Below are 54,440 nucleotides of genomic sequence, written 5' to 3'. Positions count from 1 at the left end.
CGGTCGGACTCCGGGAGCTCACCGAACGGCGATCGCGCCACGCGTACCCCTTCCCGACGACGGGTCCGACCCCACAGCCTGCCACTCGCCTCCTCGTCGGACCCCTCCCGCGCCATGGCGACCTGCAGTGACTGAGAGCGATTCGCACTCTCGCGTCATGACCCGTTCGGATGTACGTCGACTCCGCAGAACGGAGCAGTTGTGGGAGGTCGCTACGGGGCGCGACCGCGACCGAGGGGAAGACGTCGCGGATGGGGATCGACGTGGGGACGCACCCGGCGGAGTGCGTGGCGCCGCCGACGCGGGAGGCCCGGGCCTGGCGGGGACGGCTGCGTCGGGCGGTCGTCGCGACCGACGTGACGCTGGTGCTGGCCGTGACGGCGGTGGTCGCGGTCGTCGGGGTCACCTGGCGGCAGTGGGACCCCGCGGGCACCGCGCTCGGGGCGCTCGCCGCCGTCGTCACCGCGGGCGTCCTCATGGCCGCCCTGCACTGCTGGGACCCGCAGGTGCTCGGGCAGGGGTCCGAGGAGTTCAACCGGCTCGCCCGGGCCTTCGTGCGCGCGACCCTGCTTCTCGCCCTCGTCGGGTTCGTGGTCAAGGCCGACGGGCTGCGGCCGTGGGTGGTGGGCGTCCTGCCCGCGGTCGGGGTGGCCGTGCTGGTCGGGCGCTGGCTCGTCCGGCGGGTCCTGCACCGTGCCCGGCGGGAGGGCGCCTGCATGGCCCGCGTGCTCGTCATCGGGACCCCCGAGGCCGTGGCGGACCTGGTCGCGCGGACCGAGCGGGTGCCGTGGCACGGCTGGCGCGTGGTCGCGGCGTGCACGCCGGCGGGGGAGGGGCCCGCGGCGGCGCCGGTCGTCGGGGACCTCGACGACGTCGCCCGCCACGCGGCGGCGCAGGACGTGGACGTCGTCGCGGTCGCGCCCGCCCCCGGCTGGAGCCCGAAGCGGCTGCACCGGCTGGCGTGGGACCTCGAGGGCACCGGGGTGGACCTCGTCGTCGACCCCGGCCTCATGGAGATCGGCGGGCCGCGCCTGCACGTGGCCCCGGTCGACGGGCTGCCGATGCTGCGCCTGACCGAGCCGCGGTTCTCCGGCACCACCCGCGGGATCAAGGCGGTCGTCGACCGGGTCGGGGCGGCGCTGCTGCTGCTGGTCCTCGCGCCGGTCCTGCTCGCGATCGCGGTGGCCGTCCGTCGCGACGGCGGGCCGGTGTTCTACCGGCAGGAGCGCGTGGGCGTGCACGGCCGCACGTTCCGCATGGTGAAGTTCCGGTCGATGGTCGTCGACGCCGACCGCCAGGTCGACGCGCTGCCGAACGAGGGCGCCGGGCCGCTGTTCAAGCTGCGCCGCGACCCGCGGGTCACGCCCGTCGGGGCGGTGCTGCGCCGGCTCTCGCTCGACGAGCTGCCGCAGCTGTTCAACGTGCTGGGCGGCTCGATGTCGCTGGTGGGGCCGCGGCCGCCGCTGGCCCGTGAGGTCGAGCGCTACGCCGACGACGCGCGCCGCAAGCTGCTGGTGCGCCCGGGCATGACGGGGCTGTGGCAGGTCAGCGGGCGCAGCGACCTGAGCTGGGAGGAGTCGGTGCGCCTCGATCTGCGGTACGTCGAGAACTGGTCACCGGCCCTGGATGCCACGATCCTGTGGAAGACCGTCGGCGCGGTCCTGGGATCGCGGGGCGCCTACTAGGCCGACCAGGGGAGGGGCATGGGCACGCTCTACCGCGCGATCTGGGCCTCCGACGACCCGGCCGCCGTGGAGCTGGCCGACGACGCCTTCACCCGGTGGGCCGAGCGGGCCGCCGAACGCGACCACCGCCCGCTCACCCCGCCGGGGCCCCGCACCCGCACGAGCAAGCAGGACCGCTACACGCTGCGCCGCGACGTCCACCGCGACCCGACCGACACCAAGATCACCGCGATCGTCCGGGCCGTGTTCATCGCGAACCGGCGCGACGGCATCCGCTGGACGACCACGCTGCGCACGTGGTCGGGCGGCACCGCCGAGCACGAGGGCGCGCGGGCGTGGGTGTGGGTCGACGTCGACGCGTCCAGCCACCACCCCAACGAGCCGATCGTCCCGCGCCCGCCGATCTTCGTCGGGGAGCTGCTCACCGCCACCAAGGCCACCCGGCAGGGGGTCCCGCTGCGGGCGACCCCGATGCGCTTCCGGGGCGTCGACGGCGCCGAGGAGCTCGCCGACCTCGTGACGCTCGCCGACCGCGACGTCCCCGTCGTCGTCCTCGCCGACCTCGGCGACGACGTGGGGGTCGACGACGGGCGCGTGCTCGACGCGGTCGTCCGCCGCACGGTGCGCGACGTCGCGGGCCTCGCCCCCGTCGCGGTCGTCGATCCCGACGGCGGATCGGCGCTGGCCGCCGCGCTCGGCGAGCCCACCCCGATCGGGCCCGGCGGCCTGCGCGTCTACCTGCCGGGGTTCGACCCGGCGTCCGGGGACGACGACGGCACCGCCGAGGGCTGCCTCGACGTCCGCGCCGACCGGTTCTGGACGAAGCCGGGCCTGGCCGGGCGGATCGTCGCGGGCGTCGTCGCCCCCCTCTCCACCGGCCGGCGCCCACCGGACTCCTACGACCGGGCCCGCGCCCCCCACGACGCCCAGGCCCCCGCGGAGGTGGGCGCGACGCTGGAGAAGGCGACCGCCCGGATCGCCGACCTCGAGCAGGAACTCGCGTCCGAGCGCTCGGCGGCGGAGGGCGTGCTGGAGGAGTACGGCGACCTGGAGCACGAGGTCGCGAGCCTGCGCGACCAGCTGCGCTCGCTCTCCGGGGAGCTGGCCCGCCTGCGCGGCGAGCGCGCCGAGGCCGGGCTCGAGGACCTCGACGTCGCCCCCGTGCACGCCCGCGACTGCACCGACGCGGCCGCCCTCGCCCGCAAGCACCTCGGCGGGTACCTCGTGTTCCCGACGAGCGCCGGGGTCGACCTCGAGCTGCTCGACCGGCAGTCCGCGGGGGCCGCCTGGGGCGAGCAGGCGTGGCGGGCGCTGCGCGCGCTGGCCTGGTACTCGCGGGCCCGCTCCCGCGACGGCGTCGAGGCCGACTTCTTCCAGTGGTGCTGGAACTCCGGGCACCCGATGGCCTGGCCCGCGAGCCCCCGCAAGCTCGCGATGCGGGAGTCGAAGTCGGTGATGGACCGCTGGCCCGACACCCGCACCTTCGACGTCGACGGCGAGCCCCGGATCGTGGAGTCGCACATCAAGATCTCGTCGGCCGGACTCGCGCCGCGCATCTACTTCACCTGGGTGGAACGCACCCGCTCGGTGCACGTCGTCTATTTCGGCAGGCACCTGCGCAATACCATGACCTAACGTCGACCCCGACACCGGCCCCTCGGGACCGACACGGAGGCGACGTGACCCAGCTCGACCGCACCACGCCCGACGTCGGGAACGTCCCGGCGCCGCGGCGCCCGCTGGAGCCCTGGACCCCGACGCCCCCGAGCGGCATCCGCTGGCTCGACGCGGAGCCGCCGGCCCCGCCCGCGCCGCCGCGGCCGTCCCGACGGCGGGTCGCGTGGCTCGTCCTGGCGGTCGTCGCGCTGCTGGGCGTCCTCGGCGCCGCCGCGGTGCTGACGACCGGGCCGCGGACGATGACGGTGCAGGGGATCGTGGTCGTCGCGGTCTCCGGGGCGACCCTGCCGGGAGCTCCCTGCACGGCGCAGCCGGTGTCGGGGTGGTCCGTGTCGATCTTCGGTGCGGACGGGACGGTGGTGGGCTCCGCGACCGTGCCGCGCACCGGCTACGCCGTCGACCGGTGGGCGACGAGCAGCCCCTTCGCCGACGCGTGCCGGTTCGACGTGCTGTTCACCGACGTCCGGGCGGGTGACCCGACCTACCGCGTCGGCGTGGGCCGCAGCATCGCCGACTCGCAGCCGTTCTCCGGCGACGAGCTCGAGCGGACGGGTGCGACGATCACCTACGGCCGGTAGAACTGCCGGGGTGCGCGCGAGTGCGGTGATGACCCGGGGCGTCGTCACGGTGGCGCCCGGCACCCCGCTGGAGGACGCCCGCGCCCTGCTGACCAACAACCGCTTCTCGGCGCTGCCGGTGACCGACGGCGGCGGGCGGCTGGTGGGGATCGTGACCACGCTCGACCTGCTGCGCGCGGAGGTGGACGGCCGCGCCGGGGCCCGGGTCGTCGAGTTCATGACCCGCAACCCGATGACGGTCACCCCCGACACGCTCGTCGGGATCGTCGCCCACCGCATGCGGCGCTACGGCGAGGTGCGGGCGATGCCGGTGGTCGAGCGGGGGCTGCTGGTCGGGATCGTGACCCGCGGCGACCTGCTGCGCACCCCCGAGCGTCGCTCCCTGCTCGACCGGCTGCTCGGCACCCCCGACGTCGACCTCGACGTGCCCCCGCCCGACCGTCCGCGCGTGGGGACGACCGCGGGCGAGGTGATGACGCCGATCGACCGCTGCTGGGTCGCGGACGGGTCGACCCCGGTCGGCGAGGCCGCGGCGTGGCTCTCCGCGCAGCGGCTCTCGACGCTGCCCGTCCTCGACGCCGACGACCGCCTGCTCGGGGTCGTCAGCGAGGCCGACCTCCTGCCCGACCGGCTCTCCGGCCGCGGCCCCGCGCCCCGCACGTGCGGCGAGGCGATGACGACGAGCCCCACGGCGGTGCGCCACGACGTGCCGCTGACCAAGGTCGCGAAGGCGATGGTGCGCCGCCGGTACCGGTCGCTCCCGGTGCTCGGCGACGACGACCGGGTGGTCGGCATGGTCAGCCGGGGCGACCTGCTCCGCGCGGAGGCGCCGGGCTGAGAGCGGGGACGCCAGGCTGAGAGCGGGCGCGCCGACGTCAGCGGTGGCACACGGCTGACGTCCGACGTGCGCAGGTCGCCACGCCGGTTCCCGACGACGGGTCGTCCCCGGCCGGGGTCCTCGACCGTGCGCCCAGGCGGGCGGCATACTCCGCCGCACGATCGGCCGGGGTGGGCCGACGGTCGGGACGGCACGGGACCGGAAGGGGGCGCCGGTGGTCGAGCAGCGCGAGGACACGCCGCCGGCGGGCGAGCCCATGACCGTCCGCATGCCACCGACCGGCCCCACGCCGACCGTCATGTCGACGCCCGGCGACCGGACCGCCGGCCCCACACCCACGTCACCCGAGCCCACGCCGGTGGGCGCCCCGCCCACCGGACCCGCACCCGCCGTCCGGAAGGGCCCGCGGTGGCCCGTCCTGGCGCTCGCGGCGCTGCTGCTGCTCGCGGCCGGGGCGGCGGGCGGATGGCTGGCGCGCGGGGCCACCGACACGGCGGCCGCGGCCACCGCGCCCGCGCCGGTCGTGACCGCGACGACCGCCCCGACCACCACCGTCCCGCCCCTGCCGGTCGCCGGGCCGCCGATCGTGCCCGCGACGAGCGCCGCCGCCGGGGACGGCCCGGAGCTCGGCCGCAGCGAGGGCGACCGCCGGGGCTACGGCGCGGTGCGGCCCGCGGAGATCGACGGCGGCGACGACCGCGGCCTCGTCACCGGGATCACCTGGGAGGACTGGGGCGAGGACCGGGCGACCGGCCGCGGCACCGCTCTGTACCGGCCCGGCGACGAGCCCGACGCGCGCGGGGTCCAGGACCGCGTCACCGTCGTCGCGTTCGACCTCGGCGACTGTGACGGCGACGAGGCCTACCGCCGCGTGACGTGGTACTTCCCGCAGCACGGCGAGGACGTCGAGGAGTCGGAGGCGCAGGACATCTGCGACTGAGCGTGACGATCCCGGCCCGGACGGCGGCCGATCGTCTGCGTTCCGTCACATCGCGGACTGGCCGCCGCGTGCCCCGGGAATCCAGCGCGCATGGGGACGCTGCGTGCCGTCGACCGGATCCGGACGGCGCTGCTCCCGCGGCGCAGTGCGCTGCGGCGGAGGTCGGACCGGATCGAGACGGCGGCGCTGCGGTTCGCGGTCGTCGTGCTGCTCCTCGCGCTCCCGTGCGCGATCGTGCTCGGCCAGCGCGGCGCGCAGGACGCGCAGGAGGCGGCCGACGCCACGCGCGCGACCGCCCATCCCGTGGAGGCGACCGTGCTCGCGGCGCCCGCCGCCAGCAGCCCCGCGGTCGGCTACACCGGTGGGCTCTCCGACGTCGACGTCGCCTGGGTCGAGCCCGACCTGACCCGGCACACCGCCTCCGTCCCCGCCGCGCCGTCGTTGGAGACCGGCGAGACGATGCGGCTGTGGATCGGCCCGGGCGACCGGCCCGTGGTGCCGCCCGCCAGCGCCTCCGACGCGGCCGTCGAGGGTGTCGTCGACGCGGTCGGGGCGCTGGTCGGGGTGGCACTCGTGCTGGGCTCGGTCCTGCTCGCCCTCCGGTTCGCGCTGGACCGCGGCCGGATGCGGGACTGGGACGCGGACTGGTGGACCTTCGTCCACCGCCGCGACCGGGGCACCACCGGCTAGAGGAGACCCGACGTCAGGAAGTCGTCGCAGGTGATCGGCAGCGACCGCACCCGGACGCCCGTCGCGTGGTACGCGGCGTTCGCGATGGCCGCGGCCACCCCGACGATGCCGATCTCCCCGATGCCCTTCGCCCCCATCGGGTTGACGTAGGCGTCGTCCTCGTCGATCCACTCGGCCTCGACGACGCGCACGTCGGCGTTGGCGGCCACGTGGTAGCCGGCGAGGTCGTGGTTGATCACCTCGCCGAACCGCGGGTCGACCACGCTCTCCTCGTGCAGGGCCATCGACAGTCCCCACACCATGCCGCCCTGCAGCTGCGAGCGGCCGAGGGTCGGGTTGAGGATGCGCCCCACCCCGAACATCCCGAGCAGCCGCGGCACACGGATCTCGCCGGTGTCGGCGTGCACCGCGACCTCGGCGAACTGGGCGCAGTAGGCCGCCATCGCGTACTCCTCGGCCCACGGGTTGTCCGGGGTCGCGGCGTCGGCGTGGTCGCCCTCGTCGGGGGCGTCGCCGTACTTGTCGCGGAACCGGTCCGCGGCCTCGACGACCGTCGAGCCCCACGACGCGGTGCCCGCCGACCCCCCGGCGATCGACCCGACCGGCACCTGCGTCGACCCGATCTCCACCGCGATGGAGTCCACGTCGACCCCGAGCGCGTCCGCGGCGATCTGGGTCAGCACCGTGCGGGCGCCCTGCCCGATGTCGGCCGCCCCGATCGCCACGACGTACCGGCCCCCGGTGAAGGTGATCTCCGCCGTCGAGCCCGGCATCCGGAACGCCGGGAAGGTCCCGCAGCCGACCCCGACGCCGTGCCACCAGCCGTCGACCAGCCGGCGCCGCGGCGCACGGTCCCAGCTCGACCAGCCGAACCGCTCGGCCCCCGTCCGCAGGCACTCCACCAGCCCGCGCGAGGAGAACGGCAGCCCGTTCTCCGGGTGGACGTCGGGCTCGTTGCGCACGCGCAGCTCGATCGGGTCCAGGTCGAGCGCGACCGCCAGCTCGTCCACCGCGCACTCCAGCCCGAAGCTGCCCGGGGCCTCGCCGGGGGCGCGCATGTAGGTCGGGGCGTCGAGGTCGAGCGGCACCGCGCGGTGCGACGTGCGCCGGTGCGGCGCCGCGTACATCGACCGGGTCGACCCGCCGGCCGGCTCGACGAACTCCTTGTACCGCGCGGTCGCGCCGACCACGTCGTGCGCGACGACCTCCAGTCGCCCGTCCGCCGCGGCGCCCAGCGCCATGTGCTGGACGGTCGCCGGCCGGTACCCGACGGTCTCGAACATCTGCCGCCGCCCGAGCGCGAAGCGCACCGGTCGGCCCGGCACCGTCCGCGCCGCGAGCACGGTCAGCACCGTCCCGGCGTGCAGGAAGCCCTTCGTGCCGAAGCCGCCCCCGACGTGCGGGGAGCGCACGGTGACCTCGGCGTCGAACAGCGTCGCGAGCGTCTGCCGCGCGAGCTCGGCGCCCTGGCTCGCCTCCCGGACCTCGAGCCGCCCGTCGATCCACGTCGCCGTGGTCGCGTGCGGCTCCATCGGGTTGTGGTGCTCCATCGGCGTGGAGTACGAGGCCCGCACGACGACGGGTGCCGCGGCCAGGGCCGCGTCCGGGTCGCCCACGAGGGTGTCGGCCTGCTGCCCGTTGCCCAGCGCCGCGGGGGTGTAGGCCTCGGCGTCCGGGTCGAAGCCGGTCGTCGAGGGGGCCTCGTCCACGCTCACGACGACGAGCCGCGCGGCCTCCGCCGCGGCCTCCGCGTGCTCGGCGAGCACCGCAGCGACGAACTGGCCGCGGTGGTGGATCGTCGTGCCCTGCAGGACCCGGTGCTCCGGGTCGCCGGTGTCGCCGAGCCGCGGTGCGTCGCGGTGGGTCAGCACCGCGACGACCCCCGGCACGGCCTCCGCCGCGCTCGTGTCGATCGCCGTGATCTCCCCGCGGGCGACCGTGGCCTGCACCGGGTGGAGCACGAGCGTCCCCGCGGCCACGGTGTCCCCGGCGTAGGCCGCGGTGCCCGTGACCTTGTCCGGGCCCTCGATCCGCCGGACCGAGGTGCCCATGCTGCGGGCGTCCATCGTCGTCATGCCACACCTCCGGCCAGGCCTCGCAGGGTGCTGACGACCGTGCCGGTCACCAGCGGGATCTTGTACGCGTTGCCGCCGAGCGGGCTCTCGACCGGCTCGGCGGCCTCGAGCTCCGCCGCGATCGCGGCGCGGAACTCGTCGTCGGTGGCCGGGCGCCCGCGCAGGGCCGCCTCGGCCGTCGTGGCCCGCCAGGGCTTGTGGGCGACGCCGCCGAGCGCGATCCGCACGTCGACGACCGTCCCCTCCCGCACCTCCAGCGCCACGGCCGCGCTGACCAGGGCGAACGCGTACGACGCCCGGTCGCGCACCTTGCGGTAGGTCGAGTTCGCGACGGCGGGCGTCGGGGCCGGGAGGTCGACCGCGGTGACCAGGTCGCCGTGGGCGAGCACCGTGTCGCGCGTCGGGTCGTCCCCGGGGAGGCGGTGGAACGCGGCGATCGGGATCGTCCGTGCCCCGTCCGCACCGAGTACCTGCACCTGCGCGTCGAGCGCCACGAGGGCGACGGCGAGGTCCGACGGGTGCGTGGCGATGCAGTGCTCCGAGGCGCCCAGGATGGCGTGGTAGCGCGCCCAGCCCCCGCGCGCCGAGCAGCCCTGGGAGAGGTCGCGCTTGGTGCACGGCGTCGTCGGGTCGGCGAAGTACGCGCAGCGGGTGCGCTGGAGCAGGTTCCCGCCGGTCGAGGCCATGTTGCGCAGCTGGCCGGAGGCGCCGGCGAGGATCGCCGCGGCGACCGCCGGGTAGCGCTCCCGCACCCGCGGGTCGGCCGCGAGGTCGGAGTTCGGCACCCCCGCGCCGATCCGCAGTCCGCCGTCGTCGAGCTCGGTGATCTCCGTGCTCGTGATGCCGGTGACGTCGACCAGCTGCGTGGGCTCGACGACGCCGAGCTTGAGGTGGTCGAGCAGGTTCGTCCCGCCGGCGAGGAAGCGGGCGTCGGGGTCGGCGGCGAGCGTGGCGACCGCGTCGGCCGCGGCGTCCGGCCGCGCGTAGGTGAAGGGCCTCATCGGTGCGCCGCCTCCTCGACCGCGGAGACGATGTTCACGTAGGCGGCGCACCGGCAGAGGTTGCCGCTCATGCGCTCGGCGATCTCGGAGCGGTCGAGGGTCACGTCGGCGGCCAGGTCGGCGGTGACCGCGCTCGGCATGCCGCGGCGCGCCTCGTCGATGGCCCCGACCGCCGAGCAGATCTGGCCCGGCGTGCAGTAGCCGCACTGGTAGGCGTCGTTCGCGAGGAACGCCTCGGTGACGGGGTGCAGCTCGCCGTCGGTGGCGAGCCCGTCGGCCGTGACGACGTGGGCGCCGTCCTTCGCGACGGCGAGGGTCAGGCACGACAGCACCCGACGACCGTCGAGCAGCACGGTGCACGCGCCGCACTGGCCGTGGTCGCAGCCCTTCTTCGTCGTCGTGATGCCGAGCCGCTCGCGCAGCGCGTCGAGCAGGGTGGTGCGGGGGTCGACGTCGAGGTCGTGCCGCTCGCCGTCGACCGTGATGGACATGGGGATGGTGGTGGTCATACCCGCCTCTGGTTCACGGGACCGATCCGGTCCGTGACCCACCGTGGCACGTCCCGGTCGTCCGAGCCTGGGCGTGGCGGTCCCAGGCTCGGCGGGAACAGGGTCGACCCCCGCGACGGTGTGGCGATCCCGGCGTCCGGTGACAGCGGTGACGCATTGCTGTCATCTGGGGGCGGCGCCGCTCACTGCTCCCGCGCGATGTCGATCGTCGCCTCCGACCCGTCGACCGCGGTGACCGTCGCCCGGAACCGGGCGGCCTGGCCGTCGAGGGCGCCGTCGCAGGTCGAGCTCGCCTCGACCTGGGCCGGGAGGTAGCCGGGGCAGATGACGTCGGTGGCCCCGGAGCGGGCGCCCACCTCCGCGGCGAGGGCGTCCGCGGGCAGTTCGGGGCCGTAGTCGCCGTCGGCGATCCCGACGGTGCCCGGACCGACCGGCCCCGTGACGGCGGGCGCGGAGACGGCGGGGGACCCGGGCACGGTCGGCGTCGGGACGGAGCGCAGGAGCTGCCCGGCGAGGACGGTGACGTACACGGTCGCCGCGATGCCGAGCAGCAGGAACACCACCGACAGCACCAGACCCGTCGTCGCGAGCCCGCGTCCGGCCTGACCGGTGCGTGCCGTCTGCCGGCGCCCGACGACGCCGAACACGACGCCCAGTGGCGAGAACACGAAGGCGAACACGATCGCGAGGATCGCCATGGTGTTCGTGCCGGCCGGGCGGGGCGGCGGGACGGGCGGGCCGAAGCCCCCGGGCTGCGGCGCGGCGTAGGGGTACTGCTGCTGGCTCATCACGGTGTCCTCACGCGAGGAGGGTCGGGTGACGCGGGACGCTAGTGCCGGCCTGATCACCGCGGGGCCCTCGACGACGCGGTGCCGTAGTGCCGTGGTCGGAATGCAGTAGTCACCCGATCGGTCCACCCGCTGGTAACACCGGGGCAACGCGCGCCGACATCCGCGACATCGGAGGACGACGTCGGGGAGAGGGCACGGTGCGCACGGCGGAGAAGGTGTGGTCGGGGATCGGCGTGGCGCTGGTCGGCCTCGTCGGGATCGGCGCGATGAGCCCGACGTCGAGCGCGACGACCGTGTCGCTGTCGAGCAGCTCCACCGAGGCACCCGCCCGCAGCACCGTCACCGTGACCGACGTGCTCGACGGCGACACCGTCCGCGCCGGGGACCAGGTGATCCACGTCCTCGGGATCGACTCCTGCGACCCGTCGACGCCGGGCGGGGCGGAGGCGAAGCAGATGGCGGAGTCGCTGCTCGGCGGCCGCGAGATCACGCTGCGCGCGGAGCCCGGCATCGACCGCGACGCGTCCGGGCGGCTGCTGCGTCACGTCGACCTGGCCTTCGGCTACGACTACGGGCACTTCATGGTCACGTACGCGCACACCGGCGCCGACGCCTCGAACGGCGGCAACCGAGGCTACGTCGCGAGCCTGCGCGAGGACGACCGCAACGGCCGGTCCTGCGGCTGAGGCCGCCGGGGGAGATCGGCGTCGTGGATCGTCCCATGCGAGAGTCGGACCGACCCTGGAAAGCGGTCGCGCCCCGTGACAGGCTTGTATGCATGGACATCGGACGCGTCCAGCGTCGCTTCACCGCCGAGCCCCTCGAGAGCCCCGTCCCGGCCGCCCCCGAGGCCCCCGTCGAGAACGTGGACGGGCTCGGGCCCGTCGAGCCCCTCGAGCCCCGCACCGTCACGGCCGACGCCCGCCCGTGACCGCACCGCACCGCGTGGTGGCGGTGCCGGACGTCCCGGCCGCGGTCCTCGGCTGGCGCACCTGGCGCGTCGGCCGGCGGGCCCAGCACCGTCACACGCTCTTCTCCCCGCTCACCGGGACCCCGTGGCCGGCGGGGCGGCCGATGGTGGCCACCTGCGCGAGTCCCCGGCACACCCCGCCCGGTGACTCCTGCCCGTGCGGGCTCTACGCGGTGGCCGACACCGGCACGCTCGGCTGGAGCCCGTCGGACCACGAGGTCCTGGGTGTCGTCGCGCTGTGGGGCGACGTCGTCGAGGGCGAGCACGGGTGGCGCGCCTCGCAGGCCTACCCGCGGTTCCTCGTCACCGGCCCGGGCGTCTCGGCCGAGCAGCGGGCGGTCGTCGCGCGTCGCTACGGCGTCCCGGTGCACACCGGGGAGCTGACGCCGCGCGCGCTCGCCCGACGGCTGGACCGGCCCACGGCCGACGCGCTGCGCCTCGTCGGCGACCCCGCCGACGCGGCGGACCTGCTGGCCGAGGTGACCCGGCGTCGGGAACCCCCGCCCGTCCCGCGCCGACGCGGATGGCGGGCCTGGCTCACCTCCTGAGGCGCAGGAGCGTCCCCACGACGTGCGCCCCGAGATGTCGGCCGAGCTGGCGGTAGACCTCGACCTGCTCGTCGTCGAGCGGGGCGGACTCGTGCGGGAAGCCCGGGTGCGTCGCGGCGTACCCGATCACCGCCTCGGGGGCGTCGGCGGTCAGCCGTGGCATCGCCAGCACGAGCCGGCCGCGGCGCCCGGAGGCGTAGGTGATCCACCCCGCCACCACCGCCGCGCTCGCGAGGCGCGTGCGGAACGGCCCGGTCGCGTCGTCGGGCAGCCCGCTGCCCGGCGCGAGCCCCGACACGTCGTCGACCTCGATGCCGCGGGGGAGCTCCGGCGGCCCGCTGCCGACGTCGACCACCACGGTCGTCCGGCACTCGTGCCGGAGGGCGGCCGCCACCCCGACGTGCTCGTCGACGTAGCAGAGGTAGCCGTCCGGGCGGATCCAGCCGGTGGCCCGCAGCACCTGCAGCGTGCCGAGCCCGACCGCGGCGGCCCGGAGCCCGCCGCCGGGTGCGCAGATTCCCACGGAGTACACCGGCCGTCCTTCCCGACGACGGGTCGGGCGGCGTGCGAGCGTGCGGACCGCCATGACGTCCTCCGTGGTCGGCGAGTTCGCACCCGAGCGTGACCCGCCGGGCTTTCCGCCACCTTTCTCCGCCCGCGGCCCCGCACCCGGGTGTGGACCCGACGGCGACGGGCCACCCTGCCGACCATGAGCACGCCCGTCACGCCCGCCCCCTCGTTCGCCGTCACCGGAGCCACCGGCCACCTCGGTCGCCTCGCGATCGACGCCCTGCTGCGCCGCGGCGTGCCGGCGGGCAACGTGTTCGCGCTGGTCCGCGACCTGGACCGGGCCGGCGACCTGGCCGACCTCGGCGTCGGCGTGCGCGTCGCCGACTACGACCGCCCCGACACGCTGGGCCCGGCGCTGGAGGGCATCGAGCGGCTGCTGCTGGTCTCGAGCCCCGACCCGGGCGACCGGGTGCGCCAGCACTCGGCGGTGATCGACGCCGCGAAGGCCGCGGACGTCGAGTTCGTCGTCTACACGAGCGTGATCCACGCCGACGAGACCGAGCTGGTCCTCGCGCCCGAGCACGCCGCGACCGAGGACGTGCTGCAGGGCTCCGGCCTGCTGTTCGCCGTCGCCCGCAACGGCTGGTACACCGAGAACTACACGGCCCAGCTGCCCCGCTACCTCGAGCGCGGGGAGATCCTCGGGGCGGCGGGCGACGGGAAGGTGTCCGCCGCGACCCGGGCGGACTACGCCGAGGCCGCGGTCAGCCTGCTCACCGGCGACGTCGTCGACCAGCAGGGCTACTGGGAGCTCGGCGGCCCGGCGTTCACGATGTCCGACCTCGCGGCGACGATCACCGAGGTCACCGGGACCACCGTGGTCTACCGCGACCACACCCCCGAGGAGCTCACCGAGGCGATGGTGGCCGCCGGCGCCGACCGGGGCACCGCCGAGTTCGTCGCCGCCCTGGAGGGATCGCTGGCCCGCGGCGAGCTCGAGACCGACAGCCCTGCCCTGGAGAACCTCCTCGGGCGCGCCCCCACGTCGCTGGCGGACGCGGTGCGGGCGGCGCAGCTGTAGCGCCGCTGGTCGACCCGGCGCCACCGTTCGCCGGGCGGCCCGGGACCGGAGGCCTCACCGCCACCCGACCGAGGTAGTTCCCCCGTGTCGTCGCACCTCAGGGGGATGCCTTGGAAGGTCCGCTCGCCCACGCCACCCGCACCCGCGTGGAGCGGGCCTTCATCGACAACCTGTCCGACCACACGCGGGTCGCCCGCGACCGGGCGAGCGGCTCGCGGCCGGAGCGGATGTCGAAGCGGCTGCTCGTCGACGTCTCGCACGCCGTGGAGAAGGCGGTGATGGCGGGCAGCGTCGAGCATCCGACGGTGGTGGTGGCGCTGTTCCAGCAGCTGCCCTACTTCGACCGGGAGCGCGCGGTCTACGAGGCGATGGCCACCGCCGGGGTCACCGCGGTGGTCGGGTTCGTCGCGGGGGAGGCCCACCCCGCGCCCGAGGGGGTGGCGGTGGTCGAGCTCGACCCCGCCGAGGCGCTCGCCGACGAGTGGACGGTGGTCGCGCTCGGCCCGCGCGCCGGGGCGTTCCTCGTGGCCACCGACCAGCACACCTACGACCCGTCCGACCCCGCCGTCGAGCCCAGCCGGATCTTCGACGGCCGGTGGGGCTTCTCCCGCGCCCAGGCCGCGAACGAGCTGGCCCGCCTGCGGTTTGCGCTCGGCACCCGCCTCGCCCCCGACGTGCTGCGCACCGTCGACGAGCTGCTGGCGAGCACGATGCCCGCGGGCGGCGACGCGGCGGGCTCCGCGGGCACGCCCGGGGAGATGTGGGCGACCACCTCGCTCTACCACATGATCGACCGCATGCGGGACGCGCACGCGGGCACCCGCGAGCTGCGCGAGCAGATCGCGGACGCGCACGCCGCGGCGGGCGCCCGGGCCGTCGCGGGGACCGACGCGGCGAGCGGGCTGCCCGACGGCGACTTCCTCGCCCGCTGGACACCGCGCGGCGGGCCCGGCGCCCTGCAGGTCGGGGTCGCGCTGTTCGACATCCCCGCGTTCGACGACGAGGCGCTCGCCTCGCCGCGCGCCGCCTACCACGCGGGGCACCGCGTCGCGGCCGCGCTCACCGAGCCGCTCGGGCCCGTCGACGTGGCGGTGCGCCTCGACCCGCGAACGTTCGTCGTCCTCGTGCCCGGCGCGTCCGCGGTGCACCTGAACGATCTGGCCGACCGCATCGGCGAGGGCCTCGCGCTGGCCTCCGAGGGTCACCCGGGGGTGCCCCTGACCGCCCGGGTCGCGACGACCACCACCCGCGGCCGCCCGCTGCCGGTCGACGACCTGCGGGCCGCGCTCGAGCACGCCGAGGCGTCGGGGGAGCCGGTCGACGCCGGCCGCACGCCCTCGGGCGGGCACATCATGGTCGCGGTGGGCGGCCCGGTCGGGGATGCCGAACAGGCCGCCGACGCCGACGACGCTGACGCTGCCGGGGATGCTCCGGTGCCGGAGCCGGTCCCGTCGGCGGTGGACCCGGCCGCGGAGGCGCGGGCCGGGCGGCACGTGCGTCTGGTCGAGGACGTGCCGGTGGACGTCCCGGTCGGGGGGCCGGTCGAGGGCGTTCCGCTGCCGCGGGAGGGGTACGACGACGAGCCCCGGGTGCCGCGGCCGAGCCCGCTCGGGTCGACCCTGGCGCGGCCGCCCCGACCGTCCGCCCCGACCTTCGACGGGTTCGACGACCGCGGGGGCTGGTTCCGCGAGGACGGGTGAGGTCAGGTCCCGGTGGGCGGCGTGGCGGGGTGGAGCGGGACGACGAGGATCATGACCTCGCCGAGGTCCTCGCGGTCGTACTCCTCGCGCCGCCGCGCGGCCTCCGCGAGGGCGGCGTCGTACCCGTACGGACCGTAGGAGTCGAGCTCCTCGGTCACGGGGTCGAGCACGAGCACGACGAACAGCGACGTCCCGCCCGCGGGACGTCGGGTCCGCCCCGACCCGGTCACAGCGGCACAGTACCGACCGGTCGGTTCTGATTGGGACTGGACGCGCGGAGCACACTCGTCCGCGTGAACGCGTACTCGGCGGACCCGTGGACGGACTTCGCGGTGGCGACGGCCGGCGCCTCGGCGGCGCTGGCGGGCCTCGTGTTCGTGGCGGTGTCGCTCAACCTGCGGGTGATCCTCGGCGACGCGCACCTGCCGGGTCGGGCGGCCCAGACGCTGGTGCTGCTCGCCGTGCCGCTCTTCCTCGCGCTCGTGGTGCTCGTGCCCGGTCAGGGCAAGGTGGCGCTCGCGGTGGAGCTGCTGGTGATCGGGTTGGTCGCGGGCTCGGTGCTGGTGCGCCAGGCCCTGCCCGGCCGGCGGTCGGCGGAGCAGCCGTTCGCCGGGTGGGTCCTGCTGGGCTGGACACCGGCCGCGGCGGTGCTCGTGGCACCGGTCGTCGCCGGGGTGGGTCTCGCCACGGGCACCGTCGGCGGCCTCTACTGGATCGCACCCGCCGTCGTGCTCGCCCTGCTCGCCGGGCTGGGCAACGCGTGGGCGCTGCTCGTCGAGATCCTGCGGTGAGGCCGGGGCCGGATCAGGCCACGTCGGCGACGACGACGTCGACGGGGTGGCCGGGTGCCCGCACGGCGACGGCCGAGCGGACCTGCTCGACCAGGCGCCGCATCGGGGCGCCGTAGCAGGCGGAGACCGAGACGACGATGCGGGCCGGACCCGGGCCGTCGTCGTGCACCCGGACCCCGCGGACCCGTCGTCCGGGGAGGTAGGTCTCGGTGGCGCCGTGCTCACCGGTGGCGAGACCGCACACCAGTGGGCAGGCGAGGACCGCGGCGGCGACCCGGTCGACGTCCACCCCGGCCACGAGGGCCGGGGCGGAGGCGTCGCCGGGACGCACCGGGCGGGTCACCGGACGCGGGCGGGGGCCGGGGCCGGAGCCGGGGCGTCGTCCTCCTCGTCCGCGAGGTGGAGGTCCACGACGTCGACGTTGACCTCGGTGACCTCGAGGCCGGTCATCTGCTCGACCGCGCCGATCACGTTGCGGCGGATGGCCCGCGAGAGCTCCGCGATGGCGACGCCGTACTCGACGACGATGGTCAGGTCGACCGCGGCCTGGCGCTCGCCGACCTCGACCGACACACCCTGCGAGGCCGAGGAGCGGCTGCCGGGGATGCGCTCGGTGATGGCGCCGAAGGCGCGGGCGGCGGTGCCGCCGAAGCCGTACACGCCGTTGACCTCACGGGCGGCGAGGCCGGCGACCTTGGCGACGACGCCGTCGGCGATGGTGGTCTTGCCCTGGGTGCTCTCCAGCGCCGACCCGGTCGGGGCGGCCGGGCTCGGCGTCGTGGTCTTCGGCGCGGTGGGCGTGGGGGTGCTCATGGGAACCTCCTTCGTCGGTGGTTCGCGAGCCCCGCCCCCGGTGGGCGGAGCGTGCCGTCGAACTCGTCCCGTAGGACGCGATCGGATCGCGGATCCTCACGCCCGACGTCGGGTGGTCCCGATCACAGCGCGCTCAGCGGGGGTCGAGCAGGCGCACCGCCAGGCGCTGCAGCCGCGCGACCGTGAGCTCGCGGTCGGTGTCCGGCGCCGTGAGGTGGCTCAGGGCGGCGCGGACGAGGACGTCCGCGGCGTCGTCGAGCAGGGGCCGGGGCAGCCGCGGGTGGTGTCCGCGCAGCCACGTCGAGAGCATCACCCGCGCCCGGGCGATGATCGCGCTGCTTCCGGTGGTGAGCTGCGGGAGCAGGCTGACGTCGTCGTGCGCGCTCGTCAGCACCGTGTCGAGCAGCGGGTGGTTGTCGCGGGCGGCCATCGTGGTGCGCAGGGCGGCGGTGAGGCCCGCGCGCCAGTCGGGCGCGTCGATGAGGGCCTGGCCGACCTCGGCGATCACGCGGTCGGACTCGTGGGCGACGAGCGCGTCCGCGACCGCCTCCTTGTCCCCGAACTCGCGGTGGATCGCCGACCGGGACACCCCGGAGCGGCGGGCCAGGTCGCTCATGCGGACCTGGCCCCACCCCTGCTCGGTGGCGGCGGCGGACGCGGTCTCGAGGACCCGCTCGCGCAGGGTCTCGCGGAACTGGGCCCGTAGCCCCCGGGGCTCGGCGTGCGGCCGGGCGCGGGGGACGGGTCGTGCGGGGGAGTGGGTCACGAGGAGGACCCCCCGGCGCGTTGCGCCCCGTGCAGGGGGCACAGCGGGTTGACGAACTCGGAGTCCTGCTCGCCGTTCAGCAGGAACGAGCAGTGGCAGCCCTGGTCCAGGGCCTCCGGACTGCCGGGTGGGGTCGTGCTGGCCGTGTCGTTCATCGGGCCTCCCGTCGGGGTCGACGTCGGGCAGGGGCACTTCGGGGACTATCGGCACGGGACCCGGCGGCGTTACCCCGACGTGACAAAGAGGTGCGGACCACAGGCGTTCCTGCTGGTCAGAGGCGGCGACGGAGCCATTCGAGAGCGGCGTCACACCGACGAAGGATCGAGAAGTGCCCGTCGACGGGGGAGACCCACTTCTCCGCCTGCGGCATCGCCGCGCCGAGGGCGCGCGCGTGGGTGGCGGGGACGAACGTGTCGCCGTCGCCGTGGAGCAGCAGGGTGGGGCAGCGGGCGGCGCCGGGATCGAAGCCCCAGGGCGTCACCAGGGCGACGTGGTCGTCCGCCCGCGCGGTGACGGCGGCGTCGCCGGTGGTGTCCTCGTCCGGGAACCAGCCCTGGTCGAGCGCCTCGAGGTCGGTCGGCGAGTGCAGCCACCGCAGCGTCGGGTGGGCCCGGTCGAAGGCGAGCTTGTGCTCCCGGCCCTGCTCGGCGGCGCGCAGCGACAGGGTCGCGGCCGGGTCGAGCTGGGCGTACCAGTCGAGGCCGGGGGTGTCGCGCGGCGCGAAGGCGCTGATCGCGACGGCGGCGAGGACCCGGTCGGGCAGCAGCGCCGCGCACGCCAGGGCGTGCGGGGCGCCGGCGGAGTGGCCGACCACGGCGAAGCGGTCGACGCCGAGGTGGTCGGCGACGGCCGCGACGTCGCGCGCCACCGAGGCGACGGTGCGGCCCGGTCGGCTCGTCGACCGGCCGTGCCCGGGCCGCGCGACGCTGACCCAGCGCAGCCCGAGGCGGTGGGCGGCGGCGACGACGGGCCGGGGCGGCGTGCCGTCGCGCAGCGTGCCGTGGTGCCAGAACAGGGTGCCGCGGTCGGACCCGTGCGACACCGACATCCGTGCCGCGACGCGACGCCCGTCCGGCATCGTCACGTCGACCGCGTCGAGCTGCACCGCATCCCCCTCCGGCGCGCATCGTGGCACGCGGTCAGGACGAGCGGCGCGGGGGACCCGCGTGCGAGCTGCGCTGCGTCACCCCCGCCTCGGCCGCGGCCTCGCGCACGTGGGCGTCGAGGGGCGCCCGGGCGCGCAGGATCGCGTCGGTGACGCTGCCGACCCGGTCCTGCACGTGGACGTTGAGCGCCTCGTAGATCTCGGGCCGGCCGCAGACGGCGAGCATCTCGATCACGCGCCGCCGCGCGTCCTCGTCGAGCTCGTCGCCCTCGCGCAGCGCCTCGGCGGCGCGGCGGGTGCGCTCGGCCTGCCGTGCGAGCGCGGCCCGGAGGCGGGGGTTCGGGGTGCGTGCCACCCGCCTACGTTCGCACACCAGTTCGAATCCCGCCCCACCGGCTGGCCCCGCCGCCCGGGGACGGCGATCATGCGTCGGTGACCCTCGGCGAGGCGGCGATCATCGCGGTCGCCGGCGTGTGGGCCGGGATGATCAACACGATCGTCGGGTCGGGCACCCTCGTGACCTTCCCGGTCCTGCTCGCACTGGGCTTCCCGCCGCTGACGGCCAACGTCTCCAACGGGCTCGGTCTCGTGCCGGGGTCGGTGACCGGCGCGATCGGCTACCGCCGCGAGCTGACCGGCCTCGCGGGCCGCGTCGTCCGGCTCGTGATCCCGACCGCGCTCGGCGGCCTCGCCGGGGCGCTCCTGCTGTTCGCGCTGCCGTCCTCGGTGTTCGACGCCGTGGTGCCGGTGCTCGTCGGGCTCGCCGTGGTGCTCGTGGTGGTCCAGCCGGCCGTGGCCCGGCGCATCGCGGCGCGGCGGCCGTCGGGGGAGCCCCGGACGCGGGTCGGGCCGGGGCTGCTGGCCTCCGTGTTCGGCACCGGGCTCTACGGCGGTTACTTCGGGGCCGCCCAGGGCGTGCTGCTGCTCGGCGTGCTCGGCATCGCGATCGACGACGACCTGCAGCGCCACAACGCCGTCAAGAACATCCTGGCGGCCGTGGCGAACCTGGTCTCGGGAGTCGTGTTCGCCCTGGTCGCGCCCGTGTCGTGGCCGGTGGTCGGCCTCATCGCGGGCGGCGCGGTCGTCGGCGGCCTGCTCGGCGCGCGCATCGGCCGGCGCCTCCCGCCGCTCGTGCTGCGCGGCGTGATCGTCGTGGTCGGCCTCGCGGCGCTGGTGCAGCTGCTGCTGCGGTAGGACCCGCCGTCGCTCCGGGCGTCCCGGTGGTCAGCCCCGCAGCGGTGTGATCACCTGCTCGGCGAAGCGCAGCACCGGCTCCGTCGAGCGCGGGTGCCCGAAGTCCATGACGACGTGGTCCACGCCGAGGTCGCGGTGCCCGGCGAGCTCCTCGACGAGCTTCGCCGAGTCGTCGTCGTTCTCGGGCAGCGCGCGCTCGAGGGTCACCGACACCTCGATCGACGCGGGGTCGCGCCCCGCCGCCTCGGCCGCGGACCGGACGATGTCCCGACGGCGGGTGAACCCGTCCCCGGCGGGCCCGTTCCACCGGTCGGCGAGCCGCCCGACCAGGGGCAGCCCGACCTTCTCCCCGGCGGCCCCGATGCACACGCGCGGCGGCGGGTCGGTCAGCGGGGGCGCCGACGCCTCGTCGATCCGGTAGTACCGACCCTCGTAGGACGGGAACTCCTCGGTCCACATCCGCCGGCAGATCTCGATGGTCTCCTCGAGCTGGGCGAACCGCACCGACGGCTTCGGGAACTCGTAGCCGTAGGCCGCGTACTCGTGGTCGCGCCACCCCGCGCCGATCCCGAGCACGAACCGCCCGCCCGAGAGGTACTGCAGGGTCGCGGCCATCTTCGCCAGCAGCGGCGGGTGCCGGTAGCCGACGCCGAGCACGTGGTGGCACAGCTCGACCGAGGTGTGCCGCGCCGCCAGCCACGTGAGCGTCGTCCACGCCTCGAGGAACGGGTCGGTCTTCGCGTCGAAGCCGTAGAAGTGGTCGGCGATCCACAGCGAGTCGAAGTGCGGCAACGCCGTCGGCAGGATCTCCGTGTCCTGGTACGCGGCGATCGGCACCTGGTCCGACCACCGGTTGCCGATCACGGGGGACAGCCAACCGAACCGCAGGCCCTGAGTCACGCCGCGATCATCGCACCGGTGGGGTTCGGTGGTCCGCCGACGGCAAGATCCTGTTGTGCGGAGCGATGTGATCGCTCAGCGAGCACATCGCTCCGCGGAACAGGATCTTGGCGCGCGGGGCGGGGTCCTGGGGGTCGCCGGCCCCGGCGCTCGGAGCCGGGCGAGCGCTGTCGGCCCGACGCCGGGTGGCCGCCGGTCGTCGACCGCAAGATCCAGACCAGCGGAGCGATGTGATCGCTCAGCGAGCACATCGCTCCGCAGAACAGGATCTTGGCGCGCGGGGCGGCGCACCGGGGCCCCGAACCCGGGACGGCTCACCGCTCGCTGTCGAGCTGCGCCATCGCCGCAGCGGGATAGCGGTCGCCGGAGACCGAGCCGGCGGGGATCAGCTCGTCGATGCGGGCCAGGTCCTCCGCCGTGACCTCGACGTCGACGAGCGACGACGCGACCTGGTCGACCCGCCGCGCCCCGATCACCGGCACGACGTCCGTCCCCTGCGCACTCACCCAGCCGATCGCGAGCTGCGCGACCGAGACGCCCTTCGCCGCCGCCGTCTCGTGCAGCCGCGCGACGAGCGCCCGGTTGTGCTCGAGGTGCTCGCCCTGCCAGCGCGGGGTCATCGCGCGGCCCCCGGTCACGGCGCCGCTGCCGCCGATGAGGCCGCGACCCAGCACGCCGTAGGCGGTGATCCCGACGCCGAGCTCCCGGCAGGCGGGCAGGATCTCCGTCTCGATCTCGCGGCTGAGCACGGAGTACTCGATCTGCAGGTCGCAGACCGGTGCCACGGCGACCGCGCGCCGGACCGTCGCCGCCGAGACCTCGCTGAGCCCGATGTGCCGCACGTAGCCCTGCTCGACGAGCTCGGCGATGGCGCCGACGGTGTCCTCGATCGGCACCGCCGGGTCGAGCCGCGCGGGGCGGTAGACGTCGACGTGGTCGACGCCGAGGCGCTGCAGGGAGTAGGTGAGGAAGTTCTTCAGGGCTGCAGGCCGGGCGTCGACGCCGACCAACCCGCCGTCGGGAGCCCGCATCGCCCCGAACTTGACCGAGAGGACGACGTCGTCGCGGGACCGGTCGGCGAGCGCCCGGCGGATCAACGCCTCGTTGTGGCCGGCGCCGTAGAAGTCGCCGGTGTCGAGGAGCGTGCCGCCGGCGTCGAGGTAGGCGTGGACGACGCGGACGCCCTCGGCGTCGTCGACGGCGCCGTACACCCCGGACAGGCCCATGCACCCGAGGGCGGGGGAGGAGACGACGGGACCGGTGCTGCCGAGCTGTCGTTGCTGCATGCCGACCACCGTGCGCCTCCCGGCGGCGCACAGGCAGGCCCGGCTCAACCAGGGACCGGCCGACCCTGGCTGGACGTCCCGACGGCGGGTGATGCTGGGGTCGTGATCGACCGCGCGGGCCTCGGGGACTTCCTCCGACGACGACGGGAGCTGCTGCGTCCGGCCGACGTCGGGCTGCCGCCCGGGGCGCGCCGCCGGACGCCGGGGCTGCGGCGCGAGGAGGTGGCGCAGCTGGCCGGGTTGTCGGTCGACTACTACACGCGCCTGGAGCAGGCCCGCGGGCCGCACCCGAGCGAACCCGTCGTCGCGACCCTCGCCCGCGCGCTGCGGTGCGACCTCGACGAGCGCGACCACCTCTTCCACCTCGCCGGGCTCGCCCCGCCGGCGCGGCGCGGTGGCCGGCACGTCTCGCCGGGTCTGCTCGCGCTCGTCGACCACCTGACCGACGTCCCCGCCCGCATCCACACCGACCTGCACGACGTGCTCTGGCAGAACCCGCTCGCCGCCACACTGTTCGGGACGAGCCCGCTCAACCCGGTGCGGGCGTGGTTCACCGACTCCACGTTGCGCGGCACGACCCCGGAGGAGGACCGCGCCGCCCTGTCCGCCGCCCACGTGCGCGACCTGCGGGCCACCGCGGCCCGGCGCGCGGGCGACGCGGACGTGGCGGAACTCGTCGACGACCTGCTCGCCCGCAGCGCCGAGTTCCGGGCGCTGTGGGAGCGCCACGAGGTGGGGGTCCGGCGGGTCGCGCGGAAGCGCTTCGCCCACCCCGAGGTCGGGCTCGTGCACCTGACCTGCGAGGTGCTGCTCGCCCCCGAGTCCGACCGGGTGCTGCTGGTCTACTTCCCGACCGAGGGCACCGACGCGCGGGAGAAGCTCGACCTGCTGCGCGTCATCGGGACGCAGGACCTGCATCCGTCGGCGTGACCTCCCGGCCCGCGCCGTCCATCGCGGCCGCCAGCCGGCCGAGGAAGGCCCGGACGACGGCGGCCTCGTCCGTGGAGAGCGACCGGCAGACCTCGTCGATCAGCCGGAGGCCGGGCAGCCACACGTCGAGCGCGTACGCCTGCGCCTCGGCCGTGGCGGTGACGGTGACGCGGCGCCGGTCGGTCGGGTGCGGGGTGCGTGCGACGTGCCCTGCGGCCTCGAGGCGGTCCACGAGGACGGTCGCCGAGGCCGAGCGGATCCCGAGGCGCTCGGCGAGCTCGGCGGCGCCCATCGGGCCGTGCTCGCCGAGCAGGTGGACCGCGGTCATGTCGGTGACGTTCATGCCCATCGCGCGGGCCATGCGGACGACGAGGTCCTGCGAGGCGCCGATGAGGTCGCGCACGGCGAACGTCGTCGGGTCGAACCGCGCGATCTCGGTCTCCGGCTCCATCGGCGGCACTCTCTCATGTGCTTGGTAGTGAGAGAATCTAGCGACAGGGTATCCGGCGGACATGACACGCCACGCACTCATCTCCGGCGCGAGCATCGGCGGCCCTGCGCTCGCGCACGAGCTCAACGCCCGCGGCTGGCGCACCACCCTCGTCGAGCGCGCTCCGCGGCTGCGCGACGAGGGGCAGAACATCGACGTCCGGGGTGCGGGGCGGGTGGTGCTGCGTCGGATGGGCCTCGAGGAGGCCGCGCTCGTGACCGGCACGACGGAGGTGGGCCTGCGGATCGTGGGGGAGCAGGGCCGCACGGTCGCCGAGTTCCCCGCGGGCGAGAACGACATCGACGGGCCGACGGCGGAGCTGGAGATCCTGCGCGGCGAGCTGGCGCGGCTGCTCCACGAGCGGACCGTGGACCACACCGACTACCGCTTCGAGGAGCAGATCCGCGACCTCGACGACCACGGCGACCACGTGACGGCGACGCTCGCGAGCGGGGAGCGGATCGACGCCGACCTCGTCGTCGTCGCCGAGGGCACCCGGTCCCGCACGCGGGACCTCGTCGTGCCCGGGGCCGAGATGACCGAGGTGGGCCTGGTCATCGCCTACCTGACGATCCCGCGCACGCCGGAGGACGACCGGTGGTGGAACTGGTACCACACCGAGCGCACGCTCGGGGTCAGCCTGCGGCCGGACAACCTCGGCACCACGCGCGCGATGTTGAGCTTCATGACCGACGTGCGCGGCCTCGAGCGCCTCGACCGCGACGACCAGGTGATGCTCCTGCGCCGCACCTTCGCCGACGCCGGGTGGGCGGCGCCCCGGGTCCTCGACGCCCTCGACGACGCGCCGATGTACCTCGACGCGGTCGCCCAGGTCCGGCTGCCGCGCTGGAGCACGGGCCGACGGGTCCTGCTCGGGGACGCGGCGTGGGCGACCGGGCCCTTCGGCACGGGGACCACCCTCGCGCTCACGGCCGCCCACGTCCTGGCCGGGGAGCTCGAGCGCACCGCCGACCACCGGGTGGCGCTCGGGCGCTACGAGGAGGTCATGCGCCCGTTCGTCGCGAAGGCCCAGGAGGTCAAGCTCTCGACGATCCGCCTGGTCAACCCGTCGTCGCGCGCCGCGCTCGCCGTGAACCAGACGGTCTTCCGCGCCGCCGCGGGTCTGCAGAACCGCTTCGGGGGTCTCGCGGCCAAGCTCTTCCGTCCGCCGGCCGACCAGGTCGACCTGCCGGACTACGCGCTCCCTGCTCGTGAGGAGAAAGGTGGGCTCGTAGCCCCGTCCGCTCGCCTGGGGTAGCCCCCCGCATGGGAGCACTGGACGGCACGGTCGCGGCGGTGACGGGCGCATCGAGCGGCATCGGGGAGGCGACGGCGCGGGCACTCGCGGCCGAGGGGGCGACCCTCGCGCTGCTGGCCCGCCGCGTGGACCGCCTCGAGGCACTGGCCGCGGACCTCGGGGGCGACACGAGCGTCCACGCGGTCGACCTGTCCGACCCCGAGGCCGCGGTCGCCGCGGTCGGGGAGGTGGTCGAGCGCCACGGCCGGCTGGACGTGCTGGTCAACAACGCCGGGTACGGCTCGCTCGCCCCGGCGCGCGGGTCGGACCTCGCCGACTGGCGCGCCACCACCGCGATCAACCTCGACGGCCTGCTCGCGGCCAGCCACGCCGCGCTCGAACCGCTCGTCGCGGCGGCCTCCGGCCCGCGCGGCGTGGCGGACCTCGTGAACGTCAGCTCCGACGCGGGTCGTCGGGTCATGGCGGTCGGCGCGGTCTACAGCGCCACGAAGCACGCGGTCGGCGCCTTCTCCGGCTCGCTGCGCCAGGAGCTCGCGCCGGTGCACGTGCGGGTCGGTGTGGTCGAGCCGGGCATCACCCGCACCGAGCTCCCGGACAAGGGCGACGGCGACACGCCCGACCTCGACGCCCTCGGCGAGCTCGGGGTCCTGGAGGCCTCCGACATCGCGGACGCCGTCGTCTGGATGGTCACCCGCCCGGCCCGCGTCGCGGTCGACGAGATGCTCGTCCGGCCGACCGAGCAGCGGTGAGGTGCGCGAAGCGCACCTCTCACGAGTCCCAGATCGGGCCGTAGGCCGGGACGCCCTGGCGGCGGAGCTCGCCCACGACCCGGAGCGTGGTGCGGCGGTTCGAGATGCAGACGACGGCCTCGGCGCCGGTCCGTGCCACGGCCTCGCGGGCGAGCGCGACCAGGTCGGGCTTGCCGTTCGCGTCGGTGTCCCAGAACAGCGCGCTCGGGTCGGCGGTGCGGATGTCGGCCACGAGGTCGGCGCCGTAGGTGCGCTCCGGGTTGCGGGTGACCCAGAGCAGGTGGGCCGGGGTGTCCTCGCCGAGCAGGTGCGGGAGCACCGGGGCGATGCCGCTGCCCGTCGCGATCCAGACGACGCCGTGGAAGAGGCGCGACACGCTGCCGACACCCGTCGTCGGGACCCCGCGGACCCAGACGGCCTCCGGACGGTCGTCGATGAAGTCGCCGGTCCAGTTCCCGGCGCGGGAGACGGCGAGGCGGAAGTCGGTGCGGTCGGGGCGGGCGACGGTGGCGAAGGCGTGCCACTGGCCGAGCGGGTGCCGGGCGATCCGGGTCGCCGACCCGATCCGGACCGGGCGGCCGCGGTCGGCGGTGACGAGGGCGACGTGGTCCGAGGGGCACTCGATCGTCACCGGGAGCCGGCGCAGCTGCAGCCACGGGATCAGCGCGGCCACGGCGACCGCGAGCAGGATCCAGGCGCCGGGCGACGTCGCGAGGGCCACCGGGAACGAGGTCGGGGCATCCGCGGCGAGGACGATCGTCAGCGCGGTGAACAGCCCGAGCGCGGCCCAGCCGCCCCAGCGGTGCGAGTGCTCGAAGCGGTCGTGCCGGCTCTCGCGGGCGCTGGGCCGGGCGAGCACGGCCATCGTCACGAGCACCGCGAGGATGCCGCCGGCGATCCCGAGGACCGCGGGCCGCAGGGGCGTGGCGGGGGCCAGCGCGGTCAGCGCGGTGAAGGCGAGGAACCAGCCGACCGCGGAGATCGCGGCCCCGACGTGGACGCCGGCGCCGACCTGGTGGACCTGCGCGATCGCCGCCCGCACCCGGATGGGCCAGCCCTTCGGGGTGCGGGTGGCCAGGGCGAACAGCCCGTTGACGACGTCCTGCTGCCGGATCAGCGCGGCCAGCCCGACGTCGACGCTCGCCATCGTCCCGGCGGCGGTCGCCGCGGCGGCGAACGACCGGGTGGTGAGCAGCAGGACCACCGCGACGACGAGGTTGGCCGCGAGGACCGAGAGCAGCCACCACCGCATGGGGCGCGTGGCCAGCCGGGCCGGGTCGACGGTCCGCGGCGCGGCGGGAACAGCGGCGGCCGGGGTCGCAGCGGGGAGGGCGGGCAGGGTGGCGACGCTCATGACGTGGCCCCTTCCGGGCTGGCCGGGTGTCTCCCGGCGACGCCACGAAGCGTCGATCTCGAGCGGCCCGCGTCCTGTCGACTCGTCGGCCACGCTCCGGACGACGGGTCCGTCCCCTCGTCGGAGGACAGCGGTGTCGTCCCCGGGACCGGCTCCTCGGGGGACGGGACGGGTCCGGTCGCGGCGGCAGAGTTCTCGGTGTCAGCACGGAGAGCGCCCACCAGGACTCCTCCCCGCACCGCATCCCTCACCCTCGGGAGCACGTCATGCGCCTCACCCGGATCGCCGCCGCCACCCTGATCGCCGGCTCGCTCACCTTCGCCGGCACCGGCATCGCCCTGGCCGACACCGTCACCCCGGACACCTCGTCCAGCACCCAGGCCGCGATCGCCGAGCCGGGGGACCTGATGCTGTCGGCCACCACGGTCACGCCCGGCGCGCACATCACGTTCTCCGGCTCGGTGGCCACACCGACCACCGGGACGGGCCCGGTCGGTGTCACCTCGTCGGCCTTCGCCGGCGCCGCGACGATGGACCGCACCGACCCGACCGCGTTCTCCGGATCGGCCACGATCGCCTCGAGCGCGAAGGCCGGCACCTACACGGTCACCGCGTCGTCCTCGGCGGGCACCGTGTCGGCCCGGATCACCGTCACCGGCACCGCGCCCGCCCCGGCCCACCACGGCAGCGGGACCGCCGCCGGGACGCACTCCTCGGGGCACGGCTCGTCGTCACCGCAGAGCACCGACACCAGCACGGCGATCAGCGAGACGGCGGGCTCGGACGTGCTGCCGTGGGCGCTCGGCGGAGCGGGCGTGATCGTGCTGATCGGTGGTGGGGCGTATGCGCTCGGGCGGGGGCGTCAGGCGGATCGGGCCGCGCAGGCCCGGCAGGACTACCGCGAGCCGCGCACCGAGGTCATGACCCGCCGCTGAGCACTCAGCACGACGACGGCGGGACCGGGTCCGGGCGACCCGGTCCCGCCGTCGTCGTGCGCGGTGCTCACTGCTGCGGGCAGGCCGGAGCGGTCGTCGGGATGCCGAGGCGGGACGCCATCCACGGCAGGGACCCCTCGAACGCCGCGGCGAACACGTCGAAGGTGTGGCCACCGCCGGGGACGAGCACCGAGCACGTCGCGATCCCGGCGGCACGGGCGGCGGGAACGAGGCCGGCCTGCGCCTGGGCGGGGTCGACGTCGGCGGTACCGACCTCGAACCAGCCCCCGAGCGCCGGGAAGCGGGTCGAGCGCAGGATCGTCGCCGGCTCGTGCGCGTCGAACGCCTGCTGCGAGCCGGCGAAGAGCTGGGCGACGGTGTCGGCGACCCCGGCGTTGGTGTCGCCGCTGCGCGGTCCCTCGAGCCCCGCGTAGTCGCCGAAGGTGTGGAACATGGTCGGGTGCCGGAGGGCGAGCATCACCGCGCACGAGCCGCCCTCGGAGAGCCCGGCGACCGCCCAGGCGCTGCCGGGCGGCCGGGGCGTGAAGGTGGACAGCACGAAGTCCGGGACGTCCCGGGTCAGGTAGGTCTCGGCGTTGCCGGCCGGGCCGTCGACGCACTCGGTGTCGGCGGTGGTCGACCCGTTGACGTCGGGCATCACGAGGATGGGCGCGACCCCGCCGTGGGCGTCGGCGAAGGCGTCAGCAGTCTGGTCGGCCCGGCCCCCGTCGATCCAGTCCTGCGGTGTGCCCGGCGTGCCGTGCAGCAGCACGATCACGGGGAGCTGCGGTCGGGGCTTCGCGAAGAACGCCTGCGGGACGTAGATCATCGCGGGGCGGGCGGCGAAGCCGGAGGACGGCGTCGGGATCGTGACCGGGGCGACCACGCCCGGTCCCGGGTCGGCGTCCTCGCGCAGCATCGCCTCGAGGGTGACCTGGTCGGAGGGCGGGGCGCCGACGGCCTGCCCGAGGGTGCGGTAGTAGTCGAAGTGCACGTTGACCGCCGCCGCGACGACGAGCAGCAGCGTGACGACGAGCCCGAGGCCGGCGGACACCCGCGCGACCCGCCGTCGGGACAGCAGCAGCGCCACCAGCGCGACCAGGACGAGCGCGCCCAGCAGCGCCGCGAACCAGGTCTGCGTGATCTGCACCTGGAGGACGAGCCCGTCGGCCTGGACGACCGCGGACAGGGCGAACAGCGCCGCGGCGACCACGAGCGCGATCAGCGCGGCGCGCAGGAGCGGGTGGTCGTGGCGGCGGGGCTGGTGCCGGTCGGACCCGCTCACGCGCCCGTCCCGACGAGGACGGTGCGGCCGCTGGTCACCGCCCCATCGTCGTGCACCCCGGGGATTTCGCCCAGGGGGCGACGACCCCGGTGTCGCGGTGTCACGCTCGGACGATGGCCCACGCGGAGATCCACCAGGAAGGCCCGGAACGCCTCGGTGACCTCGACGCCCTCGCCGGGCGGACGGTCGCGGTGCTCGGGTACGGCAACCAGGGCGCGGCGCAGGCGGCGAACCTGCGCGACTCGGGCGTGACACCCGTCGTCGGGAACCGCGTGGACGAGTACGCGACCGCCGCGGACGAGGCCGGTTTCGCGCCCCGCCCGATCGCGGAGGCGGCGGCCACGGCGGACGTGGTGCTGCTGCTGGTGCCCGACGAGGTGCAGCCCGACCTGGTGCGCGACGAGGTCGCGCCGGGGTTGCGCGCGGGCGACACGCTCGTCGTCGCGAGCGGCTACAACTGGCACTTCGGGCTGTTGGAGGTGCCGGAGGGCGTCGACGTCGTGATGGTCGCGCCGCGGATGATCGGCGCCGCGGTGCGCGACCGGTACGTCGCACGGGTCGGCTTCCCGTGCCTGGTCTCCGTCGAGCGCGACGCCACCGGGAACGCCTGGGACACGACGATGGCGATCACGCGCGCGATCGGCGGAACGCTCGGCGGCGCGGTCGTCTCGTCGGCGCGGGAGGAGGCCGCGCTGGACCTGTTCAGCGAACAGGCGGTGTGGCCGACCGTGCTCGGGATGCTGCGCACGGCGCACGCCGTCCTTGTCGAGGCGGGCTTCAGCGAGGAGGCGGTGCTCTCCGAGCTCTACCTCTCCGGCGAGCCCGCCGAGGTGTTCGACCGCATCGCCCGCGACGGCCTGTTCGGTCAGCTCGGCCTGCACTCCCGGACGTCGCAGTACGGCCAGCTCCGCGGTCTCGCCTCCACCGACGTCACCGCGTTGCACGAACGCTTCTCGGGCGTCCTGCACGACGACATCCTCTCCGGCGCCTTCGCCCGCGAGTGGGGGCGTGCGGACGCGGGGGAGCGGCTGGCGGCGCTGCGCCGCGAGGCGGAGAACTCGGACATCGCCCGCTCCGAGGCCGAGGTCCGCGCGCGCCTGCGGCACTGAATTCCCGACGACGGGTCGGTGCCGGTCGCGCGCGAGGGTCCGTCACTCGGACGAGCGGGACCGGACCCGCCTACCGGTTCGACGTCGAGCGGCTCCGCGCCGGGCGCAGGACCTGCCACGCGACGACCCCGATCGTCACGACGGCGATCGCGCCGAGCACCACGAGGTCGGGCACCGACCCGCCGAGCGCCACGGCCCCGTTCTCCGCCGCGGCGGCCGTCGCCGGGTCGGCGCCGACCAGCCCGGCGGTGCCGTCGAACACGATGAACAGCACGCCGATCACGATGAAGAGCACGCCCGAGATCACCGAGGTGGTGTGCAGGCGCAGCGGGCCGATCGAGAATTCGCGTCCGCGCAGCCAGCGGCGGCGGCCGAGGTCGAAGCGCTGCCAGAGCAGGGCCAGCACGAACAGCGGCAGCGCCATCCCGACCGCGTAGACCGCGAGCAGCGCCGCGCCGCGCACCGCCTGGCCGCTCGCGGCGGCCACCGTCAGGACCGCTCCGAGGATCGGCCCGGAGCAGAAGCCCGCGAGACCGTAGGCGGCGCCGAGTCCGAGCGTCGCGAGCCACGTCCCGCGCCGGGCCATCCGGGACTGGAACCGGGCGGCCGCGCCGAACGCCCACCCGCCACCGAGCACCTGCACGACGCCGAGCATGATGATCACCGCGCCCGCGACCGTCACGACGACGGACCGGTACTGCGTCAGCACCCCCGCCAGGGCGCCCGAGCCGGCACCGAGCGGGACGAGCACCGCCGCCAGCCCGAGCAGGAACACGCCCGTCCGCGCCACGAGTTCGGTGCGGCCGCTGAACGCGTACGCGAAGAACGACGGCAGCAGCAGCGCGCTGCACGGGCTGAGCAGGGCGAGGACCCCGCCGAGGAGGGCGGCGGCGTAACCGAGGTCGGGCACGGTCAGCGGGCGCGGGCCAGCGCGGCGTCGATCGCCTGCTGGAACGTCGGCAGCGGCTGGGCGCCGAAGATCAGCTGGTCGCCGACGACGAAGGACGGCACCCCGCCGACGCCGAGCCGCGACCCCAGCTGCTGGTCGGCGGCCACGTCGTCGGCGATCCGCGGGTCGGCGAGGTCGGCCCGGAACCGCGGCACGTCGAGCCCGAGCCGCGCGGCGAGCGCGGTCAGCGACGCCTCGGTGACCTCGCCGCGGTTCTCCGGCGCCTGGTCGGTGTACAACGCGCCGTGGAACGGCCAGAACTGTCCCTGCCGACCGGCCGCCCGCGCGGCGCGCGCCTCGAGCACGGACTCGGGCCCGAGGTAGGCGAAGTCGTGCCACTCGATGCGGACCTGCCCGGAGTCGACGTACTGCCGGATCAACGCCGGCTCCGTCGTCGTCGAGTACAGGCGGCAGAACGGGCACTGGAAGTCGCCCCACTCCGCGATCACCACCGGGGCGTCCACCCGACCCAGCGCGAGCGGGTCGCCCTCCTGACGACGGGGCACGTCCAGTCGCGCCTGCGCCACCGGGTCCGAGGAGGTGGGGGCCGCCGTCGGCGTGCTGCGGGAGGTCGAGACGGTCACCAGCGCGAGGACGACCAGGACGACCAGGACGATCCCGGCGCCGATCAGCAGTCGGGTGCGGCTCGGACGGCGCTCCTGCGTGTCGGTCACGGGACGGAGTACCCCTCCGACGGCGGGCGACCCGTCGTCGGGAGGAGGACCGGACCTGACCGCCTCGACCGGGAGACTCCTGCTCATGGCGATCAGCACGGTCACGCACCTCAACTTCACGGGCCACGCCCGGCAGGCGCTCGAGTTCTACCACTCCGTCTTCGGCGGGCAGCTCATGATCGGGACCTACGGCGAGGGCGGCGTGCCCCAGGACTCGGCCGACTCCGAGCAGGTCACGTTCGCCCCGGTCGCAGCGGACTCGCCCAACGCCGACCTGGTCGGGTTCGGGATGGTGGCGGCGGAGAACGGGTTCCGCATCGCGGCCTACGACGTGTACGGCGCGACGGGCGGTGCACTCGCCGGATCGGAGGGTCCGGGTCGCGCCGACGCCCTGGGGCACACCGAGTCGCTGTTCGTGCTGCTCAACGGGGACACGGTGGACGAGGTCCGCGAGTTCTGGACGAGGCTGGCCGACGGCGGTCGGGTGATCCAGTCGCTCGCACCGACGCCGTGGGGAGCGCCGTACGGCATGGTGACCGACCGCTTCGGCGTCACGTGGATCGTCGGGACGAACCCGGGCTGATCCGGTCCGGATCGGCTAGGTCGCGGAGAGGCGTGTGCGGTGCTCAGGATCCCTGTGCACCACACACGGCACTCGTCGACCTAGCCTCGCGAGGAGTCCGGGCTCCACCCACCGGTGAACGTCGGCGGGCGCTTCTCGCGGAACGCCTCGAACGCCGCGACGGCGTCGTCCCCGGCGAGGTTCACGGCCTGCGCCCGGGCCTCGTTCGTCAGCGCCTCGGCGAGGGTCACGCCCACGGCGCCGTGCAGCAGCTCCTTCGTCTGCGCGAGCGCGACCGGGGGACCGGCGGCGAGGCGCGCCGCCAGGGAGTCCACCGTCGCGTCGACCTCGTCGGGCTCCACGAGGTAGGTGACGAGGCCCAGCCGGTGGGCCTCCTCGCCGTCGATCATCTCGGCGAGCAGGGCCAGGCGCTTGGCCTGCTGCATCCCGACGAGCCGGGGGGAGCAGCCAGGAGCCGCCGAGGTCGAGCGAGAGGCCCCGCGCGGCGAAGATCTGCGAGAACCGCGAGCGCGGGGTGGCCACCACGACGTCGCACCCGAGCGCGAGGTTCCACCCCGCGCCGACCGCCACGCCGTCGACGACCGCGATCGACGGCACGGGCAGGTCGTGCAGGGCCAGCGGGACCTCGTTGATGCGCCGCATCCGGGGCAGCGGGTGCCCCGGCCCGACGTCGGACAGGTCGGCCCCAGCGCACAGGTCGCCGCCGGTCCCGCGCAGGACCAGGACGCGCGACCCGTCGTCGCGGGCCGCGGTGAGGTGTCCGGCGAGCGCCTCCCACCCGTCGACACCCAGCGCGTTCCTGCGGCGGGGGCGGTCGATCGTCAGGGTGCGGACGCCGTCCACCGTCGAGGAGAGGACGGGGTCAGAGGAATCCGAAGAGCTGTCCGGCGACACGGCGGATCTGCACCTCCTCCGCGCCCTCGGTGATCCGGTAGCGGCGGTGGTGCCGGTAGATGTGCTCGAACGGCTCGTGGCGCGAGTAGCCGAGCCCGCCGAACACCTGCATCGCGCGGTCGGCGGCGTCGCACACGAGCCGGTTGGCGCGGTAGTTGCACATCGAGACGTGGTGGCCGACCGACACCTCGGGTCGCCCCTCGCGGTGGCACTCGTCGAGCTCGGCGGCCGTGTCCCGGATGAGCGCGCGGAGCATCGCCGCCTCGGTGTGCAGCTCGACCAGGGGCCACTGGATCGCCTGCCGGCTCGCGAGCGGGCGACCGAACGTGTGCCGCTCCCGCGCGTGGGCGACGGCGCGGTCGATGCAGTACTGCGCGGCCCCGAGGCTCGAGGCGGCCTGCCGGATGCGGTTGGAGTGCACGAACGTCTGGGCGACGTCCAGGGCCCGTCCCTCCTCGCCGAACAGCGCCGAGCCGGGCACGCGGACGTCGCGCAGGACGACCTCGCCGTGGTCGGTCGGCATGTTGAGCGTCCACCAGTAGTAGGGGACCTCGAAGCCCGGCGTGTCGGTGGGGACGAGGAACGCCGACAGCCCGCGGGTGCTGCCCGGCTCACCCGACGTCCGCGCGAACACCATCTCGTGGCTCGCCCGGTGCACGCCCGTGCTCCAGCGCTTGGCCCCGTCGATGACCCAGTCGTCGCCGTCGCGCCGTGCGGTGGTCTCCATCCAGGTGGCGTCGCTGCCGTGCTCGGGCTCGGTCAGGCCGAACGCCAGGCCCCGTCGTCCGGTGATGACGTCCTCGACGAGCTCCGCGCGCTGCTCCGGCGTCCCGTAGAGGTGCAGCAGGTGGGCGAAGACGAGGTTCCCGACGACGGAGTGCTCGTTCTGGAGGTCGTTGTGCAGGCCGAGCCCGCGGTGGGCGAGGTGTTCCCGGATCGCGGCCATCGCCGACTCGGTGCCCGCGTGGCCGCCCAGGTCCTCGGGCAGCGAGTAGCGGTAGAAGCCGGCCGCGTCCGCGCGACGGCAGGCCTCGGCGAGCAGGTCCTCCCACTCGCGGCGGGGCAGCCCGCCCGCCTCGACGTCGGTGCGGGCGAACTCGCGCCGGTGGTCGAAGAAGCGCTCGTTGTCGTCCTGCGCCTGCAGCGGGACGATCTCGGCGTCGATGAAGGCGTCGAGCTCCCGCAGGAGGGTCGCGACGTCGGGGTCGGGCGAGATCATCGCAGCACCTCCCAGGGCCCGTGTTGTTCTACCGCGCGGGTCGCGTGTGGACCAAGCGAGGTCGTCCGACCCCGTCGACGAGCCCGGACGCGCGATACACCGATGGCAGTAACGGCCGCCCGGCGAAGGCACGAACTTCGCGCCGCAGACGTGTGATTCAGGTCACTTGTCGCCACTCTCGGGAGTCCTCGCGGTACTCCTCGCCACTGAGGCGGGGCCCGTGGAGGGGGTGTGAGCCGTGCACGACGCCATCCACTCGGTCCCGCGCGCGCCCGAACTCCTTCGCCGCCTCGTGCTCCTCGCCGGGTTGTTGGGCGGGTTCCTCCTCGCCGCACTGCTGCTCGCCGGTCCCGCCCAGGCGGCTCCCGACGAAGGCTCGTCCTCCGGCGGCTCCGGGACCGGGCCGGTGAGTTCCGTGATCCACGCGGTCACCGGCACGACCTCGGGCAAGGCCGAGAAGTCGAGCTCCGGGAAGCCGACCTCCGGGAAGTCGACCTCCGGGAAGTCGACGTCGGGGAAGTCGACCTCCGCGAAGTCGACGTCGGGGAAGCCGACCGCCGCGAAGGCGAGCGCCGGGAAGTCGGCCGGGGAGAAGTCGACCTCGACGAAGGCGACCTCGGTCAAGGCCTCGGCGAAGGCGATCTCGAGTACGGCGACGTCGGTCAAGGCGACTGCCAGGAAGGCGACCGCTGAGAAGGCGACCTCGCAGAAGCCGACTGTCGAAAAGTCGGCTGCAGGGAAGGCGACTGCGGGGAAGGCGACCGCCGCGAAGACGAGCGCGGGAAAGGCGACCTCGGGCACGGCGGCCCTGACGAAGCTGACCGCGGGAGTGCTCCCGGCGGAAGTGGCTAGGACGGCTCCGGTGAAGGTGGCCGAGGTGGTCCCCGCGACGGCGACGTCGGTCGCGACCGAGGTGACCTCGAGGATTGCGAGGCCCACCACCACTGCAGCCGCCACCGCGGACCCGGTCACCCGCCACGCGGTCGACCTGCCGACCCGTCTCCTCGCGACGGCGTCGAGCACGGCGGATGCCCAATCGGTCCTCGCGCCGGTGGCCACGCTGACGACGACGGCGGCCCGGACGGCCCCCGCCGCGCCGCAGCTGCTTGCGCCGGTCTCCGCCGTGCCACGCACGCTCCTCGGGTCCACCGGGCTCGTCGATGCCACCGACGGCCTGTTGACCGGCACGGTGTCGGGTCTGACGGGCACGACGACGGCTCTGACGGGCGCGACCGGTGGGCTGTTGACGGGCACGGTGTCGGGTCTGACGGGCACGACGACGGCTCTGACGGGCGCGACCGGTGGGCTGTTGACGGGCACGGTGTCCGGTCTGACGGGCACCACGACGGCTCTGACCGGTGCGACCGGTGGGCTGTTGACGGGCACGGTGTCCGGTCTGACGGGCACCACGACGGCCCTGACCGGGACGGTCGGGACCCTCGGCCGGGGCGTCCTCGGAATGCCGGGCGAGGCGCTGGGCGGGCCCACCGCGCCGCCCGGTCCGGTCGCCGTCGCCGGGGTCGGAACGTCGACGGCCTCGCCCGTGCCGAGCGGAACGCCCGGTCTGCCGACACCCACCCGGCCGGCCCTCGTGGCTGGCTCGGAGCGTGCGCCGGCCGTGGGCGGTGGCGGCATCTCGTCGGCGGCGCCGAGCGCGTGGCGGTCGTCGGCCGATGCGGCGATCGGCGCCGACTCCGGGCGCGGGCCACTCGGCGCGCCCGACCCCACGAGCCCGGCCGCTCCGGCGGCCGCGGGGACGGCGGGCAGCTCGACGGCCGGCGGCGCGAGCGGCCCGAGCGGTGTCCTGCCCGACCCGCTCGCGGTGGCCGCGATCCTGGCCGGACTGGTGCTGCTCGCCTGCGGGCGCCGGGGCACGTGGTGGTTCCCCGAGGTCGCCGTCGGGCCGGACTGAGCCCCTGACGTCCGCCGTTCGCTGCGCGCGGGTGGCGGTCCCGCGCTGACGTCTCCGTCAGGTGTCCGGGACGGGCCCCACCGGCCGCTGCCCAGGACGTGACGCCCGCCGTCGTGCTCGTCCGGTCCTCGTCGACCGACGCGCGACAGGCCGGGCCGGTCCGGGCGACGGCGTCCGAGTGCGCCTGTCCCCACCGACCGGTCGACCGGCTCCGCAGTGCTGTGCCACGCGGAGCGGGCCGACCCGGCGGTCACGCGTGGGGCCACCTCGTCGAGCACCGGCGGGGCGATGGGCCGTACGAGGGGGCGGCCCATCGCTGCCGCGGATGCCGCGGGGTGTGCCCCACGCGTGATCGTCGCCGCCTCCGCTCCCGACCACCAGACGTGCTGTGAAAGGCCTGCCATGCGACACGACGTCCTCGTGCGCCCCGTCGTCCTCGAACTCGTGCTCGCCGACCGCGATCCGGTCCCGGCGCCGGTGGAGCTGCGCTACGCCCGGTCCGAGCCCTACGCGGTGCTCCTCGCGTTTCCGACCGTCCACCCCCGTGAGGTCGTCTGGCGGTTCTCGCGCGGCCTCCTGGCCCAGGGCCTGATCGAATCGGCCGGCGAGGGCGACGTCCGCCTCCGCCCCCTCGACACGCCCTCGCCGGACACGCTCGTCGAGATCGAGCTGCGGTGTCCGGGACAGCGGGCCGTGTTCCGCGCGCCCCGCGTCGTCCTCGAGGAGTACCTGGCCCGCACCGAGGAGATCGTCGCGTTCGGCACCGAGCACGAGTGGCTCGACCTCGACCACGCCGTCGCGATGCTGCGCCTCGCCCCTCCCGCGTGCCCCGAGCGAGGCCCGTGACCGGGCAACCGGTCGCCGGCGTGAACGCGCTGCTCGGCCGCTCGACGCACCCGGAGACCGGGCGTCCGGCGGGTAGGGTGCGCGCGGTGAGTGCGGATCTCGCGTCGGCTCTGTCGACCGTGCTCGACGGTGCCGTGATCACCGGGCTGCGTCGGCTGACGGCGGGCGCGAGCCGCGAGACGTGGTCGTTCGACGCCGACGGCCGGCCGCTGGTGCTGCGCCGCGACCCGCCGGAGGTGCCGCGCCCGGTCGAGGTGCGGCGCGAGGCGGAGTGCTTCCGGGCCGCCGCGCGGGCGGGGGTGCCGATCCCGCGGCTCGTCACGACGGGCGACGGGACCGACGGGGTCGGCAGCCCCTACCTGATCATGGAGCGGCTCGAGGGGGAGACCCTGCCGCCGCGCCTGCTGCGCGACGACCGCTTCGCGGCCGCCCGTGAGCGCCTCGCCCGCGACCTCGGCCGCACCCTCGCCCGCCTGCACGCGATCCCGCCGGACGAGGTCCCGACGCTGGAGGTCGTCGCGGACCCGCTCGCGCGGCTGCGCGTCGACCTGGACGACGACGAGGCCCGACCCACGCTGGAGGTGGCCCTCCGGCAGCTGGCGCAGCACCTGCCGTCGGGAAGGCCTCCCGGGGTGGTGCACGGCGACTTCCGCAACGGCAACCTGCTGATCGGCGAGGACGGGCTCCGCGCGGTCCTCGACTGGGAGCTCGCGCACCTCGGCGACCCGCGCGAGGACCTCGGGTGGCTCTGCCTGCGCACGTGGCGGTTCGGGGCGGCCGAGGAGGTCGGCGGCTTCGGTGACCGCGAGGACCTGCTGGACGGGTACGCGGAGGTGGCGGGGGAGCGGCCGGACGACGCGGCGGTCCGCTGGTGGGAGCTGTACGCGTGCGTGCACTGGGCGGTGATCTGCCGCTGGCAGGCGCAGCGCCACCTGTCCGGCGCCGAACGATCGGTGGAGCTGGCGGTGCTCGGCCGGCGCGCCGTCGAGGCGGAGTACGACGCGCTCCTCGTGCTCGGGCTGGTGGACCCCGACGACCCGCTGCCCGGGGTCGACCCGCCCGCCGCGCGCGGGGACCGTCCGACGGTGGACGAGTTGCTGGAGGCCGTCGACGGGTTCCTCGCCGAGGACCTCGCCCCGGCCGACGACCGCTCGCGCTACCTCGCCCGGGTGTCCCGCACGGCGCTGTCGATCGTGCGGCGGGAGACGCGGCTCGGCCCGGAGCTGGACCGGCTCCACGCCGAGGCGCTGCGGGCGGCGGGGTGCCGGGACGACGCCGAGCTCGCGGCCGGGGTGCGCGACGGGACGCTCGACCCCGACGACGCGGCCGTGGCGGCCGCGGTCCGGAGCAGCACCCTGACCCGCCTCGCCGTCGCGAACCCGCGGCACCCGGTGACACGGCCCCGACGCGGCCACGAGGAGCCGATGTTGTAGGAACTCCCGTGGTGCGATCACTCCTCGCCGCGTCCGCGGTCCTGCTCGCGGTCGTGGCGACGACCGCCGGGTGTTCCGCCGCGCCCACGCCGCTCTGCGATGCGGCGGCGACGCAGCTGCAGGCGGGACGGGTCGGGGCCGCGACCGAGCTCTCGGCGCGGGCCGTGACGGCGCAGGAGGGGGACTGCGCGACGTCGGGTCTCCGGGCCGCGAGCGAGCGCTACGCCGCCGCGTACTCCGAGGTGGCCGCCGGCGCGGCGGCCGAGACGGCCGGTGATCCGACCGGGGCGGAGGCGCGCTACCGGGAGGCGCAGCGGCTCGACGTCGGGAACCCCGTCGCGATCGAGGGGCTGACGCGGCTCGGGGTGCAGGCGACGACGGTCGACACGCCGGTCACGGTGACCCCGGCGCCCGTGATCGAGCAGCGCGGCGTGTGGTGGCCGTGGCTCGTCGTCGGCGCGGTGGTGCTGCTCGGACTGCTGGGCGCGCTCGCGTCCGTCGGGTGGCGGACGCGGCAGCGGCTGGCCGGCGACCTGGCCGACCTGCGGGCACGGCTGGACCGCGACGACGGACTCGGCTCCCGCGTCGACGACCTCGCGGGGGAGCACGACCGCGCGCTGACCGAGGTCCGCGACTACGTCGACGCCCTCGAGACCGACCAGCTCCGCCTGCTCGGGCTCGTCCTCGACCGCACCCGGGACACGAAGGCCGTTCCCGACGACGGGTCTCCCGCGCTGGTGCACTGGCCGGACCGGTCGCGGGCCTACGAGGTGTCGGAGGGGGACGACACCCCGCCCGACCGGCTCGATCTCGCCGTCGTCAGCACCCGGCCCGGCGCGACGACCGACGGGCCGCGGCTCGCCGTGCACCAGTACCGCGTGGAGGCCGAGCGGCTCGATCTCGCCGCCATCCTCGCGACCGACGACGCGGTCCGCGCCCTCGCGGCCCTCGCCGACGACCCCGACGACACCGACCGCCTCGCGGCGCTGGAGACGAGCGCGGAGGACGTCCGACGGTGGCGGACCGTCGAGGCGACGGCGGCCGGTCCGCTGCCCGCGCCGGTCGCCGAGCAGCAGTTCTGGACCGACCTGCACGCCACGGTGGTGCTGACCTGGTCGCGGAGCACCGCGACCCGTCGTCGGGAACGGGACGTGTGCACGCTGGGCTCGCCGAGCGCGGCCGCGGCGCTCGTGGACGAGCCGGCGATCGTGGACGGCCTCGCCAAGCCGCGCGGCGAGGACCTCGCCGACCTGGTGCGGCCGGCGCTGGAACGTGCACTCGTGCACGCCGTGTGCGGCGAGGACCCGCCGCGGGTGGAGCCGGCCGGGGCGGGGTCGCTCGTCGTGGTGACTCCGTCCGGGCTCGAGCCGCGGCCGGTCGCGGACGCCCTGGCGGGGTCGGACTCGGGCTGACCGCAAGATCTCATCGCGCCGCGCGAGGTGATCGCTCAGCGATCAGATCGCGCGGCGCGACGAGATCTTCGCATTCGACACGGCCCGGTGGCTCAGGGCGACGCCGAACCGCTGCCGCCGGCACCGGTTCTGCGCGGAGGTTCCCGATCGGGTGGAGCAGATGACGGTTCGATAACGCCGAGGGTGGTCATCCCGAATCACCGGTCGACGGATCGAGGTCGGGGGACACCATGGGGCGGCACCACCAGCGCACGGCACCACGTCGGGCGCAGCTCTCGCTCGGCGCGGCGACGCTCGCCGGCCTGGCCTGCTCGGCGACCTACGCGCTCGCCGCGCCCGCGCCACAGGCACCGCCCGCGCCCGCCGCGGTGACCGTGCCCGTCACGGCCACCACGCCCGTCACGGCCACCACGCCCGCTGCAGCCACCACGCCGACCTGCGACCTCGACGGCCCGGCCGTGTTCGGCGACCCGGCCAACCCCGACGTCATCACCAACCGCGCCTGCGGTTACACGGACGCGCAGGGACACCAGCGCTCCCACGACGCCTGGATCGACGACCAGCTCCGCGCCGCGGGCTGACCTACTTCGCCCCCTGCCCGGCGTCGACGCGCAGCACGTGACCGGTGATCTGGTCGGCGTTGTCGGAGGCCAGGAACAGCACGGCGTCGGTGATGTCGGAGACCTCGGTGCGCCACTTCGGGCCGGGCATGTTGCCCGCGGCGGAGAACATCTCGTAGGCGTCGTCGGGCGTCATGCCGACCTCGCCGGCGAGCCCGAGCACCATCCCCGAGCCCTGACCCTCGCCCGGCTTGATCGTCGCCGGGGCGATCGCGTTGACGTTGATGTCGAACTCGGCGAGCTCGAACGCCCACGCCGAGGTCAGGCCCTGGATGGCGTGCTTGGCAGCCACGTAGTGGGAGAGCTGCGCGTGCCCGGAGCCGGTCACGCCCGACGAGATGTTGATGATCTTGCCGCTGCGGTGGCCGATCATGCTCGGTACCACGTACTTCGCGACGTACATGTGGCCCTTGACGATCGTGTCGATCACGGCGTCGAGCACGTGCGAGCGCATGCCCTGGATCGTGTCGAGCGCGGCGACGCCCGCGTTGTTCACCACGATGTCGATGCGGTTGTCGAAGTAGCCGAGCGCCTTGGCCACGCTGGCCTCGACCTGGGCCTCGTCGCGCAGGTCGCACGGCAGCGGCAGGCAGCGCCGGCCCTTCGCCTCGACGGCCTGGACGGTGGCCTCGAGCATGTCGGCGGTGGCCAGGGGATAGATGTCGTCGATCGGGTCGGTGATGTCGAGCGCGGCGACGTCGGCGCCCGCGTCGGCGAACGCCAGGGCGTGGCTCAGGCCCTGCCCCTTCGCGGCGCCGGTGATCAGGACGGTCTTCCCCTCGAGTCCTCGCAGCATCGCGGGCATCGGGTCCTCCTCGGTGACGGGTGGTTCAGGGCGTGCAGGCCTCGGCCAGGCGCGCACGCCATTCGCCGAGGTCGACGTAGTCGCGGAAGGCGGTGATCCGGTCCGCCGCCGGGTCGATCTCGACGACCGCGGTGCAGGCCACGGCGTACTCGCGGCCGTCGATGACGAAGCGGTCGACGCGCTCGAGGAAGCACCGGCGCTCGGTCAGCGCCGACGTGACGATCTCCCACCGCACGTGCTCCGAGCGGTCCAGGACCGGCGCCAGCATGTCCCGGACGCCGTCCGGCCCGACGACGGGTGGGTGCGGCACGTTCGCGTACGGGGCGCCGTCGGCGAAGCACGCACTGGCGGCGGACGCGTCGCGCGCCTCCACCGCGGCGAGGAACCGCGCGAGCGCCGGCGGCATGGTCATCGGTCGAACAGCACGGGGTAGGACGCGAAGTGGTCCCGCGCGGAGTGCGGGTCGCGCTGCGCCGGGTGCTCGGGGTCGGGCCGGGCGCCCGCGGCGAGCAGTGCCTCGAGCATGAGGGTGACGGTGCCGAGGACCTGCTCGCCCTCGCCGGCGGACGTCATCGGCACCCCGCCCGCGAGCTCCGTCCCGATGCACGCGTGCATGCCGCCGCCGAAGGCGTGGCCCCAGCGCGGGACCTCGGCGGGCACGTCGCGGGTCGGGTCGTACTCCTCGGGGCGGTCGAAGACGGCCGCGTCGCGGTTCGCGGCGGCGATGTCCAGCACGACGACGGCCCCCTCCGGCACGTCCGTGCCGTTGCGCAGCGCGATCGCGGACTCCGCCCGCCGCTGCGCCACCGGGCTCGCCGGGTGCAGCCGCAACGTCTCGTACACGCAGGCCTGCAGCAGCGCCGGGTCGTGCCGCGCGCGTCCGGCCGCCTCCGGCTCGCGGGCGGACCAGGCGAAGAAGTCGTCGGCGGCGTGGCTGAAGGCGTCGGCGGTGCTGTGCGAGCCGGCCTGCAGGTAGAACGCGCACTCGCGCCGGATCGCGTCGTCGGACAGGCCGAGCTCGTCGCGGTGGCGCAGCAGCGCGGTGAGGACGTCGCGGGGGAGGTCGTCCTCGGCGATCTCGCCGGCCGCGAGGCGGTCCAGCAGCGCCGTGCGGCGGGCGATCGAGGGCTGCAGGAAGTCGCGGTCGAACTCGTCGAGCGCCGCGGCCACCTCGGCGCGCACCTCGTCGGGGTCGCGGGTGGTGTGCACGAGCGTCGCGCCCTCGGAGAACTTCTTCGCGAACCGGTAGAGCGCGTCGGTCTCGGCGACCGATCCGGTCGGCCGGTCGACCCCGGCGACCATCGCCGTCAGGGTCATGATCGTCCGGTAGCCGAGCTCGATGAGGTCGGCCCGACCCGCCGTCGTGAAGGGGCGCAGCGTGTCGACGACGACGTCGCGCAGGAACTCCCGCTCCCAGTGGCGGAACGTGCCGCGGCGGAACAGCCGGTTCTCGACCCGCCGCCGGACCCGGTGCTCGGCCCCGTGCAGCACGAGCAGGCAGTCGGCCATCACCACGCCGCCGGCGTCGTAGAGCGCCTGCGCGAGCTCGTGGCGCCGGAAGGCGTCGCGGACGTCGGCGTAGCGGTCGAGGGTGATGGTCGACATGAGCGCTCCCTCGGGTCCGGCGTCGTCGGCGTTCCGACACTAACGACGGCGGGCCCCGGCGGGAAGGGACAACGGTTCGTTGCGGCGTCAGTCGTCTGACGACTAGCGTCCCGCGGGCCGGAGCGAGGAGGAGCGATGACCGTCACCGTCGAGACGTTCGCCGACGCGAAGGACGTCTACCGCAGCCGCGACCTCCGGCAGTCCCTCTACGACGAGGGCGAGGTCGTGATGGCCGACGTGCTGGTCAACCTGCACGGCACCGAGCACCGCGACCGCCGCCGTGTGGAGAACCGGCTCTTCCGGCGCGACGTGGTCGAGCACTACGAGCGCGACCTGTTCCCCGGCATCGTCGCGCGGACCCTCGCGCCGCACGTCGCGGCGGGCGGAGCCGACCTCGTGCACCTGGGCCACGAGCTGATGCTCAACCTCGCGGCGCTCACGGCGGGGGTGGACCGGCCGGAGGGCACCGCGGCGGAGACCGACCGGCTGCACGCGTACATGCTCCGGTTCATCCAGGGCGCCACGCTCGCGCACGGGACGGGCGACCGGGAGGCGACCGCGGCCGCCGTCGCGCAGGCCCTCGAGGACTGGGACGCCGAGTTCCTGACGCCGTCGCTCGAGCGCCGCCGCGCGCTGCTCACGGCCGAGACGGCGGGGGAGGAGGTCGAGGTCCCGGCGGACGTCCTGACGACGCTGCTGCGCCACGGCGACGAGCTCGGCCTGCCCCGGCACGTCGTGCGCCGCGAGGTCGCGTTCTTCCTGCTCGCGGGCGGGCACACGAGCGCGACGGCGTTCGTGCGGACCGTCGACCACCTGCTCACCTGGCTCGAGCGCCGTCCCGACGACGCCGGGCGGTGGCGGGACCCGCTCTTCGTCCAGCGCTGCGTCCACGAGACGGTGCGGCTGAACCCGTCCAGCCCCGTGGGACGGCGCCGCGCGCTCGCGCCGGTGCGGCTGCGGTCCGGCGTCGAGATCGCCGAGGGCGACACCGTCGTCGTCGACCTGCACGCGGTCAACCGCGACGCGTCGGTGTTCGGTCCGGACGCCGCCGAGTTCGACCCCGACCGCGTCGTCCCCGCCGGCGTCGGCCCGTTCGGGCTGAGCTTCGCCGCCGGGATGCACGTGTGCATCGGCCAGGACCTCGCGGCCGGGGTGGTCGCCCGTCCCGGCACCGACCCGTCGTCGCACCTGACCGGCCTCGTGACGGGGGCCGTGCAGCAGCTCTTCGACGCCGGTGTCGCCCGCGACCCGGTGCGTCCGCCGGAGCCGGACAGTGCGACCGCCCGGCCCTACTGGGGCACCTACCCCGTCCGGCTCGGGAGGTCGGCGTGAGCTACCGCGTGGGGGTCGACGCCGAGCTGTGCATCAGCTCCGGGCGCTGCGTCGCGGAGCGCCCCGACGTGTTCCGGTTCGACGACGACGAGCTCGCCGAGGTCGTGCCGGGAGCGCCCGAGCCGGCGGACGACGCCGCGGTCGCCCTGGCGCGAGGATGCCCGTCGGGAGCGATCTCCCTCGTCGACCCCGCGACCGGCGCGGAGATCGACGTCGACTGAGGAGGCGGCATGGACCTGGGACTGCGCGGACGCCGCGTCGCGGTGGCGGCCGGGACGGCGGGGCTGGGGCGCGCGTGCGCCGCGGCGCTGGTCGCCGAGGGGGCGCGGGTGGTGCTCTGCGGGTCGGACGAGGGCCGCGCCCGGGCCGCCGCGGACGAGCTCGGCGCCGACTGGACCGTCGCCGACCTCACCTCCCCGGACGCCGCGGCGGGCTTCGTCGCGGAGGCGACCGAGCGGCTCGGCGGCCTCGACGTCCTCGTCGTGAACGGCCCCGGACCCCGGCCCGGCCGCGTGGCGGACACGTCCCTCGACGACTACCGCGACGCGCTCGACCGCAGCCTGCTCGCCGTCGTCGCGATGTGCCAGGCGGCCGTCCCGACGATGACCGCGCAGGGCTGGGGACGCATCGTCGCGATCACCTCGCTGGGGGTGCGGCAGCCGTACGCGAACCTCGCGCCGTCGAACACCGCCCGGGCCGGCGCGACCGGCTTCCTGCGCACGCTGGCCCGGGAGATCGCGGCGCAGGGCGTGACCGTGAACTCCGTGCTCCCCGGCCTGCACGACACCGACCGGGTCCGCGGCGTCTACACCGACCCCGACGCCCTCGCGTCCGCCCTCGCGACGGTCCCCGCCGGACGGCTCGGAACGCCGCAGGAGTGCGCCGCGCTCGTCGCCTTCCTCTGCTCGGAGGCCGCGGGCTTCGTCACCGGTACGGCCGTGCCGGTCGACGGCGGGGCCTATGCCGCTCTGCTCTGACCCGGTGCGCTTCGCGCTCGTGAGCACTAACGGTGGCTATAGCGACCGATAGTGCTCACGAGGCCGGAGGCCACCCCCTCGACCCCCGGGAGGCCCGATGTCCGCGCTCGACCCCACGCCCGACACCCCCACGAGGTCGGACGACCCGCAGACGCAGCGCGCCCTGCGCCGGCTGCTGCTCGGCGGGGTGATCGGGTCGCTCGTCGAGTTCTACGAGTTCTCGGTCTACGCGGTGCTCGCGACCACCCTCGCCGCGGTGTTCTTCCCGGCGGTCGACCCGACGACGGGCCTGCTCTCCGCGCTCGCCGTGTTCGCCGTCGCCTTCTTCGCGCGCCCGCTCGGCGGGTTCGTCTGGGGCGCGGTCGGCGACCGCATCGGCCGGCGCGGCACCCTCGCGCTGACCGTGCTGCTGATGTCGGTGGCGACGACGCTGATGGGCCTGCTGCCCGGCTACGCCGCGATCGGCGTGGCCGCGCCGATCCTGCTCGTCCTGCTCCGGTTCGTGCAGGGCGTGTCGGCGGGCGGCGAGATCTCCGGGGCGGTGTCGTTCGTCGCCGAGCACGCGCCGGACCACCGCCGCGGCCTCTTCGTCGGGATGATCTCGGTCGGCTCGGTGGTCGGCACCCTGCTCGGCAGTCTCCTGCCCGGCATCCTGCTGCTGACCCTGTCCACCGAGGACATGCAGGCGTGGGGCTGGCGCATCCCGCTGCTGGTCGCGCTGCCGCTGGGCCTCGTCGGGCTGTTCATCCGGCGCCGGCTCGACGAGACGCCGTTCTTCGTCGCGCTGCGCCGCGAGTCCGCCCGGGCCGCGAACCCGGTGCGCGCCGCGCTGAGCGGCCGGCCCGCACGCCGCCTGCTCGTCGTCGCGTTCTGCCTGGTCGCGGTCAACGCGTCGTCGTTCTACATGATCGTCGGCTACCTCCCGAGCTTCGCGACGAAGAGCCTCGCCCTCACCGGCGTCCAGGCCTTCGCGCCCTCGCTGATCGCGCTGGCGGCATGCCTGGTCGCGGAGGTCGTGGGGGCGTGGATCTCCGACCGCGTCGGCCGCAAGCCGGTGCTGCTCACGAGCGGACTCGGGCTCCTCCTGCTCGCCTACCCGAGCTTCCTGCTCATCACGTCGGGCACCTTCGGTCTGATCGCCTGCGGACTCGTGCTGTTCGGCCTGCTCGCCGGCGCCTACGCGGCGGTGATCAACGCGGCGCTGACCGAGCAGTTCCCGACCAACGTCCGCGTCAGCGGCCACGGCATCACCTACAACCTGTCCGTCGCGCTGTTCGGCGGCTCCGCGCCCTACCTGCTCACCTGGCTGGGCGGGGTCACCGGCAGCACGATGGTCGGCGCGTTCTACGTGATCCTGCTGGCCCTGGTCTCGCTGCCGGCCGTCCTCGCCCTGCGCGAGACGGCGGGTCGTCCGCTGCGTTCCTGACGGCGGGTCGGCGCGGCCGGGGCCGGTCCGCCCGCCCCCGCCCCGCTCAGCCCCCGCGAGTGGTCACTCACGCAGGTTCTGGTGCCTCAGAAGCTGCGTGGTGTGCCACTCGCGGAGAGGGGAGCGGGCACCGGACCGTGCCACGCCGAAGGCCGCCCGCCGCCCCGCCTTCGTTGCGAGTGGTCACTGACGCAGGGTCGGGTGCCCCGGAACCTGCGTCACGTGCCACTCGCGGGGGAGGAGGCGGACGGGGTGAGCCGCAGCAGCCGCTCCGCGTTCGCCGTCAGCTGCGCCGCCCACGGGCCGGACGGGGTGTCGTCGGCGTCGGAGTCCCAGCCGGCGAAGTTGGTGCCGAACACCAGGCGGGCCGGGTCGGTCCGGGCGCAGAGCAGGTCGAGCGAGCCCGCGTCGTGCACGTGCACGTCGAACCAGAGTCGGCGGAAGAAGTGGTCGAACCCGTGCTCGCGCAGGGCCGCCGACGCCCACGGCCGCTTCCGCACCGCCCGCGCGAACCGGCCCGCCACGAACGCCGCCGCGCCGCCCCCGTGCGACAGGCACACGTCGAGCTCCGGGTGCCGCTCGAGCACCCCGCCGAACACCAGCGCCGCGACGGCCAGCGTCTCGTCGTAGGCGAACCCGCACTGCAGGTCCAGGTCGAAGCGCCGCAGCCGCGGGTCGGCGGGCGGACCGTCCGGGCCGAGCGGCGACGGGTGCACGAACAGCGGGACGTCCAGCTCGACGAGCGCGGAGTAGAACGGGTCGAGCGCCGGGTCGTCGAGGGTCCGCCCGGCGGGGTCGGTGTCGAGGTACACCGCCACCATCCCGAGGTCGCGCACCGCACGCCGCGCCTCGGCCACGGCGGACGTCACGTCCTGCACCGGCACCTGGGCGGCAGCCAGGAGTCGGGAGGGATGCGAACCCACGACAGCAGCCAGTCCGTCGTTGTACTGCCGCGCGAAGGCCACCGCGTCGGCGACGGGCAGGTCCCCGAAGTAGGTCAGCGGGTTGGGGGAGAGCAGCTGCCGCCCGATGCCGGCCCGGTCCATCGCCGCGAGCCGCACGTCGACGTCCATGAACGGGCTGCCGGCATAGCGCACGCCGCGCAGCACGTAGTCGCCGACGCGGTAGAACGGCGTGCCGTCCTCCAGCGCGCCGAGCTCGGGGCCGGCCGCGCCCGCCGCGCCCTCCGACGCGGCCAGCACCGCGTGGGCGTGGACGTCGAGGACCCCCGACGTCGAGCCGTCAGACATGCGAGAGCCGCTCGAGGTCGTCCTCGGTGAGCGCGAGCGAGCGGGTCAGCGGGCACGCGGCGAGGAACCGCACCTGGTCGGAGGCGCGCTGCGTGCGCTCGGGGATCGGCGTCGTGATGTCGATCCGACGCCCGTCCTTGATCACCTCGACGATCCGCTCCTTGTCCTGCAGGACGCGGACGTCGCGCAGCGGGTCCCCGTCGATCACGAGCACGTCGGCGATCCGCCCGACCTCGAGCGTCCCGAGCTCGCCCTCCGCGCGCATCGCGAAGGCGCCGTTGCGGGTGGCGGCGACGATGGCCTCCATCGGCGTCATGCCCATGTACTCGACGAACATCTCGAGCTCGCGGGCGTGCCACTCGCCGACCGGCGTCACGGCGAACCCCGTCTCCGACCCGGCGAGGAACGGGACCCCCGCCGCGTGCGCCTTCGCGAGCTGCTTCGCCGTCACCTCGATCTCGGCGCGGAACACGTCGAGCAGCTCCGGCGCCGTGCCGATCTTCGCGCCGTAGTCGGCGAGGTTGCCCAGCAGCGTGAACGTCGGGCACAGCGCACTGCCCGCCTCCATCACGGCCTCGAGCGCCTCGTCGTCGACGTAGGAGGCGTGGTAGATCAGGTCGACCCCGGCGCGCGCGGCGTCGCGCGTCGAGTCGGAGTTGCGGCAGTGCGCGACGACCTTGGTGTTCAGCTCGTGCGCGGTGTCGCACACGGTGCGCAGCTCGTCGAGGTTCCAGACCTTGACCTCCGGCCCCTTCATCGAGGGGATCAGCCCGGTGACCATGATCTTGATCCAGTCGACGCCGTACTTGATCTGGCGCCGGATCTCGTTGACCATCACGTCCCGCCCGGTGACGACCGTGGCGTAGCCCGTGGTCCCCTCGTCGCGGATCATCCGGCCCGCGGTGCCGCCGAGCATCGTCATGAGCGCCTGGCCGCCCGCGCGCATCCGCGGGCCCTCGACGATGCCCGACTCGATGGCCTCCCGGAGCTCGACGCCGATGTTCCAGAGGCAGTCCGCGTCCAGCACGCTCGTGACGCCGGCCCGCAGCACCTTCCGCGCGTTGTAGGCCGAGAGCATGGAGCTGTAGGCCTCGGTGCGGTGGTTGAACAGCTCGTCGTTGCCGGTCGGCTCGCCGAAGGTCAGGTGTGTGTGCGCGTCGATCAGGCCGGGCATCACGGTGCGGCCGGCCGCCTCGACGATCTCGGTGTCGGCGTCGGCCGCCAGGGACGTCCCCACGGCCGCCACCCGGCCGTCGCGCAGCAGCACGTCCTCGCCGGGGCGCGCGGGCGACCCGGTCCCGTCGATCAGCGTGCCGCCCCGGATGAGGATGCCGGACATGGTGCCTCCTGCGTCGTGCGCCGTCTGACGACTACGGATTCGCCGTCCGTGTGCCACCTCGCACCATAGACGCGGGGACCGACACTCACTAGCGTCGTTACCCGGAGCACGACGGTGCGACGACGGCGACCGGGAGGGACTGCGAGTGACGAGCTGGGCCGTGATCACCGGGGCGGGCAGCGGGATCGGGGCGGTGCTCGCGCGGCACGCGGTCAAGGACGGGTACCGCGTCGCGGCCTGGGACGTCGACGAGGAGGCCGTCCGCGCCACCGCGGCGGCCATCGGCGAGGCGTGCGTCCCGTCGCGCGTGGACATCACTGACGACGACGCCGTCCGTGCCGCCGTGGACGACCTCCCCGAGGCGCCCGCGCTCGTCGTCAACAACGCCGGCGTCGTGCGCTTCGGGCCCCTGCTCGAGCTGAGCGCCGCCGACTGGCGCACCGCGCTCGACGTCAACCTCACCGGCACCTTCCTCGTCGCCCGCGCGGCCGCCGCCCGCATGATCGCCGAGGGGCTCGGCGGCGCGATCGTCAACATCTCCTCGATCAACGGCCTCGCCGCGGCCCCGGGCGCAGGCGCGTACACCGCGTCGAAGGCGGGCGTCGTCATGCTGACCGAGCACATGGCGCTGGAGTGGGGCGCGCACGGCGTCCGGGTCAACACGGTCGCCCCCGGGCTGATCGACGCCGGGATGTCCGACGCCATCTACGCCGACCCCGAGGTGCGGCGCCTGCGCTCCGGCCGCGTCCCGCTGGGCCGGCTCGGCACGGCGCACGACGTGGCCGACACGGTGCTCTTCCTCGGCTCCGACCGCGCCGCCTACGTCACCGGGCAGACGCTCGCCGTCGACGGCGGCATCACCCGGGGGGCGCTCAACGCCATGCCGCGCGCGCGGGCGCAGGTCGAGGACCCGACCCTGGGATCATGACCGGCATGTCGCAGCAGGGCGTCATCGACGAACTCGGCCGCCTCGGGATGTCGGGCTACGAGGCGAAGGCCTACGTCGCGCTCGTGGCCGCCGGGACCCCGCTGAACGGCTACGAGGTGGCCAAGCGCTCGGGCGTCCCGCGCAGCACGGTCTACGAGACGCTCGGCAAGCTCGTCGCCCGGGGCGCCGCGTACGAGGTGCGGGTCGGCGAGTCCGGCGTCGGCTACCTGTCGCTGCCGCCCTCGGCGCTGCTCGACCGGATGCGCCGCGACTTCGACGCCTCGATCGACGCCCTCGCCGACGCGCTCCCGCAGATCGCCGCGCCGCCGCAGGTGCGCATCGTCCACACCCTCACCGACCGGGAGGCGCTGCTCGCGCGCGCCGAGGACGTCGTCGGCGCTGCCCGCGACGACCTGTTCCTCTCCGGCTGGCCGAGCGAGATCGAGCCGCTCAAGTCCGCCGCGCGGCGGGCCGACGACGACGGCGTCGACGTGTCGGTGGTGAGCTTCGGCGAGGACCCGGAGCCGGTCGGTCGCACCACGGTGCACCGCTACTCCAGCCCCGAGGTCGTGCTGGAGAACCTCGGCTGCCGCCTGCTGGTGGTCGCCGCCGACCGCGAGCAGGCCGTGATCGGCGGGGTGATCGGCGACGACGCGTGGGGCGTGTTCACCGACGACCCCGCGGTCGTCCTGGTCGCCGTCGAGTACGTCCGCCACGACATCGCGCTGCACCTGGTCGCCGAGAAGCTCGCCCCCGACGACTTCGAGCACTTCTGGGAGAACGAGCCCGCCCTGCGGCGCCTGCGCGACGACCACGGCATCCCGGCGGCGCTGCTCCAGCTCCGGACGACGCGGCCCGCCCGGCGGCGCCGCCGGTAGCTCAGGCCTGCGTCACCCCGAGGCCGAGCCCGCCGTCGACGGTGAGCACGGTCCCGGTGACCCACTCGGCGGTGAGCAGGTACTCCACGGCCTCGGCGACCTCCTCGACCGTGCCGGGCCGCCCCAGGGCGTGCGCCGGGCCCAGCGACTCGATCCGTTCGGCCGCCGTCGCGTCGTCGAACAGCCCGGCCCGCTGGTTGATCTCGGTGAGCACCCCGCCCGGGCGCACGCAGCTGACCCGCACGCCCTGCGGTCCGAGCTCGGCGGCGAGCACCCCGGTCAGCGTCTCGAGCGCGCCCTTCGTCGCGGCGTACGGGGAGGCCCCGGGGAACGCGCGCTGCGTGTGCACCGACCCGAAGAACACGACCGCGCCCCCCGCCTCGACCAGGTGCGGCAGCGCGAGGCCGGTGAGCAGCATCGGGGCGATGGTGTTCGAGGCGAACACGTCGTGCAGGCCCTCGGCGGTCAGCTCGGCGAGCGGCCCGCGGTACATGTTCCCGGCGGCGTGCACCACGGCGGCGAGCCCGCCGCCGTGCGCGACGGCCGCGTCGACCATCGCGCGGCGGTCGACCTCGACGGTCACGTCCCCGACGACACCCCGGGCGCCGGTCCGCGCCGCCACGGCCTCGACCCGTTCCCGACGACGGCCGGTGAGGGTCACGTGGGCCCCGAGGCCGGTCAGGCGTTCGACGACGCCTTCCCCGAGACCCGAGCCGCCACCCGTGACCAGCACCGACATCCCCGCGATCGCGCGTCCCACGGTCAGCTCCTCCTCGTCAGCACGGTCCGCGTCGCGGCCAGCAGCGCGGCGGCCCGCTCGGCTGGTGCGGTGTCCAGCAGCGCGTCCGACTGGACCTCGACCGCCAGCGGCAGGTCCGCCGGCAGCATCGTCAGGAAGCGGCCCAGGTCGAGCCCGCCCTCGCCGGGCGGGACCCGGAGGTGCCGCGCCTCGTGCGCCGGATTCGTTCCCGACGGCGGGTCGGGGGCGTCGGTGAGCTGCGCGTAGCCGATCACCTCCGAGGCCGGTGTGCCGAGGTCGTCGCCCGCGCGGTGCAGGTGCAGCGGGTCGAGCAGCACGCTCACCCCGGCCGCCCGGGCGATCCGCTCCGCGTCCGCGCGCCGGCGCAGCCCGGTGAAGACCATGGGTTCGAGCGCGACGCGCGTGGCCGACCCGTGCAGGCGCGCTGCCAGTCCGGCGACCTGGTCGACCGTGAGCGCCTCGTCGTCGTGGTCGGCGACGGTCAGCAGGAACCGCGCTCCCACCGTGGCGGCGGCGTCCGCGAGTTCACGGTGGTGGTCGGTGAGCGGGCCGGGCCCGAGTCGCACGACCTCGACGTCGAGCAGGCCGAGCCCGGTCCGTGCGAGCGCCGCCGCGACGGCCGGGGCGTCGCGGCGCGGGTCGGCGAGCCGGACCCCGGCCAGGTCGTAGCCCGTGGCCGCGGCGCACTCCACGACGTCGGCGGGGGCGAGGTCGAGCACACTCCCGGCGCTGAGCGACAGCTCAGGCACGGCCGGTCCAGCGGATCGCGCGCCGCACGATCTCGGTGTGCTCTTCCACCGCGTACGACGGCGGGTGGTGCCCCAGCAGGTCGACGACGACGCGCCCGCCGCCGTGCTCCCGGGCCCACAGCAGCGGCATGACCCGGTGGTCGTCGGTCGGCTGGGCGGCCTGCACGAGCGGCGTGACCGCAGCGGTGAACTCGAGGTCGCCGTAGACCTCGTCGACCAGGGTGAAGCCGTCGACCCCGTCGACGATCTCGTGCTCCCCGCAGACCTCGACGTCCACCGGCGGCCCGAGCGGCGGGTGCTGCGAGTGCCCCCAGACCCAGCGGGCGCCGAGGGCATCGGCCCACTCGGGCCAGTCGTCGAAGCAGATCGGGGCGGTGTGCATCGCGAGCAGCCCGCCACCGGCGGCGAGGTGGGCGTCGAAGGCCGCGCGGGCTCCCGACGACGGGCTCGCCCCCTCGGTCCCGGCCTGCATCCGGTACCGCTCCGGCACCCCGGCGTTCGTCATCGTCCACCGGAGCGCGTTCACGACGAGGAGCGCGGACCCCTCGAGCGCGAGGAGTGCGTCGTCGACGTCGGTGTGCACCTCGACCGTGAGCCCGACGGCGTCGAGCTCGGCGGTCAGGCACGCCGTGGTGGCCGGGAAGTCGTGCGTGAGCCCACCGGACAGCACCACCGCGCGCACTGGACCACTCCCGTCGTCAGGAAGCTGACGACTACGGACCCTACGTGAGCGCGGCGACCCGCTCCAGGGCGTGCACCGCGGCGCGGTGCAGGCGCTGCCCGACGGCGGGGTCGGCCTGGCCGGCGAGCGCCCGCGCCTGCGTGCCCTCGATGACGATCGCGAACTTGAACCCGGCGAGGACCGTGTACCAGTCGACCGCCGACAGGTCCCGGTCGCTCCCGGCGGCGTAGGCGGCGACGAGGTCGTCGCGCCCGGGCAGCCCGCCGAGCGCCGCGAGCGCCGCCCCGGTGACCTCGTCGCCGTGCCCCTCGGGCCAGGTGACGAGGAGCCATCCGAGGTCGAGCAGCGGGTCGCCGACCGTGCACATCTCCCAGTCGACGATCGCGGCGACCCGCGGCGCCGTGCGGTCGAGGAGCACGTTGTTGAGGTGGTAGTCGCCGTGCACGAGCCCGGGCGCCGAGGCCGCGGGCCGGTGGGCCTCCAGCCAGCGCGCGAGCTCCTGCACGTGCGGCAGCGGGTCGTCGCCGTAGCCCGGGACGGCGTCGTAGGACGCCAGGTGGTCGAGCCAGCGCGGGACCTGGCGTTCGAGGAACCCCGCCGGGCGGCCCA

62 protein-coding genes and 1 pseudogene (2 of these 63 only partly in view) are annotated in these 54,440 nt (G+C 75.3%); 30 read left to right on the top strand and 33 right to left on the bottom strand.

The genetic code is table 11. The features are described 5' to 3' along the window. Positions 1–41, bottom strand: the start of a protein-coding gene (locus tag LN037_RS12390; protein ID WP_230752790.1) for a hypothetical protein. Its footprint begins 673 nt before the window's first position; 41 of the gene's 714 nt are visible here — the first part of the coding sequence; its start codon is at positions 39–41; its stop codon lies beyond the left edge, outside the window. Positions 42–251: 210 nt separating this feature from the next. On the opposite strand from LN037_RS12390, the gene LN037_RS12385 reads away from it, so the two are divergent. The 6 genes from LN037_RS12385 to LN037_RS12360 all read left to right on the top strand — a co-directional run bounded on the left by LN037_RS12385 (position 252) and on the right by LN037_RS12360 (position 6,408). Further along, the gene (locus tag LN037_RS12385) at positions 252–1,685 is read left to right on the top strand and encodes a sugar transferase (RefSeq protein ID WP_230752789.1); all 1,434 of its coding nucleotides are present in this window, start codon (positions 252–254) and stop codon (positions 1,683–1,685) included. Between the two features lie 18 nt (positions 1,686–1,703). After that, a complete protein-coding gene (locus tag LN037_RS12380; RefSeq protein ID WP_230752787.1) occupies positions 1,704–3,320 on the top strand; it encodes a hypothetical protein in 1,617 nt (538 codons plus the stop codon). Between the two features lie 44 nt (positions 3,321–3,364). Then, positions 3,365–3,940 carry a hypothetical protein gene (locus LN037_RS12375; RefSeq protein WP_230752785.1) on the top strand — a complete coding sequence of 192 codons (576 nt, stop codon included), beginning with the start codon at positions 3,365–3,367 and terminating at the stop codon, positions 3,938–3,940. 10 nt (positions 3,941–3,950) lie between these two features. Then, positions 3,951–4,778 (top strand): CBS domain-containing protein, encoded by an 828-nt coding sequence (locus tag LN037_RS12370; RefSeq protein WP_230752784.1) that lies wholly within the window; start codon positions 3,951–3,953, stop codon positions 4,776–4,778. 214 nt (positions 4,779–4,992) lie between these two features. Then, on the top strand, positions 4,993–5,718 hold the full coding sequence (locus LN037_RS12365; RefSeq protein ID WP_230752782.1) for a hypothetical protein: 726 nt from the start codon (positions 4,993–4,995) through the stop codon (positions 5,716–5,718). Positions 5,719–5,808: 90 nt separating this feature from the next. Beyond that, positions 5,809–6,408, top strand: a complete 600-nt coding sequence (locus tag LN037_RS12360; RefSeq protein ID WP_230752779.1) for an Rv1733c family protein — start codon at positions 5,809–5,811, stop codon at positions 6,406–6,408. Here LN037_RS12360 and LN037_RS12355 read toward each other — a convergent pair. The 4 genes from LN037_RS12355 to LN037_RS12340 all read right to left on the bottom strand — a co-directional run bounded on the left by LN037_RS12355 (position 6,405) and on the right by LN037_RS12340 (position 10,781). Continuing rightward, the gene (locus LN037_RS12355; RefSeq protein WP_230752778.1) at positions 6,405–8,483 is read right to left on the bottom strand and encodes a xanthine dehydrogenase family protein molybdopterin-binding subunit; all 2,079 of its coding nucleotides are present in this window, start codon (positions 8,481–8,483) and stop codon (positions 6,405–6,407) included. The genes LN037_RS12360 and LN037_RS12355 overlap by 4 nt on opposite strands. After that, a complete protein-coding gene (locus tag LN037_RS12350; RefSeq protein ID WP_230752776.1) occupies positions 8,480–9,484 on the bottom strand; it encodes an FAD binding domain-containing protein in 1,005 nt (334 codons plus the stop codon). The genes LN037_RS12355 and LN037_RS12350 overlap by 4 nt, the downstream gene beginning before the upstream one ends. Continuing rightward, a complete protein-coding gene (locus tag LN037_RS12345) occupies positions 9,481–9,993 on the bottom strand; it encodes a 2Fe-2S iron-sulfur cluster-binding protein (protein WP_230752774.1) in 513 nt (170 codons plus the stop codon). Before LN037_RS12345 ends, LN037_RS12350 begins: the two co-directional genes overlap by 4 nt. A 182-nt stretch (positions 9,994–10,175) precedes the next feature. Next, positions 10,176–10,781, bottom strand: coding sequence for a DUF4190 domain-containing protein (locus LN037_RS12340; RefSeq protein WP_230752773.1), 606 nt, complete (start codon positions 10,779–10,781; stop codon positions 10,176–10,178). A 200-nt stretch (positions 10,782–10,981) separates the two neighbouring features. Here LN037_RS12340 and LN037_RS12335 point away from each other — a divergent pair, with 200 nt between their 5' ends. From LN037_RS12335 to LN037_RS12325, 3 genes are all read left to right on the top strand, one after another. Then, positions 10,982–11,470: a thermonuclease family protein gene (locus LN037_RS12335; RefSeq protein WP_230752772.1), complete on the top strand. Its 489-nt coding sequence runs from the start codon at positions 10,982–10,984 to the stop codon at positions 11,468–11,470. Positions 11,471–11,562: 92 nt separating this feature from the next. Further along, the gene (locus LN037_RS12330) at positions 11,563–11,715 is read left to right on the top strand and encodes a hypothetical protein (protein WP_230752770.1); all 153 of its coding nucleotides are present in this window, start codon (positions 11,563–11,565) and stop codon (positions 11,713–11,715) included. Beyond that, positions 11,712–12,302 (top strand): hypothetical protein, encoded by a 591-nt coding sequence (locus LN037_RS12325; RefSeq protein WP_230752768.1) that lies wholly within the window; start codon positions 11,712–11,714, stop codon positions 12,300–12,302. Before LN037_RS12330 ends, LN037_RS12325 begins: the two co-directional genes overlap by 4 nt. Here the strand turns inward: LN037_RS12325 and LN037_RS12320 are convergent. Next, positions 12,292–12,834 (bottom strand): hypothetical protein, encoded by a 543-nt coding sequence (locus LN037_RS12320; protein ID WP_230752767.1) that lies wholly within the window; start codon positions 12,832–12,834, stop codon positions 12,292–12,294. The two genes, LN037_RS12325 and LN037_RS12320, sit on opposite strands and share 11 nt — an antisense overlap. A gap of 177 nt (positions 12,835–13,011) precedes the next feature. Between LN037_RS12320 and LN037_RS12315 the strand changes: the two genes are divergently transcribed. Together LN037_RS12315 and LN037_RS12310 are read left to right on the top strand one after the other, a co-directional pair. Further along, entirely contained in the window at positions 13,012–13,893 is an 882-nt protein-coding gene (locus tag LN037_RS12315) for an SDR family oxidoreductase (protein WP_230752765.1), read from the top strand. Positions 13,894–14,003: 110 nt separating this feature from the next. After that, positions 14,004–15,593, top strand: coding sequence for a DICT sensory domain-containing protein (locus tag LN037_RS12310; protein ID WP_230752763.1), 1,590 nt, complete (start codon positions 14,004–14,006; stop codon positions 15,591–15,593). 2 nt (positions 15,594–15,595) lie between these two features. Here LN037_RS12310 and LN037_RS12305 read toward each other — a convergent pair whose 3' ends face one another. Continuing rightward, positions 15,596–15,823: a hypothetical protein gene (locus LN037_RS12305; protein ID WP_230752761.1), complete on the bottom strand. Its 228-nt coding sequence runs from the start codon at positions 15,821–15,823 to the stop codon at positions 15,596–15,598. Positions 15,824–15,886: 63 nt separating this feature from the next. Here LN037_RS12305 and LN037_RS12300 point away from each other — a divergent pair, with 63 nt between their 5' ends. Further along, positions 15,887–16,384, top strand: a complete 498-nt coding sequence (locus LN037_RS12300) for a hypothetical protein (RefSeq protein ID WP_230752758.1) — start codon at positions 15,887–15,889, stop codon at positions 16,382–16,384. A 13-nt stretch (positions 16,385–16,397) separates the two neighbouring features. Here the strand turns inward: LN037_RS12300 and LN037_RS12295 are convergent, their stop codons facing one another. From LN037_RS12295 to LN037_RS12270, 6 genes are all read right to left on the bottom strand, one after another. Next, on the bottom strand, positions 16,398–16,727 hold the full coding sequence (locus LN037_RS12295; RefSeq protein WP_230752755.1) for an Asp23/Gls24 family envelope stress response protein: 330 nt from the start codon (positions 16,725–16,727) through the stop codon (positions 16,398–16,400). Next, positions 16,724–17,197 carry an Asp23/Gls24 family envelope stress response protein gene (locus LN037_RS12290; protein ID WP_230752753.1) on the bottom strand — a complete coding sequence of 158 codons (474 nt, stop codon included), beginning with the start codon at positions 17,195–17,197 and terminating at the stop codon, positions 16,724–16,726. The genes LN037_RS12295 and LN037_RS12290 overlap by 4 nt, the downstream gene beginning before the upstream one ends. A gap of 133 nt (positions 17,198–17,330) precedes the next feature. Further along, positions 17,331–17,963 carry a TetR/AcrR family transcriptional regulator gene (locus LN037_RS12285; RefSeq protein ID WP_230752750.1) on the bottom strand — a complete coding sequence of 211 codons (633 nt, stop codon included), beginning with the start codon at positions 17,961–17,963 and terminating at the stop codon, positions 17,331–17,333. Further along, positions 17,960–18,118, bottom strand: a complete 159-nt coding sequence (locus LN037_RS12280; RefSeq protein WP_230752747.1) for a hypothetical protein — start codon at positions 18,116–18,118, stop codon at positions 17,960–17,962. Before LN037_RS12280 ends, LN037_RS12285 begins: the two co-directional genes overlap by 4 nt. Positions 18,119–18,234: 116 nt before the next feature. Beyond that, positions 18,235–19,068, bottom strand: a complete 834-nt coding sequence (locus tag LN037_RS12275; protein WP_230752744.1) for an alpha/beta fold hydrolase — start codon at positions 19,066–19,068, stop codon at positions 18,235–18,237. Positions 19,069–19,102: 34 nt separating this feature from the next. Beyond that, the gene (locus LN037_RS12270) at positions 19,103–19,423 is read right to left on the bottom strand and encodes a hypothetical protein (protein ID WP_230752742.1); all 321 of its coding nucleotides are present in this window, start codon (positions 19,421–19,423) and stop codon (positions 19,103–19,105) included. A 77-nt stretch (positions 19,424–19,500) separates the two neighbouring features. Between LN037_RS12270 and LN037_RS12265 the strand changes: the two genes are divergently transcribed. Beyond that, positions 19,501–20,262, top strand: a complete 762-nt coding sequence (locus LN037_RS12265; RefSeq protein WP_230752739.1) for a sulfite exporter TauE/SafE family protein — start codon at positions 19,501–19,503, stop codon at positions 20,260–20,262. A 30-nt stretch (positions 20,263–20,292) separates the two neighbouring features. Here the strand turns inward: LN037_RS12265 and LN037_RS12260 are convergent, their stop codons facing one another. Continuing rightward, a complete protein-coding gene (locus LN037_RS12260; protein WP_230752736.1) occupies positions 20,293–21,162 on the bottom strand; it encodes an LLM class flavin-dependent oxidoreductase in 870 nt (289 codons plus the stop codon). Between the two features lie 314 nt (positions 21,163–21,476). Continuing rightward, positions 21,477–22,448, bottom strand: coding sequence for an aldo/keto reductase (locus LN037_RS12255; protein WP_230752734.1), 972 nt, complete (start codon positions 22,446–22,448; stop codon positions 21,477–21,479). Positions 22,449–22,550: 102 nt separating this feature from the next. Between LN037_RS12255 and LN037_RS12250 the strand changes: the two genes are divergently transcribed. Beyond that, positions 22,551–23,378, top strand: coding sequence for a helix-turn-helix transcriptional regulator (locus LN037_RS12250; RefSeq protein WP_230752731.1), 828 nt, complete (start codon positions 22,551–22,553; stop codon positions 23,376–23,378). On the opposite strand, the gene LN037_RS12245 is transcribed toward LN037_RS12250, so the two are convergent. Further along, on the bottom strand, positions 23,344–23,829 hold the full coding sequence (locus LN037_RS12245) for a MarR family winged helix-turn-helix transcriptional regulator (RefSeq protein WP_230752729.1): 486 nt from the start codon (positions 23,827–23,829) through the stop codon (positions 23,344–23,346). The genes LN037_RS12250 and LN037_RS12245 overlap by 35 nt on opposite strands. A 61-nt stretch (positions 23,830–23,890) precedes the next feature. Between LN037_RS12245 and LN037_RS12240 the strand changes: the two genes are divergently transcribed. Together LN037_RS12240 and LN037_RS12235 are read left to right on the top strand one after the other, a co-directional pair. After that, positions 23,891–25,126, top strand: coding sequence for an FAD-dependent monooxygenase (locus LN037_RS12240; RefSeq protein WP_230752727.1), 1,236 nt, complete (start codon positions 23,891–23,893; stop codon positions 25,124–25,126). Between the two features lie 8 nt (positions 25,127–25,134). Further along, a complete protein-coding gene (locus tag LN037_RS12235; protein WP_230752725.1) occupies positions 25,135–25,875 on the top strand; it encodes an SDR family oxidoreductase in 741 nt (246 codons plus the stop codon). Between the two features lie 19 nt (positions 25,876–25,894). Here LN037_RS12235 and LN037_RS12230 read toward each other — a convergent pair whose 3' ends face one another. Further along, positions 25,895–27,229, bottom strand: a complete 1,335-nt coding sequence (locus LN037_RS12230) for an FNR domain-containing protein (protein ID WP_230752724.1) — start codon at positions 27,227–27,229, stop codon at positions 25,895–25,897. A 266-nt stretch (positions 27,230–27,495) separates the two neighbouring features. Here LN037_RS12230 and LN037_RS12225 point away from each other — a divergent pair, with 266 nt between their 5' ends. Beyond that, positions 27,496–28,164, top strand: a complete 669-nt coding sequence (locus LN037_RS12225) for a hypothetical protein (RefSeq protein WP_230752722.1) — start codon at positions 27,496–27,498, stop codon at positions 28,162–28,164. 67 nt (positions 28,165–28,231) lie between these two features. On the opposite strand, the gene LN037_RS12220 is transcribed toward LN037_RS12225, so the two are convergent. Further along, positions 28,232–29,449: an alpha/beta hydrolase gene (locus LN037_RS12220; RefSeq protein ID WP_230752720.1), complete on the bottom strand. Its 1,218-nt coding sequence runs from the start codon at positions 29,447–29,449 to the stop codon at positions 28,232–28,234. Positions 29,450–29,562: 113 nt separating this feature from the next. Between LN037_RS12220 and LN037_RS12215 the strand changes: the two genes are divergently transcribed. Further along, positions 29,563–30,558 carry an NAD(P)-binding domain-containing protein gene (locus tag LN037_RS12215; protein WP_230752718.1) on the top strand — a complete coding sequence of 332 codons (996 nt, stop codon included), beginning with the start codon at positions 29,563–29,565 and terminating at the stop codon, positions 30,556–30,558. 70 nt (positions 30,559–30,628) lie between these two features. Here LN037_RS12215 and LN037_RS12210 read toward each other — a convergent pair whose 3' ends face one another. Beyond that, a complete protein-coding gene (locus tag LN037_RS12210; RefSeq protein WP_230752716.1) occupies positions 30,629–31,468 on the bottom strand; it encodes a cytochrome c biogenesis CcdA family protein in 840 nt (279 codons plus the stop codon). Between the two features lie 2 nt (positions 31,469–31,470). Continuing rightward, positions 31,471–32,181: a DsbA family protein gene (locus LN037_RS12205; protein WP_230752713.1), complete on the bottom strand. Its 711-nt coding sequence runs from the start codon at positions 32,179–32,181 to the stop codon at positions 31,471–31,473. 85 nt (positions 32,182–32,266) lie between these two features. On the opposite strand from LN037_RS12205, the gene LN037_RS12200 reads away from it, so the two are divergent. Beyond that, positions 32,267–32,764, top strand: a complete 498-nt coding sequence (locus tag LN037_RS12200; RefSeq protein WP_230752712.1) for a VOC family protein — start codon at positions 32,267–32,269, stop codon at positions 32,762–32,764. 80 nt (positions 32,765–32,844) lie between these two features. Here LN037_RS12200 and LN037_RS32480 read toward each other — a convergent pair whose 3' ends face one another. The 4 genes and pseudogenes from LN037_RS32480 to LN037_RS12185 form a co-directional block, all read right to left on the bottom strand. After that, on the bottom strand, positions 32,845–33,189 hold the full coding sequence (locus LN037_RS32480) for an enoyl-CoA hydratase/isomerase family protein (RefSeq protein ID WP_255693994.1): 345 nt from the start codon (positions 33,187–33,189) through the stop codon (positions 32,845–32,847). A gap of 67 nt (positions 33,190–33,256) precedes the next feature. Next, a pseudogene (locus LN037_RS32475) lies at positions 33,257–33,607 on the bottom strand (enoyl-CoA hydratase/isomerase family protein); the annotation flags it as partial. Positions 33,608–33,626: 19 nt separating this feature from the next. Continuing rightward, positions 33,627–34,877: an acyl-CoA dehydrogenase family protein gene (locus tag LN037_RS12190; RefSeq protein ID WP_230752710.1), complete on the bottom strand. Its 1,251-nt coding sequence runs from the start codon at positions 34,875–34,877 to the stop codon at positions 33,627–33,629. Between the two features lie 162 nt (positions 34,878–35,039). Beyond that, on the bottom strand, positions 35,040–35,900 hold the full coding sequence (locus LN037_RS12185) for a pentapeptide repeat-containing protein (protein WP_230752708.1): 861 nt from the start codon (positions 35,898–35,900) through the stop codon (positions 35,040–35,042). Between the two features lie 28 nt (positions 35,901–35,928). On the opposite strand from LN037_RS12185, the gene LN037_RS33165 reads away from it, so the two are divergent. The 5 genes from LN037_RS33165 to LN037_RS12160 all read left to right on the top strand — a co-directional run bounded on the left by LN037_RS33165 (position 35,929) and on the right by LN037_RS12160 (position 41,061). Next, positions 35,929–36,789, top strand: a complete 861-nt coding sequence (locus LN037_RS33165) for a hypothetical protein (protein ID WP_305058389.1) — start codon at positions 35,929–35,931, stop codon at positions 36,787–36,789. Positions 36,790–37,191: 402 nt separating this feature from the next. Further along, the gene (locus LN037_RS12175) at positions 37,192–37,635 is read left to right on the top strand and encodes an SsgA family sporulation/cell division regulator (protein ID WP_230752706.1); all 444 of its coding nucleotides are present in this window, start codon (positions 37,192–37,194) and stop codon (positions 37,633–37,635) included. An 86-nt stretch (positions 37,636–37,721) separates the two neighbouring features. Continuing rightward, positions 37,722–39,068: a phosphotransferase family protein gene (locus tag LN037_RS12170; protein ID WP_230752704.1), complete on the top strand. Its 1,347-nt coding sequence runs from the start codon at positions 37,722–37,724 to the stop codon at positions 39,066–39,068. Positions 39,069–39,076: 8 nt separating this feature from the next. After that, on the top strand, positions 39,077–40,480 hold the full coding sequence (locus LN037_RS12165) for a hypothetical protein (RefSeq protein WP_230752701.1): 1,404 nt from the start codon (positions 39,077–39,079) through the stop codon (positions 40,478–40,480). 230 nt (positions 40,481–40,710) lie between these two features. Continuing rightward, entirely contained in the window at positions 40,711–41,061 is a 351-nt protein-coding gene (locus LN037_RS12160; protein WP_230752699.1) for a hypothetical protein, read from the top strand. A 1-nt stretch (position 41,062) separates the two neighbouring features. On the opposite strand, the gene LN037_RS12155 is transcribed toward LN037_RS12160, so the two are convergent. From LN037_RS12155 to LN037_RS12145, 3 genes are read right to left on the bottom strand one after another with little or no spacing between them, the layout of a single operon-like run. Then, positions 41,063–41,905, bottom strand: coding sequence for an SDR family NAD(P)-dependent oxidoreductase (locus tag LN037_RS12155; RefSeq protein ID WP_230752696.1), 843 nt, complete (start codon positions 41,903–41,905; stop codon positions 41,063–41,065). A gap of 25 nt (positions 41,906–41,930) precedes the next feature. Continuing rightward, on the bottom strand, positions 41,931–42,317 hold the full coding sequence (locus LN037_RS12150) for a nuclear transport factor 2 family protein (protein ID WP_230752694.1): 387 nt from the start codon (positions 42,315–42,317) through the stop codon (positions 41,931–41,933). Then, positions 42,314–43,510, bottom strand: coding sequence for a cytochrome P450 (locus LN037_RS12145; protein ID WP_230752691.1), 1,197 nt, complete (start codon positions 43,508–43,510; stop codon positions 42,314–42,316). Before LN037_RS12145 ends, LN037_RS12150 begins: the two co-directional genes overlap by 4 nt. 135 nt (positions 43,511–43,645) lie before the next feature. Here LN037_RS12145 and LN037_RS12140 point away from each other — a divergent pair, with 135 nt between their 5' ends. From LN037_RS12140 to LN037_RS12125, 4 genes are all read left to right on the top strand, one after another. After that, complete coding sequence (locus LN037_RS12140; RefSeq protein WP_230752688.1) at positions 43,646–44,842, top strand: cytochrome P450; 1,197 nt, start codon at positions 43,646–43,648, stop codon at positions 44,840–44,842. Continuing rightward, positions 44,839–45,063 carry a ferredoxin gene (locus LN037_RS12135; protein ID WP_230752686.1) on the top strand — a complete coding sequence of 75 codons (225 nt, stop codon included), beginning with the start codon at positions 44,839–44,841 and terminating at the stop codon, positions 45,061–45,063. The genes LN037_RS12140 and LN037_RS12135 overlap by 4 nt, the downstream gene beginning before the upstream one ends. A 9-nt stretch (positions 45,064–45,072) precedes the next feature. After that, positions 45,073–45,819, top strand: a complete 747-nt coding sequence (locus LN037_RS12130; protein WP_230752684.1) for an SDR family oxidoreductase — start codon at positions 45,073–45,075, stop codon at positions 45,817–45,819. A gap of 97 nt (positions 45,820–45,916) precedes the next feature. Continuing rightward, positions 45,917–47,245, top strand: coding sequence for an MFS transporter (locus tag LN037_RS12125; RefSeq protein WP_230752682.1), 1,329 nt, complete (start codon positions 45,917–45,919; stop codon positions 47,243–47,245). Positions 47,246–47,463: 218 nt separating this feature from the next. Here LN037_RS12125 and LN037_RS12120 read toward each other — a convergent pair whose 3' ends face one another. Further along, complete coding sequence (locus LN037_RS12120) at positions 47,464–48,495, bottom strand: amidohydrolase family protein (RefSeq protein ID WP_230752680.1); 1,032 nt, start codon at positions 48,493–48,495, stop codon at positions 47,464–47,466. Then, on the bottom strand, positions 48,488–49,834 hold the full coding sequence (locus LN037_RS12115; RefSeq protein ID WP_230752677.1) for a metal-dependent hydrolase family protein: 1,347 nt from the start codon (positions 49,832–49,834) through the stop codon (positions 48,488–48,490). Before LN037_RS12115 ends, LN037_RS12120 begins: the two co-directional genes overlap by 8 nt. A gap of 145 nt (positions 49,835–49,979) precedes the next feature. Between LN037_RS12115 and LN037_RS12110 the strand changes: the two genes are divergently transcribed. Beyond that, positions 49,980–50,762 carry an SDR family NAD(P)-dependent oxidoreductase gene (locus LN037_RS12110; protein ID WP_230752675.1) on the top strand — a complete coding sequence of 261 codons (783 nt, stop codon included), beginning with the start codon at positions 49,980–49,982 and terminating at the stop codon, positions 50,760–50,762. After that, the gene (locus LN037_RS12105) at positions 50,759–51,640 is read left to right on the top strand and encodes a TrmB family transcriptional regulator (protein ID WP_230752673.1); all 882 of its coding nucleotides are present in this window, start codon (positions 50,759–50,761) and stop codon (positions 51,638–51,640) included. Before LN037_RS12110 ends, LN037_RS12105 begins: the two co-directional genes overlap by 4 nt. A 1-nt stretch (position 51,641) precedes the next feature. Here the strand turns inward: LN037_RS12105 and LN037_RS12100 are convergent, their stop codons facing one another. The 4 genes in view from LN037_RS12100 to LN037_RS12085 are tightly spaced (at most 49 nt apart) and all read right to left on the bottom strand, a layout consistent with a single transcriptional unit that may run on beyond the window. Beyond that, entirely contained in the window at positions 51,642–52,400 is a 759-nt protein-coding gene (locus LN037_RS12100; protein WP_230752671.1) for an SDR family NAD(P)-dependent oxidoreductase, read from the bottom strand. A gap of 2 nt (positions 52,401–52,402) precedes the next feature. Next, positions 52,403–53,149, bottom strand: coding sequence for a sugar phosphate isomerase/epimerase family protein (locus LN037_RS12095; RefSeq protein WP_230752669.1), 747 nt, complete (start codon positions 53,147–53,149; stop codon positions 52,403–52,405). Beyond that, positions 53,142–53,822, bottom strand: a complete 681-nt coding sequence (locus LN037_RS12090) for a ThuA domain-containing protein (RefSeq protein ID WP_230752667.1) — start codon at positions 53,820–53,822, stop codon at positions 53,142–53,144. The genes LN037_RS12095 and LN037_RS12090 overlap by 8 nt, the downstream gene beginning before the upstream one ends. A gap of 49 nt (positions 53,823–53,871) precedes the next feature. Next, positions 53,872–54,440 carry the 3' portion of a phosphotransferase family protein gene (locus LN037_RS12085; RefSeq protein WP_230752665.1) on the bottom strand. It continues 463 nt past the right edge of the window, so only the last 569 of its 1,032 coding nucleotides appear in the window; its start codon lies off the right edge, out of view — the gene reads right to left on this strand; the stop codon is at positions 53,872–53,874.

The organism is Actinomycetospora soli, from assembly GCF_021026295.1.
Taxonomy (GTDB): Bacteria; Actinomycetota; Actinomycetes; order Mycobacteriales; family Pseudonocardiaceae; genus Actinomycetospora; species Actinomycetospora soli.
This window is presented reverse-complemented; position numbering and strand designations above follow the sequence as displayed.

What these genes read in the sequence shown, in the direction of transcription:
- LN037_RS12240 (WP_230752727.1), top strand. Translation starts at nt 23,891, where the DNA reads ATGACACGCCACGCACTCATCTCCGGCGCGAGCATCGGCGGCCCTGCG.
- LN037_RS12190 (WP_230752710.1), bottom strand. Translation starts at nt 34,877, where the DNA reads ATGATCTCGCCCGACCCCGACGTCGCGACCCTCCTGCGGGAGCTCGAC.
- LN037_RS12290 (WP_230752753.1), bottom strand. Translation starts at nt 17,197, where the DNA reads ATGAGCACCCCCACGCCCACCGCGCCGAAGACCACGACGCCGAGCCCG.
- LN037_RS12125 (WP_230752682.1), top strand. Translation starts at nt 45,917, where the DNA reads ATGTCCGCGCTCGACCCCACGCCCGACACCCCCACGAGGTCGGACGAC.
- LN037_RS12345 (WP_230752774.1), bottom strand. Translation starts at nt 9,993, where the DNA reads ATGACCACCACCATCCCCATGTCCATCACGGTCGACGGCGAGCGGCAC.
- LN037_RS12315 (WP_230752765.1), top strand. Translation starts at nt 13,012, where the DNA reads ATGAGCACGCCCGTCACGCCCGCCCCCTCGTTCGCCGTCACCGGAGCC.
- LN037_RS12225 (WP_230752722.1), top strand. Translation starts at nt 27,496, where the DNA reads ATGCGCCTCACCCGGATCGCCGCCGCCACCCTGATCGCCGGCTCGCTC.
- LN037_RS12215 (WP_230752718.1), top strand. Translation starts at nt 29,563, where the DNA reads ATGGCCCACGCGGAGATCCACCAGGAAGGCCCGGAACGCCTCGGTGAC.
- LN037_RS12155 (WP_230752696.1), bottom strand. Translation starts at nt 41,905, where the DNA reads ATGCCCGCGATGCTGCGAGGACTCGAGGGGAAGACCGTCCTGATCACC.
- LN037_RS12255 (WP_230752734.1), bottom strand. Translation starts at nt 22,448, where the DNA reads ATGCAGCAACGACAGCTCGGCAGCACCGGTCCCGTCGTCTCCTCCCCC.
- LN037_RS12105 (WP_230752673.1), top strand. Translation starts at nt 50,759, where the DNA reads ATGACCGGCATGTCGCAGCAGGGCGTCATCGACGAACTCGGCCGCCTC.
- LN037_RS12350 (WP_230752776.1), bottom strand. Translation starts at nt 9,484, where the DNA reads ATGAGGCCCTTCACCTACGCGCGGCCGGACGCCGCGGCCGACGCGGTC.
- LN037_RS12330 (WP_230752770.1), top strand. Translation starts at nt 11,563, where the DNA reads ATGGACATCGGACGCGTCCAGCGTCGCTTCACCGCCGAGCCCCTCGAG.
- LN037_RS12235 (WP_230752725.1), top strand. Translation starts at nt 25,135, where the DNA reads ATGGGAGCACTGGACGGCACGGTCGCGGCGGTGACGGGCGCATCGAGC.
- LN037_RS12115 (WP_230752677.1), bottom strand. Translation starts at nt 49,834, where the DNA reads ATGTCCGGCATCCTCATCCGGGGCGGCACGCTGATCGACGGGACCGGG.
- LN037_RS12175 (WP_230752706.1), top strand. Translation starts at nt 37,192, where the DNA reads ATGCGACACGACGTCCTCGTGCGCCCCGTCGTCCTCGAACTCGTGCTC.
- LN037_RS12355 (WP_230752778.1), bottom strand. Translation starts at nt 8,483, where the DNA reads ATGACGACGATGGACGCCCGCAGCATGGGCACCTCGGTCCGGCGGATC.
- LN037_RS12130 (WP_230752684.1), top strand. Translation starts at nt 45,073, where the DNA reads ATGGACCTGGGACTGCGCGGACGCCGCGTCGCGGTGGCGGCCGGGACG.
- LN037_RS12200 (WP_230752712.1), top strand. Translation starts at nt 32,267, where the DNA reads ATGGCGATCAGCACGGTCACGCACCTCAACTTCACGGGCCACGCCCGG.
- LN037_RS12280 (WP_230752747.1), bottom strand. Translation starts at nt 18,118, where the DNA reads ATGAACGACACGGCCAGCACGACCCCACCCGGCAGTCCGGAGGCCCTG.
- LN037_RS12150 (WP_230752694.1), bottom strand. Translation starts at nt 42,317, where the DNA reads ATGACCATGCCGCCGGCGCTCGCGCGGTTCCTCGCCGCGGTGGAGGCG.
- LN037_RS12385 (WP_230752789.1), top strand. Translation starts at nt 252, where the DNA reads ATGGGGATCGACGTGGGGACGCACCCGGCGGAGTGCGTGGCGCCGCCG.
- LN037_RS12245 (WP_230752729.1), bottom strand. Translation starts at nt 23,829, where the DNA reads ATGGAGCCGGAGACCGAGATCGCGCGGTTCGACCCGACGACGTTCGCC.
- LN037_RS12380 (WP_230752787.1), top strand. Translation starts at nt 1,704, where the DNA reads ATGGGCACGCTCTACCGCGCGATCTGGGCCTCCGACGACCCGGCCGCC.
- LN037_RS12160 (WP_230752699.1), top strand. Translation starts at nt 40,711, where the DNA reads ATGGGGCGGCACCACCAGCGCACGGCACCACGTCGGGCGCAGCTCTCG.
- LN037_RS12340 (WP_230752773.1), bottom strand. Translation starts at nt 10,781, where the DNA reads ATGAGCCAGCAGCAGTACCCCTACGCCGCGCCGCAGCCCGGGGGCTTC.
- LN037_RS12120 (WP_230752680.1), bottom strand. Translation starts at nt 48,495, where the DNA reads ATGTCTGACGGCTCGACGTCGGGGGTCCTCGACGTCCACGCCCACGCG.
- LN037_RS12230 (WP_230752724.1), bottom strand. Translation starts at nt 27,229, where the DNA reads ATGAGCGTCGCCACCCTGCCCGCCCTCCCCGCTGCGACCCCGGCCGCC.
- LN037_RS12140 (WP_230752688.1), top strand. Translation starts at nt 43,646, where the DNA reads ATGACCGTCACCGTCGAGACGTTCGCCGACGCGAAGGACGTCTACCGC.
- LN037_RS12145 (WP_230752691.1), bottom strand. Translation starts at nt 43,510, where the DNA reads ATGTCGACCATCACCCTCGACCGCTACGCCGACGTCCGCGACGCCTTC.
- LN037_RS12360 (WP_230752779.1), top strand. Translation starts at nt 5,809, where the DNA reads ATGGGGACGCTGCGTGCCGTCGACCGGATCCGGACGGCGCTGCTCCCG.
- LN037_RS32480 (WP_255693994.1), bottom strand. Translation starts at nt 33,189, where the DNA reads ATGCAGCAGGCCAAGCGCCTGGCCCTGCTCGCCGAGATGATCGACGGC.